Below are 46,529 nucleotides of genomic sequence, written 5' to 3' on the forward strand. Positions count from 1 at the left end.
GGTCTACGCCGAGGGCACCGCCGTGCTGGAGGCCGCCGGCATCCCGTACGCCTCCCGCGAGGAGGAGCAGGCGAAGCGGGGCGACTCGGTCGAGATGGCGGCCATCGACGGCGTCCCGCGGCCCGGCGGTTCCTCGTGGCAGAGCCTCGCCAAGGGCAGCGGATCGATCGAGGCCGACTACCTCAACGGCGAGATCGTGCTGCTCGGCCGCCTCCACGGCGTCCCCACCCCGGCGAACCTCGTCCTCCAGCGGGAGGCCAACCGGTTCGCCCGTGAGCGCCGCGCCCCCGGCTCCCTGGACGTCGGAACCCTGGCGGAGCTGATCACGGCTGAAAGCGGTAGCCCATCCCCGGCTCGGTGAGCAGGTGCGCCGGGTGGCCCGGGTCGGCCTCCAGCTTGCGGCGGAGCTGGGCCATGTACTGCCGGAGGTAGTGGCTCTCCTTGAGGTAGGCCGGGCCCCACACCTCGGTAAGGAGCTGCCGTTGCGTGATCAGCTTGCCCGGGTTGCGCAGGAGGATCTCCAGCAGGTGCCATTCGGTGGGCGTCAGCCGTACGCCGCTGGAGACCGTCTTGCGGGACAGGTCCACCTCCAGGTCGCCGAGGCGGACCGTGGGCTCCTCCGCCTCGTGGACCCCCATGCGCCGGGTCACCGCACGGATGCGGGCCAGCAGCTCGTCGACGCCGAACGGCTTGGTCACGTAGTCGTCGGCGCCCGCGTCGAGCGCGTCGACCTTGTCGGCGCTCCCGGCCCGGCCGGACAGCACGATGATCGGCACGCTGGTCCAGCCGCGCAGCCCGTGGATGACGTCGACGCCGTCGATGTCCGGGAGGCCCAGATCGAGGATCACCAGGTCGGGATGCCAGTCCGCGGCCTGCCGCAGGGCGGCTCCCCCGTCGGCGGCGACCTCGACCTCGTAGTGACGCGCCGCCAGGTTGATGCGGAGCGCGCGCAGGAGTTGCGGCTCGTCATCGACGACGAGGATGCGGGTCACGAGTTCAAGGTTACGACCCGGGGGTAGCCGCTTGATCGGCTAAGGTGCTGTGCGCGATCCCCCAGGAGGGCGACATGAGTGAATACGCGGCGACATTTGACCTTATCGACGCCGACAAGGACGGGCGGATCTCCGCCGAGGAGCTGGTGCGGCTGATGGACGTGCTCGGTCAGCCGATCACGGTCGAGGGCGCCCAGGGCGTCATCACCAAGGTCGACGCCGACGGGGACGGCCTGATCGACCTGGCCGAGTTCGGCGCCTGGCTGGAGAACAGCTAAAGCCGGCCACTTGCACCACCCGTCTGATAGGTCACTATGAGGCGGGAGGCAGCATGGCCACGAAAGCGGACAGGGACCTCTGGTGCGCGGTGCCCTCGGGCGTCGCCAAGCTTCTGCGCGGCCGGCCGGCGAGGTCTGCCCTCACCCGTCAGCCGCGTCAGCCGCCGGACGGGGCGGTCTCACCGCTCGTCCTGAGCCCGCGCGCCGCCGTCCGCTCGTGCAGGCCGAACCTCGGCTCCACCTCGCGCACGCCGTCGAGGATGTCCGCGACGTGCTCGGCCAGGGCCGGGGCGTGCTTGAAGCCGTGCCCGGAGTCGCCGCCGAGCAGCCAGACGCCGTCCGCCGCCTCCGCGATGATCCACTCGGCGTCCTTGGTCAGCGTGTACTGGCAGACCTGGCTGAAGACGACCGGCGCGCCCAGGAGCGAGGGAAAGCGCCTTCTGAGGTAGTCGCGCGCCAGTTCCTCGCTGCGCGGCAGCACCTGGCGGCTCCCCGTCTCCACGTCGTACGGCTCGCCCTCGGCGTCGCTGGTGACCTTCATCCCCATCCCATCGAGGTCGCCGTGGCCGTACGCCGAGAGCTCGTAGTCGCAGAACGCGGGCAGCGGCGGCGACGTCCACTCCCGTGGCACGCCGAAGTGCAGGGTGTCCTGCCGGGTCACCTCAAGCTTCAGGTCGAGCTTCAGGTCGAACAGGCCGGGCAGCCACGCCCCGCACGCCCACACGACCCGGTCCGCCGTCAGCACCTCGCCATCGGCCACCACACCGGTCCCCTTCTCGTACGGCTCGGCCCTGGCGCGGACGAACGTGACGCCGGCGGCGCGGGCGAGCCGCGCGGTGACCTGGGTGGCGCGGCGGGCCCGCAGCACCCCGGCGTTCGGCTCCCAGAGGACGAACGCGAGGTCGTCGCCGCCGAACCCCGGGAAGCGGCGTCCCGCCTCCTCCGGATCGAGCCGCTCATGCGGGATATCCAGATTTTTCAGGACCTGGGCGCTCACGCTCTCCCAGCCGTCCTCGCGCTGGGCGAACCACATCATCCCGGTCTCGGTGTAGAGCTCCTCGCCGGCCCGCTCGCCGAGCCGAAGCCAGCCCTCCCGCGCCCGCCAGGCCATGCGGGCGTACCAGTCGTCCGAGCCGTGCGAGCAGCGTAGGAGCCGCGTCTCCCCCGCGCTCGCCTGGTGGACGTGGCCCGGCGCGTACTGCTCGACGAGCGTCACCCGCCAGCCCGTCTCGGCCAGCCGCAGCGCCAGCGACGTCCCCCAGATGCCCGCCCCGACCACGATCACCGACTTCATGAGTCCTATTCTGGCGATAATCGGTTACATGATGACGGCCGAGTCGGCACAGACCCTCGAGCGGGGGTTACGGCTCCTGCGGTTGCTCGCGGACGGCCACCGGGGGCGCACGCCCACCGAGCTGGCCCACGAACTCGGCGTCAGCCGCCCCGCCGTCTACCGGCTGATCACGACGCTGCAGAACGAGGGGTTCGTCCGGCGGGACGCCGACGGGCGGGTGCATCTCGGCTTCGGCGTGCTCGTGCTGGCCCAGGCCGTACAGCCCCTGCTGCGCGCGGCGGCGCTGCCCGCGCTGCGCGCGCTGGCGGAGCGGGCGGGGGCGACGGCGCACCTGACCGTGGCGGAGGGCGACGAGGGGCTGGCCGTGGCCGTGGTCGAGCCGTCGTGGACCGATTTCCACGTGGCCTACCGCGAGGGGTCGCGGCATCCGCTGACGCGGGGCGCGGCCGGGCTGGCGGTGCTCGCGCTCCGCTCCGGAGAGGGCCGGCCGTCCCTCCACCAGAGCAAGGACCAGCTCCAGGAGGGCGCCCGCGGCATCGCCGCGCCGATCCGGGGGCTGCCCTGGCTGGAGGCGTCGGTGGGGGTGGTGTCGTTCAGCGACCTCGACGTGGAATCCGTGGGCCCGCTCGTGCTCTACGCCGCCGAGGAGCTGGCCGTGGCGCTCGCGCACCCGAGACACTCGCAAATCGATCCATAAGCGCAAATCCACCCATAGGCAATGGTTTGACATCTGGGCCCCATTGACGGATCGTCGTACGTATAGAGGACGCTAGCGTCCGCTATCCGGACATCACCTCCGGGACAATGCGACATTCGGACATGGAGGGGTCGCCATGCCGTACTACCGCGTCGTAGGCCAGGTGCCGGGCAAGCGCCACGTGCAGTTCCGGCAGCCCGACGGCCGCCTCTACCAGGAGGAGCTGATGGGCGAGGAGGGCTTCTCGTCCGACTCATCGCTCCTCTACCACCGCCACGCCCCGACCGCGATCGTCAAGGCCGAGCACGTCGAAGGGGCCGTAGACGTGGGCGCTTCCGGGCTCACCCCCAACCTGCCCCTCTCGCCACGCCACTTCCGCACCCAGGACCTCGCGCCGGGCGGCGACCTGGTCTCCGGCCGCTCGCTGCTGGCGGCCAACGCGGACGTCCGGATCTCGTACGCCGCGACGGACCGCCCCAGCGAGCTCTACCGCGACTCCATGGGCGACGAGTGCGTCTACATCGCCAGTGGCAGGGCCCGCTTCGAATCGGCCTACGGGGCCATGGACGCCGGCGAGGGAGACTACGTCGTCGTCCCCACGGGGACGATCCACCGCTGGGTGCCGGAAGGCCGGGTGACCGCGCTGGTCATCGAGGCGGCGGGACACATCCGGCCGCCGAGGCGCTACCTGTCCCAGTACGGCCAGTTCCTGGAGCACGCGCCCTACTGCGAGCGCGACCTGCGCGCGCCCACCGAGCCGCTGCTGGCCGACGGCGAGGACGTGCCGGTCCTCGTCCGCACGCGCGGCGGGCTCACCCGGCTGACCTATGCCCACCACCCGTTCGACGTGGTCGGCTGGGACGGCTGCCTGTATCCCTACGCCTTCAACATCCACGACTTCGAGCCGATCGTGAAGCGCACCCACGCCCCGCCGCCGGTCCACCAGACGTTCGAGGGGCCCGGCTTCGTGATCTGCTCGTTCTGCCCGCGGCCGCTGGACTTCCACCCGGACGCCGTGCCGATCCCGTACAACCACCACAACGTGGACTCCGACGAGTTCATGTTCTACGTGGGCGGCGACTACACGGCCAGGAAGGGCTCGGGCATCGACGTCGGCTCGGTCTCCCTGCACCCGGCGGGCTTCACGCACGGCCCGCAGCCGGGCGCGGTCGAGGCCGCCGTCGAGGCCGTACGGCAGGGCCGCTCGGCCACCAGCGAGATGGCGGTCATGCTCGACACCTTCCGGCCCCTCGACCTCGGCCCGGCGGCCCTGGCCTGCGAGGATCCCGGCTACGCCTGGACGTGGGCGGCGCGGGCCTGACCTCGGACCGCCCACAGAGCGTGTTCTTGTCGTCACCCCTCGCTACTCTTTGGGGATGCGGCACACGGCACCCCTCGCGGCCCTCCTCCTGGTCTGTGCTTTCGCGGTTGTGCTGATGGGAGCCTGCGCGCGCGTGACGCCGCCCCCGCCCCGCATCACGATGTCCCCCGCCGCCGACGCCGTCTCCGCGCCGCCGGACAAGGGACTCGTCGTCACCGCCGGGGGCGGCAGGCTGACCAGCGTGCTGGCCTTCGCCGGGCGCGAACCGGTCCCCGGCGCCTTCGACGCGTCCCACACGTCCTGGCGGTCGGCCTGGACGCTGCGGCCGGGGACGGAATACGTGGTGAACGCCGCGGCCGTCGGCCGTGAGGGCGTCGCGGCGCGGCTCGCGGGCCGGTTCCGGACCCTCCGCCCGGCGCATGGGCTCGGCATCGGGTCCGTCGCGCCGTACGACGGTGAGACCGTCGGCGTGGGCATGCCGATCATCGTGACGTTCACGGGACACGTCCAAGACCGGGCGGCCGTCGAGCGGGCGCTGGAGGTCCGGGCGGGCGTCGAGGGCGCCTGGCACTGGGCCGGCGACAGCCGGGTGGTCTACCGGACCAGGAAACTGTGGCCGGCCAGACACAGGGTCGTCTTCGCGGCCCACCTCGCGGGCGTCCGCGCCGGCCCCGGCACGTACGGCACGGCCGACCGGACCGTCTCCTTCACCGTCGGCCGCGCGATGGTCAGCACGGTGGACACCCTGACGCACCAGATGGTGGTGCGACAGGACGGCGAGGTGGTCCAGCGCATGCCGATCAGCGCGGGCATGGCCACGACCACGGAATACACCACGACCAGCGGCATCCACCTGACGATGGACAAGGGCAACCCGGTCCGCATGATCTCGCCGGGCCGCGACAAGGGCGATCCCGGATACTACGACGTCATGATCGGCTACGCCGTGCGGATCTCCAACAGCGGCGAGTACGTCCACGCCAAGGACAACATCTGGGCCCAGGGCCGGGCCAACGTGAGCCACGGGTGCGTCAACGCCCGGCCGGACCAGGCGAGGTGGTTCTACGAGCACGCCCTCCGGGGCGATCCGGTCATCGTCACGGGCACCGACCGCAAGCTGGAGTGGACGAACGGCTGGGGCTACTGGCAGCTCCCCTGGGCCGACTGGCTCAAGGGCAGCGCGCTCGCGAATCAGAGTTAACGTGAAGGGGAGGAACCCTCACGGATCGGGATCCGTTCATTGCTATGGAGGCGAGGCAATGGACTCGTGGATCGTCTGGCTCATCCTGGCGGCGGCGCTGGGCATCGCCGAGATCTTCACGCTGACCGCCGCGCTCGGGCTCCTGTCCATCGCGGCCCTCCTCACGGCGGGGGTCGCGCTGATCGGGTTCCCGCCCGGCCTCCAGCTCGCCGTCTTCGTCATCGCCTCGGCCGCCGGGCTGCTCGGCGTCCGGCCGATCGCACGGCGGCACATCACCCAGCCCCCACTCCAGCGCTTCGGGGTCTCCGCGCTCGTCGGCAAGGCGGCGTACGTCACCAAGGAGGTCACCGGGCGGGAGGGCAGAGTCCGCATCGGGGGCGAGGAGTGGTCTGCGCGGGCCTACGACGAGACCCTCGTCATCCCCGCCGGGTCCGCCGTCGACGTCATCCAGATCGAAGGCGCCACCGCCCTCGTCTATCCCAGGGAGTGAGCATGGACGCAGCCCTGATCGCCGGCCTGATCGTCGCACTGGTGGCGGTGTTCACGGTGCTGCGCGCCGTCCGCATCGTGCCCCAGGCCAGAGCCGGGAACGTCGAGCGCCTGGGGCGCTACTACCGCACCCTCGGCCCGGGGCTCAACTTCGTCATCCCGTTCGTCGACCGGGTCCGGCCGCTGATCGACCTGCGTGAGCAGGTGGTGTCGTTCAAGCCGCAGCCCGTCATCACCGAGGACAACCTCGTCGTCGACATCGACACGGTCCTCTACTTCCAGGTCACCGACCCGAGGGCCGCGGCGTACGAGATCGCCAACTTCATCCAGGGCGTCGAGCAGCTCACCGTCACCACGCTGCGCAACGTCGTCGGCGGCATGGACCTGGAGAAGACGCTGACCTCCCGTGACACCATCAACAGCCAGCTGCGCGGCGTGCTCGACGAGGCGACCGGCAAGTGGGGCATCCGGGTCAACCGGGTCGAGATCAAGGCGATCGACCCGCCGAAGACCATCAAGGAGGCCATGGAGAAGCAGATGCGCGCCGAGCGGGACAAGCGCGCCGCGATCCTCACCGCCGAGGGCCAGCGGGCGTCGAAGATTCTCACCGCCGAGGGCGAGAAGCAGAGCGCGATCCTCCGTGCGGAAGGTGAGCGGACCGCGCAGATCCTCAAGGCCGAGGGCCAGTCGCAGGCGATCGACGAAGTCTTCCAGGCCGTCCACCGCAACGACCCGGACCCGAAGCTGCTCGCCTACCAGTACCTTCAAGTGCTCCCCCAGCTCGCGCAGGGGCAGGGCAACACGTTCTGGGTGATCCCGAGCGAGGTCACCTCGGCGTTGCAGGGCGTCTCCAAGGCGTTCACGGAGGCGCTGCCGGTGTCGCCGGCCGTCCGGGAGCGCGAGCCGAGCCGCGCCGGGAGCGAGGCCGTCGCCGAGGCCGAGAGGGCCGCCGCGGAGGCCAAGGCCGAGGCGGAGGACACGCTGACGGCGGGCCCCCGGCAGATCGAGGCCCCCGGCCCCCAACTCGGCCCCCAACTCGGCCCCCAGCTCGATCCGGACGCCGACCCGCTTCAGCGCGCCGACGTGACCCGATCGACGAAGCGGGCGTAGCGGGCCAGCTCCTCCCCCGCGGGGGCGACGACCAGCTCTTCGCCGACCCGCTCTATGCCGGCCCGCAGGACCTTCGCCGACTTGCGGGCCCGGCGTCCGCCGCCGATCCAGGCCACCAGCCGGCAGAGCAGCGCGACGACCACCCCGGCGACCGCGCCGCCGATCAGCAGCACAGTCGGCCAGGGCGCCTGGCCCAGCGTCGGCGTCGGGGGCCTCGGCAGCATGAGGTAGCCGAGGGCGAACAGCGCGAGCAGCCAGAGCGCCCCCACCGCCATCGCCCCGACGAGCAGCCACTGCAGCGTCCCGGCCATCCGCCACCAGCGGGGCGGCCGGGAGGCCCCGAGGGAGGCCGTGGTCACCGTCCGGTCCAGGGCGTCCGCCAGCTCGCCGGCCCGTGACCGCGCGGCATGCCGTACGGCTGACGCCCAGGGCTCCGGCACGCCCGCCGAGGCCGCCGCCCCGACCTCGCGCAGGGCCGTGTCCACCGCCGGCAGCTGGACGGAGGTGCCGACCGGAAGCTCCGCGCGGACCCGCGTCCGGAGGCGGCGGAGGGGGTCCGGCCTGAGCTTGCGCAGCCACCGCGTCACCGGCCAGCCGGTCGCGGCGACCGCCCGGTGCCGGTGGGCCTTCGCGACGGCCTCCACCACCAGCGGCACGGCGGCCGCCTGGGAGAGCGCCTTCGACAGCGGCTTCCCCAGCAGCCCCGGCAGGGCCGCCGGCATGAGCGGGGCGTTCTCTGGGGCGGGAGCCGTGCCGCCCGACGCGGCGAGCAGGGCGTCGGCGGCCGTGCCGGCGTCGGCGGCCAGCCTGGACGCCCACGCGGCACGCCGGGAGACCTGGCGGTCGAGCGCGGCGCGAAGCTCGGGCAGGCCCTGGCCGGTCTTCGCCGACACGCCGATGACCGGGACGTCGTGCAGGCCGTCGGCCTCCAGCAGCCTGCTCAGGTCGTCGAGGCAGCGCTTGACCGCCCGCTCGGGCAGCCGGTCGATCTGGTTGAGCACGACCAGCATCACGTCCCGGTGGCGGGCGAGCGGCTGGAGGTAGCGCTCGTGCACGGCCGCGTCCGCGTACTTCTGCGGATCGAGCACCCACACCAGCAGATCCACGACGGCGACCAGCCGGTCGACCTCCAGCCGGTGCGACAGCTCGATCGAGTCGTGGTCGGGCAGATCCAGCAGGACCAGCCCCGGGTCTTCGCTCGGACTCTCGCCGACCGTGTGGCGGAGCGGGACGTCGAGCCAATCGAGCAGTGGGCCCGAGCCGTCGGGCCCCCACAGGGCGGCCTGCGCCTTCGAGGTCGTGGGCCGGGTCACGCCGACCGCGGCCAGCTCGGTCCCCGACAGGGCGTTGAACAGCGACGACTTCCCGCTTCCCGTCGCCCCGGCGAGGGCGACGGCCGTATGGTCCACGGACAGGCTCCGCCGTACCCCCGCGCGGGCGACCACGTCGCGGGCCCGATCGACCGTCGCCTGATCCAGCCGCCCCTCCGCGAGGTCGGCCGCCTCCGCCAGCGCCGCGAGCCGGTCGTCCAGCGTCGCCTCGCCCTTCCTCCGCAGGAGCCTCACAGAGCGCCCCTTTCCTGTACGGCCTTCGCCGCGTCCCTGAGGTGGGCGGACGTGTCGTCGGCGGGGCCGAGGCCGTCCAGCAGCGAGGTGAACCGCGACCGCTCATCGTCGAGGATCTCGCGGACCCGGCGGCGGAGGTCCTCGCGGGCGCTCTGGGTCAGTGTCCGGACGGCCTGGTCGCCGAAGATGGCCTCCAGCAGCTTCTGGCTCAGCAGGCTCGTGCCGCCCGCGATGCCGATCTCGATGCCGGTGATCCCCCCGGTGGAAGCGAACACCGCGAGCATCAGCATCACGCCCAGGCTGTTGACGCCGAACGACGCGGCCCGCGCGACCGTCCGCCTGTCGGTGCCCTCGGACCTGACCAGGTCGAGCACGTAGCCCTGCCACTCCCGCACGGCCGCACTCGCCCGTGACGACAGATCGGAGGAGGCCCGGCCGAGCCGTCCGGTGACAGTGACGCCGGACTGCTCCAGCAGGTCACGGCCGGCCGGCATGGCGAGCCAGGACTCCACGGCCCGCTCCGCCGCCCCGTCGGCGGTGGCCCGGATCAGGGTCTCCACGCCGCTCTCCAGCGCCACCCGCAGCTCCTTGTCCGGGGCGGGCCGCCCGGTGAACGCGGCGGTGATGCGGTCGCGGAGCCACCCGATGCGGGACTCCAGCGACCGCATCAGGTCTCCCGTGCCGATGAAGTCCTGCCAGCGGGCCAGGACCTCGCCGCGGAGCAGCAGGCCGTCCCGCATGCCCTCGTCGAACGCGGACATCCCCGAGTCGTAGGCCTTCTCCACGACGGCGCGCAGCTCCGCGATCCCGGCGCGCTGCCTGTCGACCCGGTCGGCGAGCGCGGGCACCCGCGTCCCCAGGCTGTCCAGCGCGCCGGAGAGCGTCTGCCGCACCACGGCGGCCCGCGCCCGCGCGTCGACCGAGAGCCGGGCGAGCCAGGTCGCGATCGGCTGTACGGCGTGCGCGGGCAGCCGCGCGTGCTCGGAAGGGAGCTCCAGCTCGGGAACGGTGAACAGGGGGGCGTCGCCCAGGCCGTGCTCCCGGAGCAGCCGGGTCAGGTCGGCGGTCACCGGTTCACACGCCTCGGCGGGCACCCGCTGCAGGATGATCGCGAGAGCCGTGCTGCGCTCCCGGGCGAGCCGCAGGAAGCTCCACGGCACCTCGTCGGCGTATCGGGACGCCGTGGTGACGAACAGCCACAGATCGGCCGCCGCGAGGAGCTGCGCGGCCAGTTCGCGGTTGGTGGAGACGATCGAGTCGATGTCGGGCGCGTCGAGCAGGGCCAGCCCGGCGGGCAACCTGTCGGCGGTCGCGATCCGGAGGGTGCCCGGCTCGCCACGGCCACCCCCAGTGATCCCAGGTAGCCCCGTGACCCTGGGCAGCCCCGGAAGGATGCTCGTGGAGGTGAACCAGGCCGCGTCGGCCGGGTTGCACACCAGCGTCGGGGCAAGCGTCGTCGGTCGCAGCACCCCCGGCTCGGTGACGTTCGCTCCGACCAGCGAGTTCACCAGGGTGGACTTGCCCGCGCCGGTCGAGCCGCCGACCACGGCCAGCAGCGGTGCGTCGATGGCCGCCAGCCGGGGCAGGAGGTAGTCGTCGAGTTGCCCGCTCAGCTCCTTCAGGGCGCGCCGGTCGGCCGCGACGTCGCCGATCGCGAGAGGGAACAGGTCGTGATCGAGGTGTTGCCGCAGCGTCTTGAGGGCCGCCAGGAGCCCAACGTTCATACCCCCCGACCTTCCCCCAAATCGGCCGCCGATGCCTGGGAAGATGCCGGCCCTTCCGGCTCACTGCCGTGGGGGACGGAGGACGTAGCCCACGCCCCGCAGTGTGTGAATCAGCTTCGGACCGGTCGTGTCGACCTTGCGCCTCAGATAGGACACGTAGGACTCGACGATGTTGCGGTCGCCCGCGAAGTCGTAGCGCCACACATGGTCGAGGATCTGCGCCTTGGACAGCACGCGGCCCTGATTGACCAGGAAGTAGTGGAGCAGCTTGAACTCGGTCGGCGACAGCCGTACCGGCCGGCCTCCTCGCCAGACCCGGTGGGTGGTCTCGTCCATCTCCAGGTCCGCGATCTTCAGCCGCGCCGGAACGCCGGGCTCGCCGCCCGTCCGGCGGAGCACCGTCCGGATCCTGGTTAGCACCTCCTCCAAGCTGAACGGCTTGGTCACGTAGTCGTCCCCGTGGGAGAGCCCGTCGATCTTGTCTTCGATCGAGTCCCGCGCGGTGAGGAACAGCACGGGGATCCGGTGTCCGGCGGCGCGCAGCCGGTCGGTGACGGCGATGCCGTCCATGTCCGGCAGCATCACGTCGAGCACGATCAGGTCGGGTCGCATCCGTTCGGCGACCTCCAGTGCCTCCTGGCCGTCCGACGCGGTCACCACGTGGAATCCGGCGTACCGCAGGCTCGCCGAAAGCAGCTCCCTGATGTTCACCTCGTCGTCCACGACCAGGAGTTGGACGTCGGCGGTCACGAGGCCGGCCCCCGTCCCTGGGACGAGCCCTCGCTGACGGATGTGGCGTTCACCATGCCCTCGGAGTCCAGGGGGCCCGAGACGACCACGACGGCGCCCGCCTTCAGATCCTTGACCTTGCCCTGCCTGCTCACCTGGATCTTGGTATCGCCGCTGGTCCTCACCACGACGACGCCATCGGCCGTCTGGACATAGATCTTGTCGCCGTCCACCAGTTTGACCGTGCCGAAGGTCACGTTGCCCGCCGTGCCGCCGGAACCTCGGGCCGAGCCGCCGAAACCCCCGCCGCCGAAACCCCCGCGACCGAAACCCCCGCGACCGAAACCTCCGCCGCCCACGCCTCCGCCGCCGAAGCCCCCGGTTCTGACCGCCGTGGGGGTGGCGGAGGCCGCCGCCGTGCCCCAGGCCTTCTGCGCCTGGATGCCGGCGAGCAGCCCCACCACGAGCACGACGCCCGCGCCGAGCGCGAGGGTGACCTTCGACGGCCCGCCTCCGCCGGGCCGGGCCGCCAGCTCGGCTTGGAGATCGTCCTCGAACGGCGAGGAATCCAGGAGGTCCTCGGCGTTGTGCCTGCTCATATCCATCTCCTGGCGATCACTCGAAGCGAAGGGCGTCGATCGGGCGCAGCCTGGCCGCCCGGTTGGCGGGATAGCTGCCGAAGAACAGGCCGATCGCGACGGAGACGCCCAGCGCCAGCGCGATCGAGGTCGGCACGATGACGGGTTTCACCCCCGCGATCGTGAACTGGGCGCCGATCACCGCGATCGCCACCCCCAGGAGGCCGCCGACCAGGCTCAGCATGGTCGCCTCGGCGAGGAACTGGCCGAGTATGGCTCCCTTGGGCGCCCCGATCGCCTTGCGGATGCCGATCTCCCGGGTCCGCTCGGTGACGGTCACCAGCATGATGTTGGTGATGCCGATGCCGCCCACGAGGAGGCTGATCGCGGCCACCGCGCCCAGCAGCACGGTGAACGTGCCGGTCGCCGCGCTGACCGTCTCCTGCAGCGTCGCCTGGTTGAGGATGCGAAAGTCGGCGGACGCCGTGCCCGTGATGCCGTGCCGCTGGTCGAGCACCCCCGTCACCTCGGACTGGGCCGCGTCGACCACGTCGGCACTCCTGGCCTGGACGAGGATCTGGCCGAGCGGCCCGAAGCCGGTGAGGCTCTGCTGTACGGCCGGCAGCGGCGCGATGGCGACGTCGTCGGCGTCCTGGAAGCCGGAGGATCCGGCCTCCCTGAGCACGCCCACGACGGTGAACGGCACGCCCGAAACGTTGATCTGCCTGCCGACCGGGTCGACCGTGCCGAAAAGGTCGCCGGCCACGGTCTTCCCGATGACCACGACCTTGCGGGAGGCCAGCACGTCGTCGTTGAAGAAGTAGGTGCCCTTCGCCACCGGCTTGTTCGATGCCTCGAAGTAGCTCGGATAAGTGCCGACGAACTGGCCGATCGAGTGCCCGGCGCCCTCAAAGGCGGCCGTCAGGCCCTGTGCGGTGACGATCGGGGAGACGCTCTTCACCGACGGCGCGTTCCGCGGGTCGGCCAGCGCCTCGGCGTCCTGCACCGTCAGGTCCTTGGCCTGCGTACGTGGACCCGGATTCCGCTGCCGCGCATCGGCGACACCGCCACCGCCGCCTCCGAACAGTCCCCCACCACCACCTCGGCCCCCACCGCCCGACGTCGACGGGGAGACCGTCAGCGTGTTGGAGCCGAGGCGCTGGATGTTCCGCTGGATCTGCTGCGACGACCCTTCGCCGACGGCGACCAGCAGGATCACCGCCGCCACGCCGATGAGGATGCCGAGTGTGGTGAGCGCGCTGCGCATCTTGTTCGCGGTCAGGCCGCGAACCGCGAACCGGAGAACCTCGGTCGTGTTCACGTGGCCACCTCCGCGAGCCGTGGGGGAAGGCCGCCGACCGGCGACCTGCGGACGTCCTCGATCACCCGGCCGTCCATGAGCCGGATGATCCGCTTGGCATGCGCGGCGACGTCCTCCTCGTGGGTGATGACGACGATGGTCCGGCCTCTCGCGCTGAGACGGTCGAAAATGTGCATGACGTCCTGACTCGCCCTGCTGTCGAGGGCTCCCGTCGGCTCGTCGGCGAGCAGCAGGGTCGGCGCGGTGACGAGCGCCCGGGCCACCGCCACCCGCTGCTGCTGCCCACCGGACAACTCGTTGGGCTGGTGGCGGACCCGGTCGGCGAGCCCCACCCGGTCGAGCGCGGCGAGCGCCCGGCTCCGCCGTTCCGCCGCCTTGACGCCCCCGTACGCCAGAGGGAGCTCCACGTTGGCCAGCGCGCTCATCCGGGGGATCAGGTTGAAGGACTGGAACACGAACCCGACCTTCCGGTTGCGGACGATCGCGAGCCGCACGTCGTCCAGCCGCCCCACATCGGTGCCGTCCAGCAGGTAGCGGCCCGTGGACGGCACATCGAGACAGCCGATGATGTTCATCAGCGTCGACTTGCCCGACCCGGAGGCCCCCATGATCGCGACATAGTCGCCGCGTTCGACCGTGAGCGAGACCCCGCGCAGCGCGTGGACCGTCGCCTCACCCCCGCCGTAGACCTTGGTCACGTCCCTGATGTCGAGGACCGGTGCGGATCGCGGCGTCATCGCCCCGTCCCCCTCCGGAAGCCGCCGAACCCACCCGGGAACTGGAGGCCGTCCGTGGTGGTCGCGGGCAGGGTCCGTACGACCTGGTCTCCCTCGTTGAGCCCCGACTTGATCTCGGTGGTCGAGTCGCCCCTGACCCCGGTCTCCACTCGTTTCACGACCTGCTTGCCGTTCTCCAGGACCGTGACCGTGCTCTGGCCGCCCGCGGTCGTGATGGCGGAGGTGGCCACGGTCAGCACGTCGCCGACCTTGTCCACGACCACCTCGACGCTCGCGGTCTGGCCGAGCCGTACGACCCGCGGGACGCCGGTCAGGGAGACGGTCACCGCGTACTGGACCACGTTGTCGCTGGTGTGCGGCTGCGGGTCGATCACCGTCACCCTGCCACCGGCGCTCACCCCGGGGAGCGCGTCGAAGGTGACCGTGGCCGCCTGGCGGACCTTGAGCCTGGTGACGTCGGCCTCGGTGAAATCGCCGATCACCTGGAGCCTGGAGGCGTCCGCGATCTCGATGAAGCCCCCGCTGCCGGCGGAGCCTGATGAACCGCTTGAGGAACCGCTTGAGGAACCGCTTGAGGAACCGCTTGAGGAACCGCTTGAGGAACCGCTTGAAGAACCGCCGACGGATCCGTTCACGGCGATGACCGTCCCGGCGAAGGGCGCCTTGATCACCGTCCCGGCGAGCGCCCGCTTCGCGGCCCGATAGGAGTTCCTCGCGCTGATGTACTGCGAGTAGCCCGAGGGGGTCGAGGTGTCCCCCGCCTCCGCGGCGGCGAGGGCCGCCTTCTCGGCGTCGAGGCTCTCCCGGGCGGCGGTGTCGTCAAGCCGCGCGAGCACCTCCCCCTTCCTGACCTTGTCCCCCGTCTCGACCTTGATCGACTCGACCGTGCCGCTGGTGCCGAAATCGAGAGCCCTGGTCCGTGCGCTCCCCACCGATCCGGAGGCTGAGACCGACGACAGGACCGTCCCGCGTGTGACCCGCGTGGTCAGCGGCGTCGCCTCGGTTGAGGAGTCGCCCCCCAGGGAGGCGTAGGCCGCACCCACCCCACCGAGCAGCAGCATCCCCAGGACGCCGTTGATGATCAGTGCTCTGCGCTTCGCCGACAGCTTCACGAAGCTGAACCCTGGCGGATCCGGCTTCGGGCAACTTCGGCCAATGCTGAAGGTTTCCTGGCAGTCGTATCCACAGGCAACTTTCAGGTACGGCCAAGCGGGCAATCACGTGGCCTCCCCCGACCTGCTCGTCCGCTACGGCGTGACGATCTCGTTCGGCACCCGCCCGGCCAGGCTGCTGCTCGGGCAGAGCGCGACCGTGCGGGTGACGACCGGTGACGCGGCCGACGCCCTGTACATCCCCGCGCAAGCCGTACGGACCCAGGCGAACGGGACCACGACGGTAACCGTCAGGGACGGCGGCGGCCAGGGGCGGCGGGTCGGTCGTCAAGACGGGCCTACGCGGCGACCGATATGTCCAGATCGTCGACGGGCTCTCCGAAGGGGACAAGTCGTCCTGCCGGCGAGCACGACGACCGGCGGCTTCCCCGACGAGGGCTTCCCCCGCTCACGGTAGGGCGTCAGGCGCGAGCGGCAGGGCGTCAGGCGCGAGCGGGAGCACGATGCGGAAGGCAGCCCCAGCTCCCGGTGCCGTCTGTACGGTGGCGGTCCCCCCGTGCGCCCGAACGAGCGAGTCCACGATGGCCAGCCCGAGCCCACTGCCTCCCGAGGGCCGGGTCCGCGAGGGGTCGGCGCGGTAGAAGCGCTCGAAGACCCGCTCGGCCTGCTCGGCGGTGAGCCCCGGCCCCTTGTCGGCGACCTCGACGAAGGCATTCCCTCCGGTCGCCCCCACGCGGACCGTGATCGGGGTCCCCTCCGGGGTGTGGGTCGTCGCGTTGCTCATCAGGTTGCCCACGACCTGACGAAGCCGCACCTCGTCTCCGAGAACGATCAGCGCCGCATCCCCGTCAATCAGGAGGGACACGTCCCGGTCCGGGGAGAGGATCCTCGTGTCGTTCACGGCGTCGACGGCGATGGCGAGCAGGTCTACGGGCTCGGCCTGCAGGGGACGCTGCTGGTCGAGGCGGGCGAGCAGCAGCAGGTCCTCCACGAGAAGGCCCATGCGGGCGGCCTCGCTCTCGATCCGAGCCAGCAGACGCGTCACGTCGGCGTCCGGCACCTGCCGGTGGAACTCGGCGAACCCCCGAATCGACGTCAGAGGGGTCCGCAGCTCGTGGGAGGCGTCCGCGATGAACCGGCGCATCCTGGCCTCCGATTCGCGGGCGGACGCTTCGGACGCCGCGCGGGCCTGGAACGCCGCCTCGATCTGGGCCAGCATGCCGTTGAGTGATCGGGCGAGCCGCCCGACCTCCGTTCTGGGATCCCGGTCGGGAATGCGGCTGCTGAGGTGACCCTGCGCGATGGCCTCGGCGGTCCCCTCGATCTCGGCCAGCGGCTGCAGGCTCCGCCGTACGATCATGACGCCGACGACGGCGAGGACGGCCATCACGACCCCGCCGACCAGCAACTCGATGAGCGCGAGCCGACCGGTGATCTGCTGCACCGAGGCCAGGTCCACGGCGACAATCATGCTGCCCTGGTCGCTGATCGCGACCAGTCGTGCCCGCCACAGGCCGTCACCCGACAGGGCGGCGACCGTCTGCGGGACCTGTGACGTGACGGCATCGGGACCGGGCCGGCTCTCGACGGCCATCCCCGCCTGGAGCAGGATCGTCCTTCCGTCACGGTCGCGAATCTCCACGCGGCCCTCCGGCGGAACCCTCAGGTAGCTGAAGGCCGCCGGTCCGCGGTGAAGCCGCTTCATTACGTCGGCGGTCACCAGGCCGAGCTGCATGTCCACCCGGCTGACCAGGTAGTCGCGGAGCACCGACACGCTGGCCACTCCGATGACGGCCAGGGCGACGGCGACCAGCGCCAGCATGGCCGCGCTGAGCCTGATCCGCAGTGGCGTCCGCCCCGACACGGGCGTCAGGCGCTGGTCGGCGGTATCCGCATGACGTACCCGACCCCGCGCAGGGTGTGGATCAGCCGCGGGTGGGCGTTGTCGAGCTTGCGCCGCAGCACGGAGACGTAGGACTCGACGATTCCGGCATCGCCGCGGAAGTCGTAGTCCCACACGTGGTCGAGGATCTGCGCCTTGGAGAGCACCCGCCCGGCGTTGGCCATGAAGTATCTCAGCAGCTTGAACTCCGTCGGCGACAGCGATACGGCGGAGCCCGCGCGCCACACCTCGTGGGAGTCCTCGTCCAGCTCGATGTCGGCGAAGGTCAGCCGGGGAGCGACCGCCATCGGGTCGCCACTCGTACGGCGGAGCACGGCCCTGATCCGGGCGACCACCTCTTCGAGGCTGAACGGCTTCGTCACGTAGTCGTCGCCCCCGAGGGTCAGGCCGCGGACCTTGTCCTCTGTCGCGTCCCTCGCGGTGAGGAAGACCACAGGAGTGTGGGTGCCGCCACCGCGCAGCCTGCGCACGATGTCGAAGCCGTCCATGTCGGGCAGCATGACATCGAGGACGATCAGGTCCGGCCGGTGGCGCTGGGCCGCCGTGACCGCCGCGTTTCCGCTGGAGGCGGTGTCCACGTCGAATCCCGCGAACCGGAGGCTCGCGGCCAGCAGTTCCAGAATGTTCGGTTCGTCCTCGACGATGAGCAGCCGGGCTTTCGGAGATGCGTTGACCATGGCAGGTAGCACTCTAGGACGTCCCTGGTAAGCGAACCGTTAACGCGATATGCCGGGCAATCGCCAGACTGGAGGTCGCGGCGGGCGACGGGGCGTTCCTGACCAGGACGATCGGCCCGTGCGCGTCGATCGCGAAGTCGTCGAGCAGCCGCCCGTCCCTGGCCACCGCCTGCGCCCGCACGCCCCCCTCCGTCCTGACGATGTCTTTGGCGGTCAGCGCGGGGACGTAGCGCCGCGCCGCCGACAGGAAGGCCCGGCGCGCCAGCGAGCCGTACACCTCCTTGACACCGGTCCGCCAGTGCGTCGCCGCCATCCGGCGGGTGCCCGGCCAGGTGAGGATCTGGCGCAGGTCCCTGAGCGAGATCTCGCGCCACGAGTAGCCCTCCAGTGCCAGGGCCAGCACCGCGTTGGGCCCGACCAGCACCTCCCCGTCGATCCGGCGGGTCAGATGGACGCCGAGGAAGGGGTAGCGGGGGTCCGGCACCGGATAGATCAGCCCTCGGACCATGCCCTTCGCCGTTTCGGCCAGCCGGTAGTACTCACCCCTGAAGGGGACGATCCGCACATCACCGCCCGCCTTGGCCATGGCGGCCACCCGGTCGGTCCCCAGCCCCGCACAGGAGATCACCCGGTCGAACCTGAACCGGCCCGTCCCCGCCAGCACCTCCACGCCGCCCGGCGTCTCCCTCAGCGCCCGGACCGGATGCGAGAGCCGTACGGACCCTCCCGTTTCCTCCACATCGGCGGCGAGGCGGCGAGCCACGGCGCGGAAGTCGGTGATCGCGGTGTGGGGCGAGTAGACCGCCCCCACGCCGACCGCGTCCGGCTCGATCTCCCGCAGGCCCAGTGCGTCGAGCTCGGCGATGCCCGGCACCCCGTTCTCCCTGGCCCGGTCGGCGATCCGGCGCAGGCCGTCCCGCTCGGCACGGGTCGAGGCAATTACCAGCTTGCCGACCTCCTCATAGGGCAGCCGGTGCTCGAAGCAGTACTCCCTCAGCATCGCCATGCCGTCCCGGCAGAGCGTCGCCTTGAGCGAACCGGGCGTGTAGTAGATCCCGGCGTGGACCACGCCGCTGTTGTGCCCGGTCTGGTGGGCCGCGACCTCGGCCTCCTTGTCCAGCACGGTCACCTCGGCGCCCGTACGCGCCATCTCCCGGGCCACCGCCAGACCCAGGATCCCCGCGCCGATGATCCCGATCTTCATGTCAGTACGGCGGGCAGGCGGTGAAGTGTGAGCACCATGCCCGCCATTGTCTCGCAGTCGGAGATTTCCGCGACGCATCCGTTCCTCGCGCCCTCCGCAACTCCTGGCGCCGTCCGCAACTCCTGGTGGCGTCCGCGTTCCGCTCAGTGTTCATACCTGACCCCGCTTCGTAAGCCCGTCCGCTTCACGAGCTTGGCCATTTCACAAGCTTGGCGATTTCACGAGCTTGGCCATTTCACGAGCTTGGCGCATTTCACGAGCCGCACCAGCCGCCGCCCACATGGGGCGCGCGCTGTCGCCCTTTCGTCCCCCAGATTCCCGAATGTCTCCTCACTGCTCCTATCCGGTGCGTTAACTCACGGTCCCGCAGCTCTTGTCGCAGGTCAGGCCGGTCCCTTCCACCCCAGGTTTCAGAAGGGCGGGATGTCCGTTTCCGGGGCTGTACGACAGTCGCCGGGCACAGCCCGTTCACCCGACGGCCGTTCATCGACCGAAGGGTCCCTACCGGGCGGAGGCTGTTCATCATTCGGAGGGTCGTTGCCACATGGAGGCTGAGGCCGTGGTTCTTCCATCCACAGCGGGCCGTATTCCCAGGTGGATGGCAGCGGGAGGTCGTCTTCCGGCACCGTTTCGGGAGTGGCCGGGATGGCCGGGATGGCCGGGATGATCGGTTCGGGCAGGCGTTCGATGATGGGCGGGGGTGTGACCGGGTAGCGGTGGCCGGTGCGGCTGATCCAGATGAGGTGGCCGGGTCGGGGTTGGATGACGCGCCAGCCGTGGTCGCGCAGGTCGTGGTCGTGTGCGCAGGCGGCGCCGAGGTTGCGGTCGGTGGTGGGCCCGCCGTGGCCGTGCTGGTGGGTGTGGTCGAGCTCGGACCGGGTGGCGGGCGCGCGGCAGCCGGGGTGGGTGCAGACGCGGTCGCGGATCTGTACCCACCGCCGCAACCCGGCCCTCGCGAACCGCCGCCGCTCATCCACACCATCAGGACGAGCATTCCCGCCCCGAACCGGACGCCCGCCCCAAGTTTGATCCTTCTCGCTCACGGCCTCGGCGGCCTGCGCCTGGCCGTCCTCGGTTGGAGGGCTGGCGGCCTCGACGGCCTCAGCACAGACGTCCCCGGCCTGGCCACGAGAGTCGGCCTCATTACGAGGGTCAGCCTCCGCACAAGGGTCGGCCTCGGCACGGGCGTCGGCTTCGGCACGGGGGCCCGTGTTGATGCCTGTGTCCTTTTCGGCGTGGCTGTCCGTGTGGGCGTCGGTGGTGTGGCTGTCGGCGATGGCGTCGTCGAGTTGGCGGGTGATGTCGGTGATGACGCGGGCCCATCCGGCGCCTACGGCGGCGAGGTCGGAGTGCCACCGGCGCAGCAGGGCGAGCGGGATCTGTAGTTCGACGATGCCCCGTCGTCGGACCGATCCGCGTGCCGTCCGCACCGCCGCTCGCGCCTGTGATCGTTCCGCTGCTTGCTCCGATGCCTGTCCCGCCGCTTGTCCCTGGGCGTGTTCGGGTCCCTGTTCCGATGCCTGTTCTGATGGCTGGTCTGCTACCTGTGGCGATGGCGGTTCCGGCGCGGGCTCCCATGCCTGTTGTGCTGCCGATGGCGGTTGCGGTCGCGATGGCTGCTGTTGTGGTTGCTGTTGTGGTGGTTTCTGTCGTGGTGCCCGGGTTGGGGTGGCGGGGCGGCGGGGCCATCCGGCGGGCCGGTAGGAGGTGATCCCGGCGAACAGCAGTTGCCCGTCGTCGTCGCAGATCGCGAACCGCCATTCGCCGTTGATCTGGCGTTTGGCCAGGCGGCGGGCGAGCTGAGCGTGGATGGGCCCCCACCCGGCCAGCTCGGCGGGAAGGTCGTCCAGGTGCATCAGGGTGGAGACCCGCACTCGCACCTCCCCGGCCGCGAACCCCGCCCCACCCGAAAACAGGCCGGCCACCCCACCACCCTGCGCCGCCTTCGAGGCTGCAGCCTCACCGCCCCCGCCACCCGCGTTCCCCCCGTTGCCCATGCTGACCCCGCCCGAGGCCTCCGGGACGGCCTCAACCGCCACGCCCGAGCTGCTCAAGCTGCCCGTGGTGGCCTCCGCTACGCCGCCCGGACTGCCTGTGGCGGCCTCGACCCCGCTATCTGCGGCGTGCGTGGTGGCGCCCGCTGCGCCGTGGCCGGCGTCCGCACTTGCCGCACCGTCCGCTGTGTCGGCGCCTGCTACCGTGCCCGATGTGTGTCCGGCCGCCTGGAGGGTGCCGGTCGGCTGCTGCCCGCCGCCGTGGCCGTCCCCGTCGCGCGGGCCGCCGGGGCCACCCCCGCTCCGCACACCGCCGGGGCCGTCCGTACCGTCGGAGCCGTCGCCGTCGCCGTCGCCGTCCCCGGCTCGCCTGCCACCGGTGGCGTCGGTGCTGGCCACGCCCCCCGTTCCGGCCCGGTCGTGAACGCCGTACGCGCTGTGGGCGCCGGGGTCATCGGTGTGACGGGTCCGAGCCAGGGTCTGGGCGCCATCGGGACTGTCAGGGTTGTCGGGGTCGGCGGGCTCCCGAGGGTCGGCGTCGTCATTGGACCGGCCGTCGTGGGACCGACCGTCGTGGGGCCGGCCGGCGTCGTGGGCGTTGTCGTAGGGCTGGACGGCGTCGGGGGCGTCGTCGTTGGGCCGGCCGGCGTCGTAGGCGTTGTCGTTGGGCCGACCGTCGTGGGGCTGGTCGGCGTCGTGGTTGTTGTCGTGTGGCTGGTCGTTGTCGTGTGGCTGGTCGTTGAGGTGGGGGTCGTAGTCGTCTTCGGCGTCGAGGGGATCCGGGTTGTGGGCTTTGGTCAGGAGGATGGCGGTGATGGCGTCGTCGTCGAGCCCGGTCAGGGTGCCGTCGAGCAAGCCGAGGAAGACATCGGTGCGGATGTGGTCGATCGGGGCGTGCAGACCGGCGCGTTTGGCCTGCTGAGCGATCGCGTCCACCCGGGCGATGGCGGCGGCCGCCTGATCCACGGGCAGTTGGTGGCCGGTGATGGTCGCGGTCCCGTCGGCGTGCCGCATCCCTTCGAGGCGGCGGCGTTGCAGCGCCCGCTCATACTTGCGCCGCGCCCACTGCGGGTCGGCCGCCACCAGCAGCGTCTTGATCTTGTCTTTCAGCTGGCTGGTCGTGCATGCCCCCGCCTTCGGGAGCAGATGACCGGCCACCGCGTGCGCGAGGGGGTCGGGGACGCCCTCCAGCCAGTCGTGGAAGACCAGTGCGCGGGCTTTGTCGATGGTCCCGGCCGCCAGGGCGTGGCGGACGGCAGCCAGACGGGTGGACAGGTCATAGGCGAAGACGTATTCACGCTCGGCGGCGCGGCGGGTCAACACCAGCGCGGCGCGGATTTCGTCGGCGGAGTATTTGTCCGGGCGGGGCATTTTCTTCATGTCGCCCGGGGACGGCTCATACAAGCCGACTTCGGCCATGACGGCGGCTTTGCGGGCTTGGACGTGGGCTTCGAGGCGGGCGTAGGCTTGCAGCACGAGCACGGCGTCGTAGCCGCTCAACCGGGCGATATCCAGCCCGTCCAGCACGGCGGCGAGCCCCGGGCCGGGCGCCATCCGCGCGAGCCCTTCGGGGATCTGCTGCCGTTCGACAATCACACGGTAAAACTACCAACCACCACCGACAAAAACGCCCCGCGATAACGCCGCCAATTGCCGCCAATTCCTGTCGACCGCCGCCGATTTGACGCCGATCACGGAATCGCCCGCCGCACGATATGGACCTTAGCCCAAAAAGGCAAATGTCCCGAAAATTGCGCCGGGCATCACCTCGCTCGGCAGCGGCCCCTCCTCAGACATGCGACACGGATAGACATGCGACACGGATAGACATGCGACACGGATAGACATGCGACACGGATAGACATGCGGACACGGATAGACATGCGACACGAGGTGTCCGCTAGATCGAACTGCTGTTCGTTATGGTGGTATTCGTGTACTTGCCACCGGGATGGCCGTCGGAGGTCCGGCCGCCGGGCAGCCCTGACTGGGAGACCTCGGCCGTGGCATGGCTGCTCGACGCCGTGCCGCCGGACTATCGCGCCTACGAGGTGCTGCGCCGCCACCCGCTCGCACTGGCACGGATGGCGAGACAGCATGTGCAAGCCTCGATCGAGGCGGCTCGGGACGGTTATCGCGGAGCCGCCGTCGACCTGAAGGAACACCTCCCTCCCCATGCCATCGAGGCCGTCCTGGAGACCTACCGTCGCGAAGGTCCCCGTCTCGTACGGCTCGGCAAGTCGATCGAGCTGGTCGAGCGCGCCTTTCGTGGCGAGCATTTCGTCGAGAGACTCTGACCGCGTGACTAGTGAAGAGCTCGGATCCCGTCCCGGATCCGGCGGATGTCCTTCAGGCGGGCTTCGTAGGTGGCCCCGACCAGGAGCAGCACCAGACCGCCCGCCGCCATCGGCACCCACCGGGGCACAGCCGTCACAAGCTGGGCGATCCAGGGCGCGAGCTCGTGTACGGCAACGGCGGCAAGTGTGAACCCGCCGAGCACGGCGGGCGCCTGAAGCCGGAATCTCGCACCGGCCAACAGGACCGCGAGAGAAGCCAGCCCGAGCGTCAGGGGGCGGATCCAGCCTTCAGGCTGCGCGTAGACCACCACGAGGCTCGGCCCCAAGGAGAACGTGAGGGCAGAGCCGTAGGACAGCCACGACGACGACTCTCGCGCCCGCAACCAGCCGATCAGCAGCAACACGAGGGAGAACGGCACCGTGTAGGCCTCTACGACATCGATCCCGTCCGCGAAGAGACGAGTCCAACTGGCCAACAGCAGGAAGCCGGTGCCGACATACCCTGCCACTCGCCGGTCCTTCAGCAGTGCCGTACCAAGACCGAGGACGCCGGCCACGGCACAAGCGAGGCTGAACATCCGCAGGTCGGCGGCGAGGAACAATCCGGCCAATCCCAGCAAATATCCCGAGATTTCGACGGCAACCCGTTGGCCCGTTTTGAGCAGCGGCGCGCCGATCGCGGACAGACACGCCACTCCAAGGAGGACGAAGGTGACGAATCGCGAGCCGAGGTCGGCGGCGAGCCATGCTGCGACCGCCTCGCTGCCGGCGAGCAACGTGGCCGCCGCGGCCGAGCCGGCGCGTACGACCGTCGCCGCCGCACCGCTGCGTACGGCGGCCCCAGCCGAGCCGGCCCCCACACCCGTCGCCGCCGCACCGGTGCGTACGGCGGCCGGCATTGGGGCGGCCAAGGCGGTCACGGCGGTCACGGCGGCCGTGACAGTGAAGGCGCCGAGCACGATCAGGGTCGCCTGCTCAGACACGAGGGCCCAGGCGCACGCCTCCATCGCCGCCGCGAGCGCGAGAACGCCCACCGCGGCGGCCCTCGCGCTCGCGGCGGCCCTCGTCGAGATCGCGGCGAGAGAGGCTGTCAGCAGGAGCTGTACTGCGATCGCCACGGCATAGGGCAGGTTCAGCGCGACTGGGCAGACGGCTACGGTCACCACGCCCAGTCCGAATGCCACCGCGAGCAGCACATTCCGCCATTGGGTTGGATTATCGGCCTGGTCCGGCTGGCCCTGCCGTCCCACTGGCTGCCCGGGAAGAGGCAACAGCGTCACGATCGCACAGGCGAGCGCGAACGCGGCCAGCACGACCAACTCGGGTCCGGCGACCACCCACTCGGAGCCCGGCCCAAGCATGATGTCGCGGACACCGCCGGACCCGATGCCTTCCCAGACCGCCCGGAAACGCAGAGGCCCGACGAGGGCGTTCAACACCGGCGGCAGCACCGGCATCGCGGTCAGGCCCGCCGTCAGCACGGCCGTCATCGCCATTGCGCCGCCGAGGGCCCGCAAAGCCGAACCCTTGTGAGGCACGGAAGCGGCAATACCAGGACGGGATGCCACGCGGGAGGCGAGGACAGCCAATACCACGACGACCAGGGCGGCGAGCGGCCCGGAGACGCCCGTCCAGCGGCTGTCCAAGTCCACGCGTACGGGAGGAGCCAGCGCCGCGATGAGTGTGATCGAGGACGCGGCCCCGAGTGCCGGCGACCACAGCTTGGCCGCTCGGACGGCGATGAAGAGCGCGAGGGCCACGGCGACGACCAGTACGCCGCAGATTTTCAGCGCACCCGGGAGATCGTGCGTCTCCAGAGACTCCAGCACTCCGGCCGCCGCTCCGAGCGACCAGACGATGCCGAAGCAGATGGCGGCCGTCGTCCGGCGCCAGAGCACCCAGGCCCCCGCGTCGGCGGCGGCGGTGGCGATCAACGCCCAGAGCAGCCACAGGACGTGTCGGTCAAAGGCTAAGACCGCGAGGGGAAACTGCGCCAGCACGATCGCCACCGGAACGGGCAGCCTGAGCCGGGTGAGCCGCCCGTATGCCCCGAATGACACGGCCACGACCGCGATCAGCCCAGCCGTATAGTTCTGCGGATCGATGCCATCGAGTCCGGCCACCCCGACCTGCCGGGCCGCGTACCCGTCGAGGAACAGCAGAGCCAGGCCGAGCATGGACAGGGTCTCGGCGGTGGCGGCGAGACCACGCGCACGCGACAAAACCGGAGCCGCAAGGACCAGAGTGGTGAATGCGAGCAGGATAGCGGCGCGGCCTCCGATGCCGAGGTGTCCCCAGCTCACCACCGTGAAGACGATCGCCGCCACGACGAGCAGGGTCCCGCCGAGCCCCAGCAGCAGGTTCTGTACGGCTTTCGCGGAAATGTCCTTCGGCTGCCCCGCGGCACCAGGGGGCCGCTCCGAAACCGGGATTGAGGCTGCCGGAAGTGCGCTCTCCCCGGCAGCCGGTTCTGGAACCGGTCCTGGGGCCGTCGGGGATGAGGTCACCGCGCGAGCGGCCCGCAGTGTCGCGAGAAGCTCCTCTCGCCTGGCGAGGAGTTGCGCCTCCCGCGTCCTGAGGTCGGCGAGCGCCACGTCCACCTGCCACAACTCGGCGGCCACGGGGCCGTCCAGCGGCAGGGCGCAGGCCGGACAGGCGGCGCTCGGACCGGTCAGCGGTTCACCGCAGTCCGGGCACCGGGGGGAACCCTCGAATCGCATGCCAGGACGATCTCGCAGTCTGATCATCCTCGCCATGCGTCGAGCTACTTAGTTACTCGTAAGTACGCACTTCACCACTCCTTCCCGGCGTGAGATCGCCGGATGTGACGGCCTCACCCCACGGTGATTTCTGTACAAATCGGGCATAAGGCCCATTGGGTCAATAGATCGGAGGTGCACCGATGATCGGAGAGGGAGCCAGCAAGAGGGCTCGGGACGTCATGCACGAAGGGGCCGAGTGCATAGGAGAGCACGACACCCTCCGTAGGGCCGCGCAGATGATGCGCGATCTGAATGTCGGCTCGTTGCCGATCTGCGGAGACGACGACCGTCTCAAGGGGATCATCACCGACCGCGACATCGTGGTGAAGTGCCTGGCCGAAGGCGGAGACGTCGACCAGGCCACGGCGAGCGAGCTCGCCCGAGGGCTGGTGTGGGTGGACGCCGACACCAGCGTCGAGGAAGCGCTGGCCAAGATGGAGGAGAACCAGATCAAGCGAATGCCCGTGATCGACAATCACCGCATCGTCGGCATGATCAGCGAGGCCGACCTGGCCAAGGAACTGCCCGACAGCAAGCTGGCCGAGTTCGTCCACCGCGTGTACGCGCGAGCCTGACAGCCGGACGGCGAGAGCCGCGAGACCGGCTCAGCGGGCGGTCCGCCAGGCGATGAAGGAGATGATGCCGATCGCCCCCACGGCGACCCCGACCCATAAGGCGATCATCGAAACCGGGAGGCCGTCATCGGCCTCCCGCGACGCCGCGGCCGGATGGGGCGTGGCGACGGGCTTCGCCGTACGCGGCCTGGGGTCTTCAGCGGGCTGGGCGGACTCGGCGGCGGCGGAGGGCGACGGATGGGCGCGGGCCTCAGCCGGCAGGGGCACCTCGTAGACCGGACTGCCCGCGCCCTCCGACCCTGTGAGCAGGGCCTTTCCGTCGCGCGTGTACGCGATCGACTCGGCCTGCCGCAGCGCGGGCATCGTGACGTGCGCGATCACCTGGCCGGGCGAGCGGTAGACCGTCGCCGAGAAGTATGTGCGGATCACGAAGCTTGACCCGTCCGGGGCGTAGGCGGCGTCGGTGGCCATGATCGGCGCCTCGCCGACACGGCGGAGGATGTTCACCCGGTCGGCCCTGAGTTTCGCCGGCGCCCTGTAGACGGACCCGGAGAATTCCTTGCTCACGATGTAGACCCTGCCGCTGCGCGGGTCCACCATCATCCCCTCGGCGTTGCGGGCGCCGTTCTCGTAGCGGAAGCGGTAGCGCGTCGCCGGGAGAGTCGCGCTGGCGATGGTCCGAGGCTCCATGATCTTGTATATCGAGACGTCCGGCCACGCGCCTTCGAGGTTGTCGCCGATGTCGGCGATCCAAAGCACGCCGCGACCCGTCTGCGGATCGACGGAGGACGCCATGGCCTCCCAGTCCCGCGCCACGGCTCCGGCGACCGTGAAGGTCGCGCGCGTGCGGCCGTCGAGGCCGACGGCGAAGAACCGGGGTCCGTCGCCGCTGTCGTTGTGCGTGTAGACGATGCCGTCGTGGGTGGGAGAGACCGTCAGGCCGCTGGACTCGGTGATCCGCTTGTCCTTGAACGTGAACAGCACGCGGTCGCCATCGGCTCGCGCCCTCGCGGGGGCCAAAGGGGCGAACGCGACCAAGAAGACCGAGGGAACCAGCGACGCGACGGCCAGGAAGGACACCGCCAGCCAGGACACTGGCCTCACCGGCATCGCCTTCGCAGCCCTTGATCTCCCCCACGAGGTCCCCATGCGGCAATCATTCCCGATGCCCGCTCCCCGCGCGCGGCGCGCACACCTCGAAACGATCAGCACTCTGTGAAGCACACACCACCCGGAGCCCCGTCACGATCCCTCGTTCCATAGGGTGGCGGTATGGAATATGGACAACTTGGCCGCACGGGCCTCCAGGTCAGCAAGCTCTGCCTCGGCACGATGAACTTCGGGCCGGTGACCACCGAGGAGGACTCCTACGCGATCATGGATCGCGCCCACGAAGTCGGGATCAACTTCTTCGACACCGCCAACGTGTACGGCTGGAAGACGGGCGAGGGCATCACCGAGCAGATCATCGGCCGTTGGTTCGCCAAGGGGGGCGGTCGCCGGGAGAAGACCGTCATCGCCACCAAGCTGTACGGCTCGATGGGCGACTGGCCGAACGACAACCTGCTGTCCGCCCTGAACATCAGGCGGGCCGCGGACGCCTCGCTGAAGCGCCTGCAGACCGACTACATCGACATCTACCAGGCCCACCACGTCGACCGGAACACGCCGTTCGATGAGTTCTGGGAGGCCATGGAGGTGCTCAGGCAGCAGGGCAAGATCCTGTACGTCGGCTCCTCGAACTTCGCCGGCTGGCACCTCGTCAAGGCCCAGGAGGCGGCCAAGCGGCGCAACTTCCTCGGCCTGGTCAGCGAGCAGTCCCACTACAACCTGCTCACCCGGACCGTCGAGCTGGAGGTGCTGCCCGCGGCCGAGGACTACGGCATCGGCGTGATCCCGTGGAGCCCCCTGGCGAGCGGCCTGCTCGGCGGCGTGCTCAGGAAGATCGAGAAGGGTCGCTCGGCCTCGGACCACGTGGTGGCCCGGCTGGAAAAGCATCGGGACAAGCTCGAGCAGTACGAAGCCTTCTGCGACGAGCTGGGTGAGGAGCCGGCCAACGTGGGCCTCGCGTGGCTGCTCCACCAGCGGGCCGTCACCGCGCCGATCATCGGGCCGCGCACGATCGAGCAGCTCGACGGCGCGCTCCGCGTCCTGGAGATCAAGCTGGACGAGAAGGCGCTCGCCCGTCTTGACGAGATCTTCCCGGGTCCCGGCGGCACGGCCCCCGAGGCGTACGCCTGGTGACCGCTAGCGCAGCAGCGCGCCGATCACCACGATGAGCACGAGCAGTGCGAGCACCGTGGGCAGCAGCCATCGACGAGGACGATCCACGCCTTGGAGCCTAGTCCCGACTGCCGAGTGGGTAGGCCTCAACCGATTCGTACCGAACCTGCGAACCGAGATGGCTTCGCACCAGTTGTACGGCTCGCGCCTCCCACTCGCGCCCGGTGAACGCGCTGAGCGTGCCGACGAGCGGCCGCAGGTCGTCGCCGTTACGTGAGCGATCCAGTGAACGGGCCAGTGAACGGGCCAGGGTCAGGTGGGGATGGAACCGCTTGCGGTCCGTCTCCGTGGTTGGCGGCCTGGCCCCGGCCCGCCTGGCCCCGGCCCGCCTGGCGCCGGCCGCGACGGAGCCCGCGAGACTCGTGAGGGGCGGGTCTGCGCTCAGGCCGAGCCAGAAGAGCCTCCCGCGGGCCGCCGAAGGGAAGGCGCCGGCACCGGTGAAGGCCAGCGTCGCCGGCTCGTGGCGGGAGGCCGCCCGGGCCAGCCGTACCCGCAGGTCGGGCAGGACCCGGTCGGGGACCTCGCCGAGGAAGGCGAGGGTGACGTGCCAGAGCGCCGGGTCGATCCAGCGCAGCTCCGGCCAGCGGGCCCGGACGGGATCGACCGCCGCGGCGACCTCGGCCAGCGCCTCAGGCGGTGGCAGCAGCGCGACGAACAACCTGCTCATGCGCCGATTGTTCCCCCTGCGCCTGTTCCGCCTGCACCCCGGTCCGGGCCGCGACGATCCTCGTCACCAGTACGGCGAGGCCGACACCGACCACGCTCAGCCCTCCTGCCGTCATGACGGCGACCCTGGGACCGGCCAGCTCGGACAGCCAGCCCACGATCGGCGAGCCGACGGGGGCGCCGGCCGTGAAGACCAGCACGTAGATCCCCATGACACGGCCGCGCATCGCGGGCGACGCGCCGAGCTGCACGATGGTGTTGGCCGTCGTGTTCACCGTGATCATCGCCATCCCGGCCGGGACGAGCATGAGCAGGAAGACCACGTAACCCGGGGCGAGCCCGGCGACGACCTGGAAGAGGCCGAAGCACACGGCCCCGGCGATGAGGAAACGCTGGCTCGGCTTGACCCGCCGGGCGGCCAGCAGCGCGCCCGCGAGGGCGCCCACGGCGAACGCGCTGGAGGCGATGCCGAACGACGACGCGCCCGCGCCGTACACCTGCCTGGCCATGAGGGCGATGCTGGTCGAGAAGCTCTGCGTGAAGATCGCCATGAAGGCCACGATCAGCAGCGGCAGCAGCAGGTCGGGGCGCGTGCCGACGTAACGCAGGCCCTCTCTGAGCTGGCCCTTGGCCCGGGGGACGGGCTCGGGGCTGCGCAGCTCCGACGCGCGCATCAGCAGCAGCCCGGTGATCACCGCCGCGAAGGAGGCCGCGTTCAGGAGGAAGATCGGCCCGGTGCCCATCCAGTAGATGAGCACGCCCGCGAGGGCCGGTCCGACGACCCGGGCCAGGTTGAACGTCGAGCTGTTGAGCGCGATCGCGTTGGGCAGGTCCCGGCGGCCGACCATCTCCACGACGAAGGACTGCCGCGTCGGCACCTCGACGCAGGCGATCAGGCCGAGCGTGAACGCCATGGCGTAGACGTGCCACACGTGGGCCGCGCCGGTCATGACAAGCACGCCCATAGTGAGCGCCAGCAGGCCCATCAGCGACTGGGCGACGACGAGCACGCGCCGCTTCGGGTAGCGGTCGGCGAGCATCCCGCCCCACAGCCCGAACAGCATGATGGGGAGGAACTGCAGCGCCACGGTGACTCCGAGGGCTGAGCCGCTGCCGTGGGTCAGCTCCAGGACGAGCCAGTCCTGCGCGGTCCGCTGCATCCAGGTCCCGATGTTGGAGACCACCCCGCCGGACGCGAATAGCCGGTAGTTGTGGTTGCGCAGGGACCTGAACATCCCGCCCGCATCTCGGCCGCCTACATCTCGGCCGCCTACATCTGGGAGAGCCTCTCCAGGATCGGGGCGGCCGACCGCAGCGTCGCCCTCTCCTCCGGCGTCAACTCCTTGAGGCGCTGGGCCAGCCAGGCCTCCTTGGTGCGGCGCTCCTCCTTGAGCAGCGCCGCTCCCTTCTCCGTCACGCTCACCGTGACCTGCCGCCGGTCCGTCGGATGGGGCCTGCGCTCCAGCAGGCCCCGCTCCTCCAGTTTGGCGACCACCCGGGTCATCGAGGGCGGCTGCACCTTCTCGTGCTCCGCCAGCTCGCCGGGGGTCATCGCGGTGTGGCGCTCGACAGCGGACAGCGTCGCGAGCTGGGTGGGCGTCAGCGAGTGGTGCGCGCTCTGCTTGCGCAGCCGCCTGGTCAGCCGCGCCAGCGAGACGCGCAACGCGGATGCGAGCCCGGCGTCGCTGCGTAGGTTCTCGGTGTTCGTTAGCATAAGTCATTACCTTTGCTAACTTTATGCCGCATGTCGGCATTCCGCAAAGTCACAGGCCGAGCAGGCTCTTGATCGGCTCCAGCGCGAAGTACACGACGAAGAGCGCCGCCACGAGCCACAGCAACGGGTGGATCTCGCCCGCCTTACCCCGCCAGGCCTTGATCACGACATAGCTGACGAAGCCCGCGCCGATGCCCGCGGTGATCGAGTAGGTGAACGGCATCAGCACGATCGTCAGGAACGCCGGGATCGCGGTCTCGTAGTCGTTGAAGTCGATCTCCCTGACCTGGGTCATCATCAGGAAGCCGACGATCACGAGCGCGGGGGTCGCGGCCTCGAAGGGCACGATCTCGGTCAGCGGCGCGAAGAACATCGCGAGCAGGAACAGCAGGCCGGTCACCACGCTGGCCAGGCCCGTCCGGGCGCCCTCGCCGACTCCGGCCGCCGACTCGATGTAGGTCGTGTTCGACGACACGCTCGCCGCACCGCCCGCTGCCGCGGCCAGTGAGTCCACCAGGAGGATCTCGCGGGTGCGCTCGACCGACCCGTCCTCGCGGACGAGGCCGGCCTGGCGACCGACGCCGACGATCGTGCCCATGGTGTCGAAGAAGTCGGCCAGCATGAGCGTGAAGACGAACATGACCGCCGCGAGACCGCCCACCTTGGCGAAGCCGCCGAACAGGCTGAACTGGCCGATCAGCGACAGATCCGGGACGCCGACGACCTTGGACGGCAAGGCCGGCAGGTTCAGGCTCCACCCGTTGGGGTTGACCAGCTTGCCGTTCACCACCTGCCGGCCGATGTGCCCGATGGCCTCGACGACGATGGCCAGCACGGTCGTGGCCACAATGCCGATGAGGATGGCGCCCTTGACCTTGCGGGTGACCAGGAACGCCGTGACGAGCAGGCCGGCGACGAAGACCAGCGTCGGCCATCCGGTCAGCGAGCCGTTGCCGAGCACGCCCAGCTTGACCGGGACCGTGGTGCCGGCGGCGTCGGGGATGCGCCGCACGAAGCCCGCGTCGACGAACCCGATGAGCGCGATGAACAGGCCGATCCCCACGCTGATCGCGGTCTTGAGCTGCGCCGGGATCGCGTGGAACACCGCCACCCGGAAGCCGGTGAGCACCAGGATCGCGATGACGATGCCTTCCAGCACCACGAGGCCCATCGCGTCTTCCCACGACATCTGACTGGCGATGCCGAAGGCGACGAAGGCGTTCAGCCCGAGACCGGTGGCCAGGGCGAACGGCACACGGCCGAAGACGCCCATCGCGATCGTGAGAACGCCCGCCACGAAGGCCGTGGCCGCCGCGACGAGCGGGAAGTTGGGGACTTCGCCGTCCCCGAGGAACTGGCCGGTCTTGTCGGCGACGGTCCCGATGATGATGGGGTTCAGCACGACGATGTAGGCCATCGTGAAGAACGTGGCGAAGCCGCCCCGGATCTCCTGGCCCACCGACGAACCACGGGCGGAGATGGCGAAGTATCGGTCAAAAGGACTGGGAGTATTGGTCTCACTCACGCGCGCAGAGTGACAGGGGCCTACCACCTGCGAAAAGGGCACAGGAGGCAGAGTTGTCCTTTTGTGATGAGTTTGTCATACAAGCATCCGGCGGGCGGCGTCTCCTAAGCTTGCTCCCGTGAACGAGCCGCGCCGTCCCGATCCCGAGCCCCTCAAGACCAACGACACCCTGACCATCCTCGTCGGGACGGCGCTGTGGGCGGTGGCCCTCGTCGTGGTGCTGGTCGTCAGACCGGCGACCACCTGGCCGGTCTGGACCTGGACCTGCGTGGCGGGCATCGGGCTGGGCCTCTTCGGCCTGCTCTACGTCCGCCGCCGCGACTCCCGGCGCCAACGCCTCTGACGAGTCAGAGAGACTTCACGGGGTCGAGGTCGGCCTCGGCGAGCAGCAGCGGGACCCTGCCCGGGTCGCGGAGCAGTGCCGCGACGGCGAGCCGGTCGCCCCACTGCCCCGCCGCCCACGCGAGGCCCCTGGCCAGCCCCTCGACGCCGGACGCGTGGACCTTGCCCTCGAAGAACCGCCACGGCACCGGCGTGCCGTCCACCAGCAGCCGGTCGTGCTCCACGTAGCTCAGCGGAGCCGACGGGAGCAGCGAGCGCACCTCGGACGGCACCGGCCGCTCGATCCCGGACGACGTCACCGCGCCGGTGACGACCTCGCCGACCAGCGGCAGGTCGAGCACCTCCGACAGCGCCTCGGCCAGATCGAACGGCGCCAGCACGAGTGGCCGGTCCTCCACCAGGGTCAGCAGGTCGGGCGCCTCCACCACGACGGGGCCCTCCTCGGCGTCCGCCACGACGATCGAGCCCTTCAGCACGGCCCGGACCGCCTGCGGCGGCCGCACCCGCGCCGGGTCCACCGCGGCGAGTGCGATCCACAGGGCCCGGAGCTGGGCCCGGTCCACCTCGGCCGAGGGATCGGCGAGCAGGTCGAGCAGCTCCTCGGGGCCGCCGTGCGAGGCCAGCAGCTCCTCCAGCGACGAACGGACGCCGATCATCGTCAGCGCGGCCCCGTCGATCCCCTCGGGGGCGTCGCCGTACAGGCCGAACAGCAGCGGGTCGCCGGAGGGCAGCCGCAGCGACGTGGGGCGCCTGCCGTCGAGCACGGGGTGCCTCGACAGCCACCACGCCGTGTACGACGGGACCTCCACGGTCTCCCCCGCGACCAGCACCCGCAACGGCAGGAGGGCGGCCCGCAGCGGGGGCCGCGAAAGCAGGGCGAGCGCGGAGGACCAGTCCGCGACGTACTCCAGGTCGCGGACGGCGGCGAACTCCCGGGCCACGGGAGGCACGTCCAGCTCCGGCAGCAGGTCGAGGACCGCCTCCAGCCACTCTTCCTCGAGGTCGAGGTCGTGGTCGCACTCCGCCGGGTCGAGCAGCACGTCGGTGTCGTTGACCACCGCGAACCCGTCGAGCACCCCGGCCGCCGCCAGCACCCGCGAGCCGTACTTCTCCACGAGGTCGGGGGCGGCCACGCCGAACGGCACGTCCTGGTCGATCAGCCCGGCCAGCGAACCCTCGGCGAGGAGCAGGTCGCCCGCCGGGTACAGCTCGCCGTCGGCGCCGCGGAGCGCCAGCTCGGCCAGCCACGGCGCCTCTCCCGCCGTCAGCCCGGCCGCGTCCACCAGCGCCAGGACGGCCTGGGCCACCGGCTCGGGGTCGGCACTGTCGAGCGACTCCGTCACGGCGGCGTGGGTGAGCGGGTCCTCCAGGACGGTGCGCGGCGTCGCCTCGGCCGCGCCCAGCCTGAGCAGCAGCGGATGCGCCGCGTCGGGATGGACGATCCGCAGCCCGAGCGGCGCGAGCAGAGCGGGGTCGAGGGGACTGACCCCGAAGGAGTCGAGCGCCGCCGAGAGGACCAGCGTCCCCCGGGGGCCGCGGACGAGACGGCCGTCGGCGAGCGGGACCGGGATCGCCCCGATGGCCTCCAGGTCGTCGGCGGGCAGCACCTCGTAGATTGACCGCCACCACGACGGGTCCTTGTCCTCTACGGCCTCGCCCGACAGCATGTCCACGACGTCGGCGAGCTCCACCCGCCTGACGCCCAGCGTCGTGAGGCCCGGATGCCGCGACGCCCAGCCGGCGGGCAGCAGGCCGGGGACGATGCCCTCGATCTTCTCCAGGAAGTCCTGCGAGCCTGCCACCGCCCGCGCCTGGTTGCCCGGCACGACATCGCCGGAGATCACGGGCAGCAGCGGCGTGTCCGGCAGCAGCCGGATGATCTCGCGGCGGATCGCCGCGTCGAGCTGGCCCTTGCCCATCAGGCCGGGCACGAGGTCGAGCAGCGCCGGGGTCCGCGGCAGCTCCTGGAGCAGCCGGACGTAGGTCTCGGCCACGCGGGCGACCAGGAACTCGGTGAGCGGGCCGGGGGCGACATGCCGCCGGTCCGTCGTCAGCGGGAAGGTGGCGATCAGCAGCGCGGGCAGGTCGAGCGGCTCGTCGCTCGGCGTCGGCGCGTGGACGACCCTCGGGACGTCTCCCGGCCGCCCGCCGACGGCCCAGCGAACCTGCCAGTACGGCCGGGCGCGCTCCTCGGTCGGGCGGTCCGCGAAGAGCTCGGCGACCTGCTCGGGCGTGAAGACGCCCGACTCCGTGACGACGTGCCAGCCCTCGGCGGAGATCGTGCGGGACCCGCCGTCGACCTCGATCTCGATGGCCTCCAGCGCCGGCATGGCCAGCGGCAACGCCGGGCCGGCCTCCTCCAGCATCCGCCGCACGGCCTCCTCGGCGGCCTGGTCGCGGAGCGGGAGCCGTACGAGCGTGTCGAAGCCTTCGGGAACCTCCACCGAGTCCTGGGGGAACGGCAGGCGGAGCAGCGGCACGTGACCGTCGCGGCCGGTCAGCTCGGCGGCCAGCTCGGGACGGCCGGCCACGAGGGCGCTCGTCTCCTCGCGCGACCACCGGACGCCCCCGGTCTCCCGCGAGAAGATGGACGGCTCGTCGGAGACCGACACCACGGCGGCGAAACCGACGCCGAACCGGCCGGCCGTGCCTGCCTCGCCCTTCTTCCCGGAGACCCGCAGCGTGGAGAGCCCCTCGACGCCGGTCGCGTCCAGCGGGGCGCCGGTGTTGGCCGCGAGGAGGACCCCGTCGCGCAGGGTCAGCCGCAGGCGGCCGGGCACACCCGCCCGCAGGGCGGCGTCCGCCGCGTTCTGGGCCAGCTCGACGACGAGCCGGTCACGGTAGCCGCCGAGGGCGAAGTCCTCCTCGGCGTTCGCGTCCTCGCGGAAGCGGGCGGGCGACGCCGTCCATGCCGCGAGAACCGTCTCGCGCAGCCTCTGGGTGTCGAACATGTCAGGAGTGGCCAAGGGGCTCGGACTCCGTCTCGTCCACGGAGCCGGACTCCATGAGGTCGTCATAGCCCATGTCGTCGAGGATCGGCGGCACCGCATCCATGACCATTGAGGGCACCGTGGTGGCCTCCGAGTGGGCGCCGCACCCGTGGTCGGCGGCGACGACCCGGCCGTCGTCCGGGGCGTACTCGTTGGCGCAGACGCCGAAGCCGAGCCGCAGCGCGCCCGAGAGCGGCCAGTAGAACCCGCAGGTCGAGCACTGCGCCGGAGCGGCGTGGGCGATGGGGCTGTGCGGCCCCGCCTCGCCGGAGTGCCAGCGCCGCACGGCCAGATCCCGGCCGAGGGGCGACAGCACGCGGACCCGGCCCAGCCCGTACTCGAAGATCATCTGCTGGTCGCCGTCGTCGTCCTCGGTGGCCGTGTAGCCCGGGGCCAGCCGGTCGTCGTCGGCCTCTGCGGGCAGCAGGTCGCCCACGCCGAGATCGCCGGGGCGCAGGCGCTCGTTCCACGGCACCCAGCGCGGGGCCAGCAGGGCGCCCGAGCCGGGCAGCAGCACGGTCTCGCTCACGGTGACGTTGCGGGCCCGGGAGGCGCGGGTCACGGTGATGGCCCACCGCCAGCCCCTGTAGGCCCGGTCCAGGCACTCGAAGTAGTGGGTGACGACCCGGTCGCCCTCGCTCTCGAAGCCCAGATGCGTTCCGACCTCACCGGGGCGCGCGATCCGCTCGGCGGCCTCTCGGGCGAGGTCGACGGCCGCGGCGCACGCCTGGTCGACTGGAGTGCTTCGGATTCGGGTACGACTCACACTCCATTTTCACCCACGCCGCGAGCGGACCGCACCGGCTTGATGGGGTAACGATGGAAGGGATGTCGGTGCCTATGGTGAATATTTGGGCCAAAGTTGTCCGAGTGGTGGGAGCGCCCGGACGAGCCACCCGGCGGCTCAGTCATGCGCAGGGCGCGGACCGCACCGGTCTCGGCCGGCTGATCGAGCTGACCGCCACGCATTCGGCCGGAGATGCCCTGATCACCGTGTCGCTGGCGGGCGCGCTGCTGTTCCGGCTGCCCGTCGGCCAGGCGCGCGGCCAGGTCGCGCTGTACCTGCTGATCACCATGGTGCCGTTCGCCGTCGTGGCGCCCTTCGTCGGGCCGGTGCTGGACCGGTTCCGCTCGGGCCGCCGCTACATCATGGCGGGGACCCTGCTGGCGCGCGGGCTGCTGTGCTGGGGCATGGCGGGCGCGGTCCACTCGTCCGACGCGCTCACGCTCTTCCCGTCAGCCCTCGCCGTGCTCGTCCTGTCGAAGGCCTACAACGTCTCCCGAGCGGCGATCATGCCGAGCGTGCTGCCCGCCGACATCCCGCTCGTCACGGCGAACGCCAGAGTGGCCCTGTTCGCGCTGATCTCCGCCGGGGCGGGCGCGGGCGTGGCGTCCGGGCTCGCCGCCCTCATCGGGCCCGACTGGGTGCTGCGCGCCACGATGCCGCTCTTCCTCGCCGCCGGAGTGTTCGCCGTACGGCTCCCGCGCCACGTGGACACACCCGACCTCGAACTCGACACGCCCGACCCGGAGGCCGCGGCGGAGTTACCGCCCAGATGGCGAACGGTCTTCACCGTGGGCCCCGTGGTCGCCGAGGCGATGACCGCCAACGCCGCCATCCGCGTCCAGGCGGGGTTCCTGGTGTTCTTCCTGCTCTTCCTGGTGCAGGACAGGCACCTCAACGGCCTCGACCCGACGGTGGCGCTGGCCGTGCTCGCGGCGGCGGCGGGCGGAGGCGGCCTCGCGGGGGCGGTGGTCGCCTCGTGGACCCGCTCCCGCTCACCGCACCTGACGGTGCTGGTCACGCTCGCCCTCGCCACCGTCACCACGATCGGGGCGGCCTTCGTCTTCACGCTGTGGACGGCCGTCGTCGTGGCCCTGGTGGGCGCGTTCGCCCAGGGTCTCGGCAAGCTCGCGCTCGACGCGATCGTGCAGCGCGAAATCGGCGAGGAGGTCCGGTCGTCGACCTTCGGCGTCGTGGAGACGCTGCTCCAGATCGCCTGGGTCTTCGGCGGCCTCCTCGGCCTCGTCATGTCGCTGTTCACGACGGGACCCGCCGCGCTGGCGGTGATCTCCGCCGGACTCGTGGCCTGCCTCGGCTGGCTGGTCGCGCTCAGACGCCGCCGTCTTGAGGCGGCCCCCATCTAGCCGTCGAGGTCGTCGGCCACCGCTCGCAGGACGCTCGCCACCTTCTTGGCGTGGGCGGCGTCCGGGTGCTTGCCCCGCTGGTAGGAGTTGGAGACGTCGTCGAGCAGCTTGATCAGGTCCTCTACGATGACCACCATCTCGTCGGGCTTCTTGCGCTTGGCCTTCGGCCTGGCCGCTTTGGCGAGGGTCGGCGGCTGCTCCAGCACCCTGACCGACAGGGCCTGCTGGCCACGGCGGCCCTCGGCCACACCGAACTCGACCTTCTGTCCCGGCTTCAGGACGTCCACGCCTCTGGGCAGCGCGGAGGAATGCACGAAGACCTCACCGCCGTCGTCGCGGGTGAGGAAACCGAAACCTTTGTCGGCGTCGTACCACTTGACCTTGCCACTCGGCACAGGGGTGACCTCGTTCAGACTGTCGTGAAGGTGATGGATGTAGGTTATGCCCACAGAGGGCCCACGCGGACCCCCTACTCCGTGAAGTAAGCCTGCACATCAACAGATCGACATGCCAGCGGATTATCGGCCCGTCCCGGGTCGGTCAGCGTGTCGGTCAGGGGCGTACGGTCAGCGGCGAATGACGAGCTGCCGTGGCGGCGGCGGGGACGGTGGATTGAGCAGCCGGTGGGCCAGCCAGAACACCCCGGCGGCGGTCCCGAGCACAAACAGCACGCCGCTGACGCTGTGGAAGGCCGCGAGGAACGACTGGATGTCGCCGCTCCCCGCGCGGGCCGCCCCCAGCAGCGTCCCTCCGGCCAGGTAGGCGACCACGGGGGTGGACAGCCCGATCACGCGGTCGTTGAACGACCACGCCTCGCACGCCAGCACGGTCAGCGCTCCGAGCGCCCACACCAGCCCGGGAACAGGGAAGATCGCCACGGCCGCGAACCGGAACGGGACGAGCAGCCCGGCCACGGCCAGCAGCGACATCGCCAGCGTCTCCCGCCGGTGGTTCAGGAGGACCGCCGCGACTTCGCTGCGCCGAGCCGCGCGCGGACTTCCGGCCGTGCGCCGACCGGCCGTCGGCAGGCGGCGCCGTCCCGGCGGCGGCACGCTCGGCCCCGCGCGGTCCACGACCACGGGGATGACGGCGGTGCTGCGCTCCTCGATCGGCTGGGCGGCCTCGTGCGCCGCCGCCAGCCTGCGGATCTCCCTGTCGACCAGGGCGCCGGGCGGCCCGAACCGGGCGATCACCTTCTGCACGTGCCGGGCGTCGTCGCTCCCGCCGCGCTCCTGCTCGACGCGCTCCCGCAGCCGCCGGACGAATTCGAGCCGCTGATCCGGGCGCAGCCGACCGTGGGCGGCGTCCGCCACCCTGCTGACGTACTCCAGAACGAGCTGGTCGGCGCGCTCGATCACCCTGGTCATACTGCCCCAGCACCGGCGGCTATGCGACCGATGCTCGAAAAATCCGGCCCTACGATGGAAAGGATGTTGACAGGCTCCCCCTCCCCGGGAGGGGGATTGGAGATTCGATGAGCACCGACTTCACCGAGTGGCTGCGCGGCCGTACGGATGAGCGGTTGCGCGCGCTCGTGAAGGCGCGGCCCGAGCTCATCACGCCCGTCCCGGCCCATGTCGAGGGCCTCGCCGCCCGCGCGAGCACCCCGTCGGCCCTCGGCCGGGCCCTCGACCGGCTCGACGGGTTCACACTCGCCGTCCTCGAGACGCTGAGCCTCCAGCCCGGCCCCCTCGCCCGCGACGCCCTCCGGGCCCTCCTCGCCCACGCCATCCCGGGAACCACCCCCGGCCCGGACCTCGACGCGGCCCTCGATGAGGCGATCGAGCGGCTCCGCACCACGGGGCTGGCCTACGGGCCCGACGACGCGCTGCGCCCGGCGCCGGGCGTCAAGGAGGCGCTGGACCCTCCCGCGGGTCTCGGGCCTCCGGCCGCGGAGGTCTTCCGGCACCACTCCCCGGAGGCGCTGGCGGCGCTCCTCGACGACATCGTCCCGGACGGAGACGCCCCACCCGGGGGAGATCACAGGGCGCCCCGGGTGCGGCTGGCGGAGGTGCTGGCCGATCCGTCGTCGGTCGGACGTCTGGTCGCGGAGGTGTCGCCGCAGGCGCGCGCCGCCCTCGACGAGCTGGCGTGGGGACCGGCGAGCGGTCGGCTGCCCAACGCCCGGCGCGAGGTCAGCACGGCCACCGCCCAGTCGCCGATCGAGCAGCTCCTCGCCCGGGGTCTGCTCGGAGCGACCGGCGAGGAGACCGTGGCGCTGCCCCGCGAGGTGGCCCTCTTCCTGCGCGACGGCCGGATCCACCGTGACCTGTCCCCGTGGCCGCCCGAGCTGGAGGGCGCCACCCGCGACCAGGTCCTCGCCGACCGGACGGCCGCCGGGCAGGCGTTCACCTTCGTCCGCACCGTCGAAGAGCTGTGCGAGCACTGGAGTGTCGATCCTCCCGGGGTCCTGCGCACGGGCGGCCTCGCCGTACGGGATCTGAAGAGGACGGCGCAGCTCCTCGACCTTCCGGAGTGGGCGGCCGGGCTCGTCGTCGAGGTGGCCCACGCGGCCGGGCTGATCGCGTCGAACGGATCGGTCGACGGCGAGTGGCTGCCGACCGGGACGTACGACGGATGGCGGGTCAAGGCCACCGAGGACCGGTGGGCGGTGCTGGCCTCCGCCTGGGCGGCCATGGATCGCGTCCCCGGGCTCATCGGCGAGCGGGACGAGCGCGACCGGCCGCTCAACGCCCTGCATCCCGATCTCCGCAGGCCGGCGGCCACGCAGGTACGCGCCGAGACGCTGGCCGTGCTGGCGTCGGCCGGCGCCGGGCTGGCGCCGGCCGCGCGGTCCGTGCTGGCCCGGCTGGCATGGGAGCGGCCCCGGCGCCGGGGCGCGCAGCGGGACAGGTTCGCGGAGTTCACGCTGCGCGAGGCGGAGCACATCGGCGTGACGGGGCTCGGCGTGCTGTCCGCGCACGGGCGGTCGATCGTCCTCGGGGACGGCGAGGCCGCGCGCCTGCTGGCTCCGCTGCTGCCGGAGCCGGTGGACCACGTGCTGCTGCAGGCCGACCTGACCGCCGTCGCCCCCGGACCGCTGACGAGCGACCTCGGCCGCTGGCTCGCGCTGGCGGCCGATGTCGAGTCGAAGGGCGGCGCGACGGTCTACCGGTTCGGCGAGCGGTCGATCCGGCGGGCGCTGGACGCCGGGCAGTCGGCGGACGACATGATCGCGATGCTGGAGCGGCACTCCGCCACGCCCGTCCCCCAGCCGCTGCGCTACCTGGTCTCCGACGTGGCCCGCCGTCACGGCCGCATCAAGGTCGGTACGGCTTCCGCCTACGTCCGCTGCGACGATCCGTCGGTGCTCGACGAGGTGCTGGCCGACAAGCGCTCCGGCCTGCTGCGGCTGCGGCGGCTCGCCCCGACCGTGCTGGCGTCCAAGACGTCCAGGGCGACGCTGGTCGACTCGCTGCGGGCGATGGGCTACGCGCCGGTCGCCGAGTCCCTGGATGGAGACGTGCTGGTCTCCCGGGCCGAGACGCGGCGTACCGAAGGGCCGGCCATGGCCCGCGCGACCGGCGCCGCCGGCCCCGACTCCGACGTCGTGGCGGCGGCCGTACGGGCGATCCGAGCGGGCGACGACGCCCATCGCACGAGGCGGCGGCCGGTCGACGCCCCCGACGGCCAGCCCCCCCGTAGCCCGGCGAGCGCGACGATCGAGGCGCTGCGCGAGGCGATTCGCATGGGCTCCCAGGTGTGGATCGGCTACCTTGACTCCCAGGGCCACGCCACCAGCCGCATCCTGGAGCCGGCCCGCATCGAGGGCGGATATCTCACGGCCTACGACGAGACCCGCGCCACCGTCCACCGCTTCGCCCTGCACCGCATAACCGGTGTGGCGAGCCTCTCGCCTCAGTAAAACGGGACTGATTCGGCTCTATCTCTTGTTTGATAGCCCGTAGCCGTACCAAGGGAGTGGGCATTGAATGACGGGCCGCTGATCGTTCAGTCGGACAAGACGCTGCTGCTCGAGGTCGATCACGAAAGGGCCGGCGAGTGCCGCAAGGCGATCGCCCCGTTCGCCGAGCTGGAGCGCGCCCCCGAGCACGTCCACACCTACCGGGTCACGCCGCTCGCGCTGTGGAACGCCCGGGCCGCCGGGCACGACGCCGAGCAGGTCATCGACGCGCTGATCTCGCACAGCCGCTATCCCGTGCCGCACGCGCTGCTCGTGGACGTGGCGGAGACCATGGCCCGCTACGGACGGCTCCGGCTGGAGAAGGACCCGATCCACGGGCTGATCCTCACCAGCTCCGACCGCGCGGTGCTGGAGGAGGTGCTGCGCTCCAAGAAGATCCAGCCGCTGCTGGGCGAGCGGATCGGCGCCGAGTCGGTGGCCGTGCACCCGTCGGAGCGCGGCAACATCAAGCAGTTGCTGCTCAAACTGGGCTGGCCGGCCGAGGACCTGGCCGGATACGTGGACGGCGAGCACCACCCCATCGAGCTGGCCGAGGACGGCTGGGCGCTCCGGCCGTACCAGAAGGAGGCGGCGGACGCGTTCTGGCACGGCGGTTCCGGCGTGGTGGTGCTGCCCTGCGGGGCGGGCAAGACGATCGTCGGGGCCGCCGCCATGGCGCATGCCCAGGCGACCACGCTGATCCTGGTGACCAACACGGTCTCGGCGCACCAGTGGAAGCAGGAGCTGATCAAGCGGACCTCGCTGACCGAGGACGAGATCGGCGAGTACACGGGCACCAAGAAGGAGATCCGCCCGGTCACCATCGCGACCTACCAGGTCATGACGACCAGGCGGCAGGGCGTCTACCGGCACCTGGAGCTGTTCGACGCCCGCGACTGGGGCCTGGTGATCTACGACGAGGTGCACCTGCTGCCCGCGCCGATCTTCCGGATGACGGCCGACCTCCAGGCGCGCCGCCGGGTGGGGCTGACCGCGACGCTGGTCCGCGAGGACGGCCGCGAGGGCGACGTCTTCTCCCTCATCGGGCCCAAGCGGTACGACGCGCCCTGGAAGGAGATGGAGACCCAGGGGTGGATCGCGCCCGCCGACTGCGTCGAGGTCAGGGTCACGCTCACCGACGAGGAACGGCTGGCCTACGCGATGGCCGAGCCCGACGAGCGCTACCGGTTCTGCTCCACCACGCCGTCGAAGACCCGGGTCACCGAGGCCCTCGTCCGGCGGCACGCCGGCGAGCAGGTGCTGGTGATCGGGCAGTACATCGACCAGCTCGACGAGCTCGGCGAGCACCTGAACGCCCCGGTCATCAAGGGCGAGACCCGCGTGCGCGAACGGGAGCGGCTGTTCCAGGCGTTCCGCGACAAGGAGATCCAGGTCCTTGTCGTGTCGAAGGTGGCCAACTTCTCCATCGACCTGCCCGAGGCTTCCGTCGCGATCCAGGTGTCGGGCACCTTCGGCTCGCGGCAGGAGGAGGCACAGCGGCTCGGCCGCGTCCTGCGGCCCAAGGCCGACGGCGGCGGCGCGCGGTTCTACTCGGTCGTCAGCCGGGACACCGTGGACCAGGACTTCGCGGCCCACCGGCAGCGGTTCCTGGCGGAACAGGGGTACGCCTACCACATCATCGACGCAGACGACGTGGGCGAGGAAAACCCGGCGAGGTGAGTCTCGCCGGGTGGGGTGCCAGGTCAGGCAGGTCTGTTCTGATCAGGTCCAGGAGATACCGTCGGCCCGAGACAACCGCATCACCCCCTTGCCGCCTTGCCCCCACACACACCACTCAGATCGATGGCGGCCATACCCCATAGTCGCGGCAAATCACCCGATTTGCCCCGACTTTTGGGCGAATTGCCATGCCGATTTGTTAGAGATTCAGCCAGTATTCACAGGGTTACTGCGCGACCACACCGCCGACGAAAAGCACGCCCACGGCGAGCACCCAGGCCCCCACGGCGACCTCGAGCAGAGCCGACCGGTGAGTGAGCCAGCCGGCCGCCGTGGACGCCGCCGCCAACAGGGCGATCACGGCGGAGAGCAGGATGGCGGAGGCGATCCGGTCCGCGCAGGCCGGGGACGACTCCGCACCCGAGCAGAACGCCTCCGTCCCCCAACCGCCGAAGACGGAGAGCCCCCAGAGCGCCGCGAGCAGCAGGCTCGCCACGGTCGGAATCGCGGGAGGCACCCAGGTCCGTGTCACCTCGTTACAGGTACCCGGACCGGGAAACGGCAACACGCCGCGGAAATACCATTTGGGTTGGCGATCGGCCCTCGGTAAGCTCTTGTGTTTCCCGTTCTCAGAGGAGTTTCCGCATGCCTGAAAAGGTGCTAGAGGCCGAGCGCGCCCATCTCGCGGCCTCCCGCGCCGCGCTCCGATCGATGCGCGAGCACGCGCAGTCCCTCTCCGCTGACGCCGCCGGCGACTGGGTCTCCCAGCAGGTGCTCCAGGGCCTCCTCGACCAGCGGGTCGCCGCGCTCGCCGACCACTCCGACACCCCGCTCTTCTTCGGCCGCCTCAACCGGTCCGGCGGCGACGACCTCCCCACCACCATCTACGTCGGCCGCCGCCACGTCCACGACGACAACAGCCGGGCCCTGGTCATCGACTGGCGCGCCCCCGTCTCCCGAGCCTTCTACCAGGCGAGCCCCGCCGACCCGATGGGCATCACGCTGCGCCGCAGGTTCGGCTACCACGGCGGCGACCTCACCGCCTACGAGGACGAGCCCCTCGACGGTCCCATTGACGGCAGAAACCTCGGGCAGAGCCGGCTGCTCACCGAGGAGATCGAGCGGCCCCGCACCGGCCCCATGCGGGACATCGTGGCCACCATTCAGCCCGACCAGGACGAGATCGTCCGGTCCGACCTCGGCGTGACGGTCTGCGTCCAGGGGGCGCCCGGCACCGGGAAGACGGCGGTGGGCCTGCACCGCGCCGCCTACCTGCTGTTCACCCACCGCGAGAGGCTCTCCCGGTCCGGCGTGATGATCGTCGGCCCCAACCGTGCCTTCCTCTCCTACATCTCCTCCGTCCTCCCGGCGCTCGGCGAAGTCAAGGTCGACCAGACGACCGTCGCCGGCATCCTCGGCGACCACTCCTTCCCCGAGGACCCGGCGGTCGCGGCGATCAAGGGCGACGCCCGGATGGCCGAGGTCCTGAAGCGGGCGCTCTGGCTGCACGTGACCAAGCCGGAAGAGGGCGTGCTGTTCACCAAGGGCATCAACCGCTACCGGGTCGCCGACTACGAGGTCCGCGAGATCGTCGCCTCGCTGCGAGGCACCACCCGGTACGGCCCGGGCCGCGCCACGCTGGCCCAGCGGCTCGCGCATGCCGTGCTCGTCCAGATGGAGCGGCGCGGCGAGTCGCCCGACGACCGGGTGCAGGACGCCGTGGCGAGGTCCAAGTCCGTCAAGACCGTGCTCGACGCGGTGTGGCCCAAGCTCACCCCGGAGCAGGTGCTCTTCCGGCTCCTGTCGGACGCCGATTTCCTCGCCCGCGCCGCCAAGTCCGGCCTGTCGCCCGCCGAGCAGGAGACGATCCTCTGGCGCAGGCCCGCCAAGTCGCACAGATCCGCCAAATGGTCCACTGCCGACGCCGCACTGCTCGACGAACTGAGCGACCTGATCGAGCGGACGGCCTCACACGGCCACGTCGTCGTGGACGAGGCCCAGGACCTGTCCGCGATGCAGCTCCGCGCGCTCGGGCGGCGCTGCCGTACGGGATCGGCGACCGTGCTGGGCGACCTCGCCCAGGGCACGACACCGTGGTCCGCCCGGTCCTGGAAGACCGTGCTCGACCATCTCGGCCAGCCGTCCGGCCAGGTCACCGAGCTGACCCTGGGCTTCCGCGTGCCGCGCGAGATCCTCGACTACGCCGCCCGGCTGCTGCCCTCGGTCGCGCCGGACCTCGCCGCTCCCCGATCGCTCCGCCCCGGAGCCGGCTCCCTTTCCGTACGGCTGTCGCCCGACGTCGCCTCGGCCGTGCCCGACGCCGTACGGCAGGCTCTACGGCGTGAGGGCTCCATCGGGGTCATCGTGGCGGACGCCTCCGTCACCGCCATCTCGGCCGCCCTCACCGGCATCGGCCACGGCGTGCTCGGCCCCGACTCCACCGGCGAGGAGCGCGTGCTGGTGGTCCCGGCCGGCCTGGCCAAGGGCCTGGAGTACGACCACGTCATCGTCGTGGAGCCCGCCGACATCGTCGCCGCCGAGGACCGCGGCCTCGCCCGGCTCTACGTCGTCCTCACCCGGGCCGTCACCTCGCTGACCGTCCTCCACGCCAACGGCCTCCCCGAGCAACTCGCGATGTAAGACCCAAAGAGCCGGCCACCCAACCACCGCCGTGATCATGCAGGGTTTCCCGGAAAGCTCGGCGACGTGGAGACTCC

40 protein-coding genes (1 of these 40 only partly in view) are annotated in these 46,529 nt (G+C 71.1%); 16 read left to right on the plus strand and 24 right to left on the minus strand.

The features are described from left to right. A protein-coding gene (locus tag N5079_RS23920; RefSeq protein ID WP_261586238.1) for a ketopantoate reductase family protein crosses the window boundary here: on the plus strand, positions 1-361 show its final stretch. Its footprint begins 623 nt before the window's first position; the window shows 361 of its 984 coding nt (coding positions 624-984); its start codon lies beyond the left edge, outside the window; the stop codon is at positions 359-361. On the opposite strand, the gene N5079_RS23925 is transcribed toward N5079_RS23920, so the two are convergent. Further along, the gene (locus tag N5079_RS23925) at positions 324-992 is read right to left on the minus strand and encodes a response regulator (protein WP_261586239.1); all 669 of its coding nucleotides are present in this window, start codon (positions 990-992) and stop codon (positions 324-326) included. The genes N5079_RS23920 and N5079_RS23925 overlap by 38 nt on opposite strands. Positions 993-1,066: 74 nt before the next feature. On the opposite strand from N5079_RS23925, the gene N5079_RS23930 reads away from it, so the two are divergent. After that, on the plus strand, positions 1,067-1,270 hold the full coding sequence (locus N5079_RS23930) for an EF-hand domain-containing protein (protein ID WP_261586240.1): 204 nt from the start codon (positions 1,067-1,069) through the stop codon (positions 1,268-1,270). A 157-nt stretch (positions 1,271-1,427) separates the two neighbouring features. Here the strand turns inward: N5079_RS23930 and N5079_RS23935 are convergent, their stop codons facing one another. Further along, positions 1,428-2,564, minus strand: coding sequence for an NAD(P)/FAD-dependent oxidoreductase (locus tag N5079_RS23935; protein WP_261586241.1), 1,137 nt, complete (start codon positions 2,562-2,564; stop codon positions 1,428-1,430). Here N5079_RS23935 and N5079_RS23940 point away from each other — a divergent pair. From N5079_RS23940 to N5079_RS23960, 5 genes are all read left to right on the plus strand, one after another. Further along, positions 2,563-3,261: a helix-turn-helix domain-containing protein gene (locus tag N5079_RS23940; protein ID WP_261586242.1), complete on the plus strand. Its 699-nt coding sequence runs from the start codon at positions 2,563-2,565 to the stop codon at positions 3,259-3,261. The two genes, N5079_RS23935 and N5079_RS23940, sit on opposite strands and share 2 nt — an antisense overlap. 136 nt (positions 3,262-3,397) lie before the next feature. Further along, positions 3,398-4,582 carry a homogentisate 1,2-dioxygenase gene (locus N5079_RS23945; RefSeq protein ID WP_261586243.1) on the plus strand — a complete coding sequence of 395 codons (1,185 nt, stop codon included), beginning with the start codon at positions 3,398-3,400 and terminating at the stop codon, positions 4,580-4,582. A gap of 55 nt (positions 4,583-4,637) precedes the next feature. Further along, positions 4,638-5,783, plus strand: a complete 1,146-nt coding sequence (locus tag N5079_RS23950; protein ID WP_261586244.1) for an Ig-like domain-containing protein — start codon at positions 4,638-4,640, stop codon at positions 5,781-5,783. 58 nt (positions 5,784-5,841) lie between these two features. Then, positions 5,842-6,273, plus strand: coding sequence for an NfeD family protein (locus N5079_RS23955; RefSeq protein WP_261586246.1), 432 nt, complete (start codon positions 5,842-5,844; stop codon positions 6,271-6,273). 2 nt (positions 6,274-6,275) lie between these two features. Further along, the gene (locus tag N5079_RS23960; RefSeq protein WP_261586247.1) at positions 6,276-7,382 is read left to right on the plus strand and encodes an SPFH domain-containing protein; all 1,107 of its coding nucleotides are present in this window, start codon (positions 6,276-6,278) and stop codon (positions 7,380-7,382) included. Here N5079_RS23960 and N5079_RS23965 read toward each other — a convergent pair. Genes N5079_RS23965 through N5079_RS23995 form a run of 7 tightly spaced genes read right to left on the minus strand, consistent with a single transcriptional unit; the run spans position 7,343 to position 15,148 of the window. Further along, positions 7,343-8,947 (minus strand): YfjP family GTPase, encoded by a 1,605-nt coding sequence (locus N5079_RS23965; protein ID WP_261586248.1) that lies wholly within the window; start codon positions 8,945-8,947, stop codon positions 7,343-7,345. The two genes, N5079_RS23960 and N5079_RS23965, sit on opposite strands and share 40 nt — an antisense overlap. Next, positions 8,944-10,671: a GTPase domain-containing protein gene (locus tag N5079_RS23970; protein ID WP_261586249.1), complete on the minus strand. Its 1,728-nt coding sequence runs from the start codon at positions 10,669-10,671 to the stop codon at positions 8,944-8,946. Before N5079_RS23970 ends, N5079_RS23965 begins: the two co-directional genes overlap by 4 nt. 60 nt (positions 10,672-10,731) lie before the next feature. Then, positions 10,732-11,421 (minus strand): response regulator transcription factor, encoded by a 690-nt coding sequence (locus N5079_RS23975; protein WP_261586250.1) that lies wholly within the window; start codon positions 11,419-11,421, stop codon positions 10,732-10,734. Continuing rightward, a complete protein-coding gene (locus N5079_RS23980; RefSeq protein WP_261586251.1) occupies positions 11,418-11,999 on the minus strand; it encodes a hypothetical protein in 582 nt (193 codons plus the stop codon). The genes N5079_RS23975 and N5079_RS23980 overlap by 4 nt, the downstream gene beginning before the upstream one ends. 16 nt (positions 12,000-12,015) lie before the next feature. Further along, complete coding sequence (locus tag N5079_RS23985) at positions 12,016-13,299, minus strand: ABC transporter permease (protein ID WP_261586253.1); 1,284 nt, start codon at positions 13,297-13,299, stop codon at positions 12,016-12,018. Continuing rightward, a complete protein-coding gene (locus tag N5079_RS23990; RefSeq protein WP_261586254.1) occupies positions 13,296-14,036 on the minus strand; it encodes an ABC transporter ATP-binding protein in 741 nt (246 codons plus the stop codon). The genes N5079_RS23985 and N5079_RS23990 overlap by 4 nt, the downstream gene beginning before the upstream one ends. Beyond that, entirely contained in the window at positions 14,033-15,148 is a 1,116-nt protein-coding gene (locus N5079_RS23995) for an efflux RND transporter periplasmic adaptor subunit (RefSeq protein WP_261586255.1), read from the minus strand. The genes N5079_RS23990 and N5079_RS23995 overlap by 4 nt, the downstream gene beginning before the upstream one ends. Positions 15,149-15,191: 43 nt before the next feature. Here N5079_RS23995 and N5079_RS24000 point away from each other — a divergent pair, with 43 nt between their 5' ends. Beyond that, positions 15,192-15,605 (plus strand): hypothetical protein, encoded by a 414-nt coding sequence (locus tag N5079_RS24000; RefSeq protein ID WP_261586256.1) that lies wholly within the window; start codon positions 15,192-15,194, stop codon positions 15,603-15,605. Here the strand turns inward: N5079_RS24000 and N5079_RS24005 are convergent. From N5079_RS24005 to N5079_RS24020, 4 genes are all read right to left on the minus strand, one after another. Then, the gene (locus N5079_RS24005; RefSeq protein WP_261586257.1) at positions 15,597-17,012 is read right to left on the minus strand and encodes a sensor histidine kinase; all 1,416 of its coding nucleotides are present in this window, start codon (positions 17,010-17,012) and stop codon (positions 15,597-15,599) included. The genes N5079_RS24000 and N5079_RS24005 overlap by 9 nt on opposite strands. Positions 17,013-17,017: 5 nt before the next feature. Next, positions 17,018-17,728 carry a response regulator transcription factor gene (locus tag N5079_RS24010; protein WP_261586259.1) on the minus strand — a complete coding sequence of 237 codons (711 nt, stop codon included), beginning with the start codon at positions 17,726-17,728 and terminating at the stop codon, positions 17,018-17,020. A gap of 13 nt (positions 17,729-17,741) precedes the next feature. Next, positions 17,742-18,932 (minus strand): L-2-hydroxyglutarate oxidase, encoded by a 1,191-nt coding sequence (gene lhgO / locus N5079_RS24015; protein ID WP_261586261.1) that lies wholly within the window; start codon positions 18,930-18,932, stop codon positions 17,742-17,744. Between the two features lie 410 nt (positions 18,933-19,342). Continuing rightward, complete coding sequence (locus N5079_RS24020) at positions 19,343-22,522, minus strand: HNH endonuclease signature motif containing protein (RefSeq protein WP_261586262.1); 3,180 nt, start codon at positions 22,520-22,522, stop codon at positions 19,343-19,345. Between the two features lie 338 nt (positions 22,523-22,860). Between N5079_RS24020 and N5079_RS24025 the strand changes: the two genes are divergently transcribed. Then, the gene (locus tag N5079_RS24025) at positions 22,861-23,223 is read left to right on the plus strand and encodes a hypothetical protein (RefSeq protein WP_261586263.1); all 363 of its coding nucleotides are present in this window, start codon (positions 22,861-22,863) and stop codon (positions 23,221-23,223) included. Positions 23,224-23,231: 8 nt separating this feature from the next. Here the strand turns inward: N5079_RS24025 and N5079_RS24030 are convergent, their stop codons facing one another. Further along, positions 23,232-25,943: an SCO7613 C-terminal domain-containing membrane protein gene (locus tag N5079_RS24030; RefSeq protein WP_261586264.1), complete on the minus strand. Its 2,712-nt coding sequence runs from the start codon at positions 25,941-25,943 to the stop codon at positions 23,232-23,234. 182 nt (positions 25,944-26,125) lie between these two features. Here N5079_RS24030 and N5079_RS24035 point away from each other — a divergent pair, with 182 nt between their 5' ends. Then, positions 26,126-26,560, plus strand: a complete 435-nt coding sequence (locus N5079_RS24035) for a CBS domain-containing protein (RefSeq protein ID WP_261586265.1) — start codon at positions 26,126-26,128, stop codon at positions 26,558-26,560. 30 nt (positions 26,561-26,590) lie between these two features. Here N5079_RS24035 and N5079_RS24040 read toward each other — a convergent pair whose 3' ends face one another. Continuing rightward, on the minus strand, positions 26,591-27,664 hold the full coding sequence (locus N5079_RS24040; protein ID WP_261586266.1) for a hypothetical protein: 1,074 nt from the start codon (positions 27,662-27,664) through the stop codon (positions 26,591-26,593). Between the two features lie 168 nt (positions 27,665-27,832). Between N5079_RS24040 and N5079_RS24045 the strand changes: the two genes are divergently transcribed. After that, complete coding sequence (locus tag N5079_RS24045) at positions 27,833-28,804, plus strand: aldo/keto reductase (protein ID WP_261586267.1); 972 nt, start codon at positions 27,833-27,835, stop codon at positions 28,802-28,804. Between the two features lie 97 nt (positions 28,805-28,901). Here N5079_RS24045 and thpR read toward each other — a convergent pair whose 3' ends face one another. From thpR to N5079_RS24065, 4 genes are read right to left on the minus strand one after another with little or no spacing between them, the layout of a single operon-like run. Further along, a complete protein-coding gene (gene thpR / locus N5079_RS24050) occupies positions 28,902-29,510 on the minus strand; it encodes an RNA 2',3'-cyclic phosphodiesterase (protein WP_261586268.1) in 609 nt (202 codons plus the stop codon). After that, entirely contained in the window at positions 29,473-30,744 is a 1,272-nt protein-coding gene (locus tag N5079_RS24055; protein ID WP_261586269.1) for an MFS transporter, read from the minus strand. Before N5079_RS24055 ends, thpR begins: the two co-directional genes overlap by 38 nt. A gap of 35 nt (positions 30,745-30,779) precedes the next feature. Then, positions 30,780-31,223, minus strand: coding sequence for a MarR family winged helix-turn-helix transcriptional regulator (locus N5079_RS24060; RefSeq protein WP_261586270.1), 444 nt, complete (start codon positions 31,221-31,223; stop codon positions 30,780-30,782). A gap of 49 nt (positions 31,224-31,272) precedes the next feature. Then, positions 31,273-32,748, minus strand: coding sequence for an NCS2 family permease (locus N5079_RS24065; RefSeq protein WP_261586272.1), 1,476 nt, complete (start codon positions 32,746-32,748; stop codon positions 31,273-31,275). A gap of 118 nt (positions 32,749-32,866) precedes the next feature. On the opposite strand from N5079_RS24065, the gene N5079_RS24070 reads away from it, so the two are divergent. Next, entirely contained in the window at positions 32,867-33,091 is a 225-nt protein-coding gene (locus N5079_RS24070; RefSeq protein WP_261586273.1) for a DUF2530 domain-containing protein, read from the plus strand. A gap of 4 nt (positions 33,092-33,095) precedes the next feature. Here N5079_RS24070 and N5079_RS24075 read toward each other — a convergent pair whose 3' ends face one another. Both N5079_RS24075 and N5079_RS24080 read right to left on the minus strand, forming a co-directional pair. Further along, a complete protein-coding gene (locus N5079_RS24075; RefSeq protein WP_261586274.1) occupies positions 33,096-36,041 on the minus strand; it encodes a sacsin N-terminal ATP-binding-like domain-containing protein in 2,946 nt (981 codons plus the stop codon). Position 36,042: 1 nt separating this feature from the next. Beyond that, entirely contained in the window at positions 36,043-36,846 is an 804-nt protein-coding gene (locus N5079_RS24080; RefSeq protein WP_261586275.1) for a DUF3027 domain-containing protein, read from the minus strand. Positions 36,847-36,950: 104 nt separating this feature from the next. Here N5079_RS24080 and N5079_RS24085 point away from each other — a divergent pair, with 104 nt between their 5' ends. Then, a complete protein-coding gene (locus N5079_RS24085) occupies positions 36,951-38,228 on the plus strand; it encodes an MFS transporter (RefSeq protein WP_261586276.1) in 1,278 nt (425 codons plus the stop codon). On the opposite strand, the gene N5079_RS24090 is transcribed toward N5079_RS24085, so the two are convergent. Together N5079_RS24090 and N5079_RS24095 are read right to left on the minus strand one after the other, a co-directional pair. Continuing rightward, positions 38,225-38,623, minus strand: a complete 399-nt coding sequence (locus N5079_RS24090) for a cold-shock protein (protein WP_261586277.1) — start codon at positions 38,621-38,623, stop codon at positions 38,225-38,227. The two genes, N5079_RS24085 and N5079_RS24090, sit on opposite strands and share 4 nt — an antisense overlap. Before the next feature lie 171 nt (positions 38,624-38,794). Beyond that, on the minus strand, positions 38,795-39,595 hold the full coding sequence (locus N5079_RS24095; RefSeq protein ID WP_261586279.1) for a hypothetical protein: 801 nt from the start codon (positions 39,593-39,595) through the stop codon (positions 38,795-38,797). A gap of 107 nt (positions 39,596-39,702) precedes the next feature. Here N5079_RS24095 and N5079_RS24100 point away from each other — a divergent pair, with 107 nt between their 5' ends. Beyond that, positions 39,703-42,093, plus strand: a complete 2,391-nt coding sequence (locus N5079_RS24100; RefSeq protein ID WP_261586280.1) for a helicase C-terminal domain-containing protein — start codon at positions 39,703-39,705, stop codon at positions 42,091-42,093. A 63-nt stretch (positions 42,094-42,156) separates the two neighbouring features. After that, positions 42,157-43,812 (plus strand): DNA repair helicase XPB, encoded by a 1,656-nt coding sequence (locus N5079_RS24105; protein WP_261586282.1) that lies wholly within the window; start codon positions 42,157-42,159, stop codon positions 43,810-43,812. A gap of 226 nt (positions 43,813-44,038) precedes the next feature. Here N5079_RS24105 and N5079_RS24110 read toward each other — a convergent pair whose 3' ends face one another. Further along, the gene (locus N5079_RS24110) at positions 44,039-44,344 is read right to left on the minus strand and encodes a hypothetical protein (protein ID WP_261586284.1); all 306 of its coding nucleotides are present in this window, start codon (positions 44,342-44,344) and stop codon (positions 44,039-44,041) included. Positions 44,345-44,457: 113 nt separating this feature from the next. Between N5079_RS24110 and N5079_RS24115 the strand changes: the two genes are divergently transcribed. Beyond that, a complete protein-coding gene (locus tag N5079_RS24115) occupies positions 44,458-46,452 on the plus strand; it encodes a HelD family protein (protein ID WP_261586285.1) in 1,995 nt (664 codons plus the stop codon). Positions 46,453-46,529 lie beyond the last annotated feature (77 nt).

The sequence above is a fragment of the Planotetraspora sp. A-T 1434 genome (assembly GCF_025420585.1).
Taxonomy (GTDB): Bacteria; Actinomycetota; Actinomycetes; order Streptosporangiales; family Streptosporangiaceae; genus JAOEGB01.

Coding starts and splice junctions, on each gene's coding strand:
- N5079_RS24060 (WP_261586270.1), bottom strand. CDS start 31,223: ATGCTAACGAACACCGAGAACCTACGCAGCGACGCCGGGCTCGCATCC.
- N5079_RS24045 (WP_261586267.1), top strand. CDS start 27,833: ATGGAATATGGACAACTTGGCCGCACGGGCCTCCAGGTCAGCAAGCTC.
- N5079_RS23990 (WP_261586254.1), bottom strand. CDS start 14,036: ATGACGCCGCGATCCGCACCGGTCCTCGACATCAGGGACGTGACCAAG.
- N5079_RS23980 (WP_261586251.1), bottom strand. CDS start 11,999: ATGAGCAGGCACAACGCCGAGGACCTCCTGGATTCCTCGCCGTTCGAG.
- thpR (WP_261586268.1), bottom strand. CDS start 29,510: ATGAGCAGGTTGTTCGTCGCGCTGCTGCCACCGCCTGAGGCGCTGGCC.
- N5079_RS24035 (WP_261586265.1), top strand. CDS start 26,126: ATGATCGGAGAGGGAGCCAGCAAGAGGGCTCGGGACGTCATGCACGAA.
- N5079_RS24010 (WP_261586259.1), bottom strand. CDS start 17,728: ATGGTCAACGCATCTCCGAAAGCCCGGCTGCTCATCGTCGAGGACGAA.
- N5079_RS23950 (WP_261586244.1), top strand. CDS start 4,638: ATGCGGCACACGGCACCCCTCGCGGCCCTCCTCCTGGTCTGTGCTTTC.
- N5079_RS24115 (WP_261586285.1), top strand. CDS start 44,458: ATGCCTGAAAAGGTGCTAGAGGCCGAGCGCGCCCATCTCGCGGCCTCC.
- N5079_RS23955 (WP_261586246.1), top strand. CDS start 5,842: ATGGACTCGTGGATCGTCTGGCTCATCCTGGCGGCGGCGCTGGGCATC.
- N5079_RS23945 (WP_261586243.1), top strand. CDS start 3,398: ATGCCGTACTACCGCGTCGTAGGCCAGGTGCCGGGCAAGCGCCACGTG.
- N5079_RS24095 (WP_261586279.1), bottom strand. CDS start 39,595: ATGACCAGGGTGATCGAGCGCGCCGACCAGCTCGTTCTGGAGTACGTC.
- N5079_RS24075 (WP_261586274.1), bottom strand. CDS start 36,041: ATGTTCGACACCCAGAGGCTGCGCGAGACGGTTCTCGCGGCATGGACG.
- N5079_RS24055 (WP_261586269.1), bottom strand. CDS start 30,744: ATGTTCAGGTCCCTGCGCAACCACAACTACCGGCTATTCGCGTCCGGC.
- N5079_RS23930 (WP_261586240.1), top strand. CDS start 1,067: ATGAGTGAATACGCGGCGACATTTGACCTTATCGACGCCGACAAGGAC.
- N5079_RS23970 (WP_261586249.1), bottom strand. CDS start 10,671: ATGAACGTTGGGCTCCTGGCGGCCCTCAAGACGCTGCGGCAACACCTC.
- lhgO (WP_261586261.1), bottom strand. CDS start 18,932: ATGAAGATCGGGATCATCGGCGCGGGGATCCTGGGTCTGGCGGTGGCC.
- N5079_RS24030 (WP_261586264.1), bottom strand. CDS start 25,943: ATGCGATTCGAGGGTTCCCCCCGGTGCCCGGACTGCGGTGAACCGCTG.
- N5079_RS23935 (WP_261586241.1), bottom strand. CDS start 2,564: ATGAAGTCGGTGATCGTGGTCGGGGCGGGCATCTGGGGGACGTCGCTG.
- N5079_RS24000 (WP_261586256.1), top strand. CDS start 15,192: ATGCTGAAGGTTTCCTGGCAGTCGTATCCACAGGCAACTTTCAGGTAC.
- N5079_RS23940 (WP_261586242.1), top strand. CDS start 2,563: ATGAGTCCTATTCTGGCGATAATCGGTTACATGATGACGGCCGAGTCG.
- N5079_RS23960 (WP_261586247.1), top strand. CDS start 6,276: ATGGACGCAGCCCTGATCGCCGGCCTGATCGTCGCACTGGTGGCGGTG.
- N5079_RS24100 (WP_261586280.1), top strand. CDS start 39,703: ATGAGCACCGACTTCACCGAGTGGCTGCGCGGCCGTACGGATGAGCGG.